We start from the raw sequence: 46,770 nt of genomic DNA, 5'->3' as shown, positions 1-46,770 counted from the left end.
AATATATCCACTACTACAACCATGATCGGATCAAACAAAAACTAAAGGGATTAAGCCCGGTAAATTACCGAACTCAATCCCTCGTGCTAACCTAACTAAACTGTCCAACTTTTGTGGGTCAGTTCACCAGGGTGCCTTTTGTTTATTTCGGGAATGATTACTCTTCTTCGCGACGTAAGTGCGGGAACAGAATTACATCGCGAATATTTGGCGCATCAGTCAGTAACATCACCAAACGATCGATACCAATACCGCAACCACCAGTTGGAGGCATGCCGTACTCGAGGGCTCGGATGAAGTCATGATCAAAGTACATTGCCTCTTCGTCACCTGCTTCTTTTTGTTCCACTTGCTTGCGGAAGCGATTAGCTTGATCTTCAGCATCGTTTAACTCTGAGAATCCGTTAGCAATTTCACGACCAGTAATGAAGAGCTCAAAGCGCTCAGTAATGCCTGGGCGGGTATCAGACTCTCTTGCAAGTGGACTTACTTCAATTGGGTAATCAATGATGTAAGTTGGCTCCCAAAGGTGCTCTTCGGCCACTAATTCAAAGAGTGCAAGTTGAAGCGCGCCAATACCTGCATTCTTGAGGGTGGGGGCGTCTGGATTCTCGCCACCTTTTTTCAATTCTGTGCGAATGAAGTCGATATCTTCAAGTTGGGCTGCTTCATAACTCTTGCCAGACTGACCGCAGTACTTGAGGATGGCCTCAGTAATGGTCAAGCGTTGAAATGGCTTGCTCAGATCAAGTTCACGACCTTGGTGAGTTAATACAGCCGTTCCTTGTGTATCCATTGCCGCCGCACGAATTAAACCTTCTGTGAAATCCATTAACCAACGATAGTCTGTATACGCCGCATAGAACTCCATCATGGTGAATTCTGGATTGTGACGTGGGCTCACACCTTCGTTGCGGAAGTTACGGTTAATTTCAAAGACGCGCTCAAAACCACCAACGACTAAACGCTTTAGGTAAAGCTCAGGTGCGATACGCAAGAACATCTGCATGTCGAGTGCATTGTGATGGGTAATAAATGGTTTGGCTGCTGCACCGCCTGGGATTGGGTGGAGCATCGGCGTTTCTACTTCCATAAAGTCAGCATCCAACATATGGCGGCGTAATGAAGCAATAGCATTGCTACGCGCCTTAAAAGTATTGCGACTTTCTGGATTAACAATGAGGTCTACATAACGCTGGCGATACTTAGTCTCTAGATCCGATAAGCCATGGAACTTGTCTGGCAATGGACGTAATGATTTACTGAGCAGGCGTAAGTTATTGCACTCAACAGACAACTCACCTTTATTGGTTTTAAAGAGATTGCCTTCAGCGGAGATGAAATCACCCATATCCCAATGCTTGAAGGCTCCATGGACATCAGCGCCACTTAGCTCATCATTGATATAGAACTGAATCTGACCACTGCGATCTTGAATGGTGGCAAAGCTTGCCTTACCCATCACGCGCTTAAGTACCATACGGCCAGCAACTTTGACATGAACCTTCTTCTCGGCTAACTCTTCTTTAGTTAAGCTGTCGTAGTGGGTATGTAGGTCAGCAGCTAAATGGGTCGGAACAAAGTCATTCGGAAATGCAACGCCACCAGCGCGAAGTTTGGCAAGCTTTTCACGGCGCTCTGCAATGATGTGATTTTCATCAACTGCTTCGGTGGCTGGGGGTAAATTCGTTTTATCGTTCATATTCGTGATTAATTAAACGCCTTGCTTCAGGCTGGCTTCAATAAAGGCATCCAAATCTCCGTCCAATACTTTTTGGGTATTAGAGATTTCGACGTTAGTGCGTAAGTCTTTAATGCGGCTTTGATCCAAAACATAGGAGCGGATCTGATGACCCCAACCTACATCTGTCTTACTGGCTTCTAATTTGTCTTGCTCAGCGCGGCGCTTTTGCATCTCATGCTCGTAAAGGCGAGACTTGAGCATGCTCATCGCTTCAGCACGGTTACGATGTTGACTTCGGTCGTTCTGACATTGCACCACTATCCCAGTTGGGATATGGGTTAAACGGACAGCCGAGTCGGTTTTGTTAATGTGCTGACCACCGGCGCCAGAGGCGCGGTAGGTATCGGTACGAATGTCGGCAGGATTAACGTCGATCTCAATCGAGTCGTCAATTTCTGGATAAACATAAATAGAGGCAAACGAAGTATGGCGACCATTAGAGGAGTCAAAAGGAGATTTGCGAACCAAGCGATGCACTCCTGTTTCTGAACGCAGATGGCCATAAGCGTATTCACCATCGACTTTGATGGTAGCACTCTTAATACCTGCAACATCGCCATCAGACTCTTCAAGAATTTCAGTTTTGTAACCCTTGCGTTCGCAATACTTGAGATATTGGCGATAGAGCATGCTGGCCCAGTCACAGGCTTCAGTACCACCTGCACCAGCTTGAATATCGATAAAACAATTACATGAATCCATCTCATTATGAAACATGCGACGGAATTCTAGGTCACCAATAATCTTGCTGTAGCTCTCAACATCTTTCTCAATAGCGCCGATTGTTTCAAAATCGCTTTCTTCTTTGGCCATATCAAACAGCTCAAGAGCGCTAGTAATGTTGGTATTGAGATCGGTAAGCGTGGCAACTACGCCATCGAGCAATTTCTTTTCTTTGCCGAGCGCTTGCGCTTTCTTTTGATCATCCCAGATAGTAGGATCTTCCAGAATTGAATTAACTTCGGTAAGGCGACGTGACTTTACGTCGAAGTCAAAGATACCCCCGAAGAGCTTGCTCGCGGGTGAGCAGGTCGGACAAGGTATTCGAAATAGTATTTAGTTGTTCAGCTTCCATCCCCTAATTATAAGGGGGTTATTGCACACTACCCTCAGGGGGTGGCTGCCTCATCATGGGCTTCAATCATGAGCTGGATGCGGGCCTGTCCCTGATAGCGGTCGGTAACTAGGCGGTAGGCTAATTTAGCTTTAGCCGGCAGGCTTTGCGTGCGGTTGAACCATACGGCGGTAATTGGTTTATCAGTTGCCTTGATTTCAGAGCTTCCAATGGGGCGAACCATCAGTCGTAAATGCTTTTCTTTCATGAGGCTTTGCTGGGTAATCTCAAATTCTCCATAGAAAACCGGCTGAGGGAAGCCCTGGCCCCAAATTTCTTCAGCGAGCAAGTCGCCGATTTCGGGGGTAAATTCAGAAAGCTCCAATGCGCCATCGTGGGCATGGCGGCGCTCTAGTAACTCATCCGTTAATAGGCTACTTGCTACCTCCTGAAAGCAGGTGTCAAACTTTTCAAAATCACTTTTTCGAATCGTTAGGCCTGCGGCCATCGCATGACCACCAAACTTCAAAATGAGTCCAGGTTCTCTTTTGGAAACCAGGTCTAAGGCATCTCTCAAGTGAAAGCCTGTCAGTGAACGACCAGAGCCACGTAATTCTTCACCGGTGCTGCCATCGGCAGGGGCAAACACAATCGCTGGGCGATTAAAGCGTTCCTTCAGTCGTGAAGCCACAATACCAACAACACCCTGGTGCCATTCTGCGTTCCATAAACAAATACTGGTGCGCTCAGCCATAGTGCCGTCAAGTTGATCTTCGGCAAGATGAGAGAGGGCAGTTTCTTGCATCCCCGTTTCAATCACTCGGCGTTCACGATTAATACGATCGAGTTCATGTGCAAGATTGAGGGCTTCATCTGCATTGTCAGTGAGGAGCAAGCGAATGCCTAAAGTCATATCCGCTAGACGCCCTGCGGCATTGAGTCTGGGGCCGATGGCAAAGCCTAAATCAAAGGTATTAGCTTTGCGTGGATCTCGAGCCGCCGCCTGAAATAGCGCCTGAATGCCTGGTTGAGATATCCCGGCACGGATACGTTTTAAGCCATTAGAAACTAATACTCGATTATTACGATCGAGTTGCGCTACGTCAGCAACTGTTCCCAAGGCAACAAGGTCGAGGAGGTTTTCTACTTTAGGTTGAGTTTCATTGGAGAATTTTCCACGCTTACGAAGTTCAGCGCGCAATGCCACCAGCATATAAAACATCACACCAACACCAGCAAGAGCTTTGCTTGGAAAGCTACAACCTGGTTGGTTGGGATTAACGATTGCTAGCGCCTTCGGTAAGCTATCTCCAGGCAGATGATGGTCGGTCACAATCACTTCCATACCCAGTTCACGAGCACGATCAACGCCAGCCTCACTAGCAATGCCGTTATCGACAGTGATCAGGTATTTCGGTTTAGGCGTTTGCTGTGCTGCCAACTCAACAACCTCAGGCGTGAGGCCATATCCCATCGTAAAGCGGTTCGGAACTAGAAACTGAATTGGGGTATCAGGGCCGCCGAGCATGCGTAGGCCGCGCAGACCGACGGCACAAGCGGTTGCCCCGTCACAGTCATAGTCTGCGACGATGAGCATGGGCTCTTTTTTCTCAAGGATATCAGCGAGTAAAGAGGCGGTGCTGATGCAATTCTTCAATTCAACTGGCGAAAGCAGTTGCTTTAAATCGAGCGAGAGTTCTTCTGGAGATTGCAGACCTCGAGCAGCATAGAGTCTAGCCAGTAGTGGGTGTAAGCCACTCTGCGCTAACCATGTGGCAGTGCGCTCTGAGAAGGGGCGTTGTGAAAATAAGCTCATATGAAACTCATGCGTAACTCATGGCTGACTAATTTCCTTCCAAGTCAGTGGCTCTGCTTTTTTCCAGAAGGCCCAAGATTTTTTATTGAGATCTTTAGCGGTGAAAATACGCTCACGTACCTTTCCCATCGGAAAGTCGATGATGACAACCTCATCTAGTTGTTTGCCATGCAGTGCTGCACTTAACTGGGGCCATGCTGCTTGTGGTTGATCTAGCCAGGCGAAGGCACCAAGTAAATTATTCTCATCCAGGGCGATTTCGTGTGGAAGGCTTAATAGCTTGGATAGGCCAGCCAGAATGGGGTGTGAGCCGATGAGACGCTGAGATTGTTTTAATAATGCAGGCGCTTGAACGTCATTGAGCTTACCGATGCCGCTAATCCAGATTGAGTTGATGCTGGGCATACCACGTTGTCCGCGCTCTTCATTAACGGGGCCAATATGCCAAAGCATTTGGATTTCATTTTGAAGTTTGCGCCAACGTTTCGCGATACCTTCTTCTGTGGTATCTCGCGGCATCCACCAATCAATATTTCGGCCGTGAGCTTGATCCACGCTGTAACTTGCTAAGCTGGAAAATGGGCCGGCAGGAATAAACCAATAATGCTGGTTATAAAAAAGTATAGAGCTCTGAAAATCTTCCTCAATAAAAGGTAGCGCTACTTGCAAAAGCTTAGCTGACTCTTCGGGGGTCAGATCAATCTGATTTTGCCCCATCAAAATAAGATGATCTCGAGTGGCATGCAGATGAACGGGCTGTAAGCAGGCAATGACTTCGTTTGGATTGACGGCTTGAGCGGATTGCCCAAGAAGTAAGACTGGGGCGAGAGGGAGCAATTCGCCGAGCAAAAAGCGCTCATGAGGCAGTCCCTTATGGGGGCTATTTCTACTTTCGAGCTCATCTAGTGCATCTTCCCCTGAAAGCATCAGGGTGAAGCGGCGTAGCGGGGCCTTAGGGGGGGTGGAATTTGCGGTCATTCCCCTGATTTTAGGTGGCATTTAAGTATTCCATCAGTTTGTCTGCGCGATTCACTAAACTGTGGCTATGTTAAGACTTCCTATTGAGCTAGAAATTGGCCTGCGCTACACCCGATCCAAGCGTCGTAAGACGGTGGGGAAGCGCGATGGTTTCCTATCCTTTATCTCCGGGATTTCTACTGCTGGTATCGCCTTAGGGGTTGCCGCGCTGATTGTGGTTCTTTCGGTGATGAACGGTTTCCAAAAGGAAGTGCGTGATCGTATGTTGTCGGTGCTATCTCATGTGGAGATTACCGCTCCTGATGGACTGGCAAACTGGGAGCCACTGGCGCTGAAGGTTGCAGCTCAACCACACGTTATTGGTGTGGCACCCATGGTGAGTTCTCAAGGTTTATTGACTCGCGAAGGGGTAATGCGTGGCGTTGCTATTCGTGGCATCTTGCCTAGCGAAGAAGGTAAGGTTTCGGATTTACCAAAACAATTTGTTAACGGCAATATTGATGATCTAAAGCCCGGTAGTTTTGGTGTCGCTTTAGGCGCACAACTTGCGGCCATTGTTGGTGCACATGTCGGCGATCGTATTAATTTAATTGTTCCAGAAAGTGATTTAACTCCAGCAGGTGCTATGCCGCGGATGCGCACTTTGCAGGTAGTCGGCATTGTTGACAGCGGCCATTATGAATACGACAGCTCTCTAGCTATCATGCATTGGAAGGACGCTGCTGCCCTGTTGCGCCTACATGATCCGTCAGGCCTGCGCGTCAAGGTAGATGATATGCAACGGGCCCCAGAAGTCGCTAATGAGTTAGCGGCGATTGTTCCTCAGGCGCTTTGGGTCACTGACTGGTCAAGATCAAACCGCAATTGGTTTGCAGCAGTTCAGACTGAAAGAAAGATGATGTTCATCATTCTGACTTTAATTATTGCCGTAGCCGCATTTAATTTGGTATCTACTCTGGTGATGACGGTTAATGAGAAACAGGCCGATATTGCTATTCTGAGAACTATGGGTGCAAGCCCTGGACTCATTCAAAGAATATTTTTAATTCAGGGATTGGCGATTGGTCTTTTGGGTTCCTTGGTTGGTGTTGCATTGGGTCTATTGATTGCGCTGAACATTGATGTCATCGTGCCGGTCATTGAAGCCATTTTCCGTGTGCAGTTTTTGCCGCGTGAGGTGTATTTCATTAGCGAATTGCCTTCTGATGTTAGGACTAGCGATGTACTGACTGTGGGATTAATGGCATTTGGTCTTTCTGTGTTGGCGACGCTTTACCCAAGTCGTCGTGCTGCCAAGGTACAACCTGCGGAGGCCCTGCGTTATGAGTAATTCAGCTATGAGTGATATCAATAGCTTAGTGCTGAAAGCCAGAGGCTTAGCCAAGACCTATGGTCAAGGACCCACTGCCGTAGAGGTATTAAAAGCGATTGATTTGGATATTTCTCCATCGGAGAAGGTGGCTATCGTCGGTTCTTCAGGTTCTGGCAAGAGCACCTTACTTCATTTATTGGGTGGTTTAGATACTCCAAGCGCTGGCTCCGTCATTTTGGCTGGTTCTAACTTGAATAACTTATCAGTGAAGAAGTTAGATCAACTGCGTAACCATAGTCTTGGGTTTATTTATCAATTCCATCATCTCTTAGATGAATTTAGTGCTGCAGAGAATGTGGCTTTGCCTTTGCGTATTCGTGGCCTTAGTAATGATGAGTCAATGGAGCGCGCTAGCAAGATGCTTAAGGCGGTTGGCTTAGCTGCACGTGAACTCCATACTCCAGGTGAATTATCTGGAGGAGAGCGTCAGCGTGTGGCAGTAGCTCGTGCCTTGGTTGGTAATCCCGCTTGCGTTCTGGCAGATGAGCCAACCGGCAATCTGGATACCGAGACTGCAGATGGCGTATTTGATTTGATGTTGGACATCGCTCGAGATCAGGGTACAGCCTTTGTGATCGTGACGCATGACCCGGTGCGAGCTAAGCGTTGTGATCGGACCTTGCATTTAGAGCGTGGAGTATTAAAATCATTTTCTGTGTGAGTGGGCATCCCATGTGGATTGATACCCATTGCCATCTAGATGCCCCTGAGTTTGCAACTTCATTGCCGACAATTATTCAGGCGGCTGCTGAAAAAAACGTTAAAGCAATACTATTGCCTGCTGTGAAGATGGCTGACTGTGCTCATATTAGAGAGTTAGCCCATCAATATAGTCAAGAAATCCCGGGTTTGGTTTATACCTTGGGAATACATCCGCTATATACCAATCAAGCCCAAGAGGGCGATATCGAAACACTTGAGAAAAGAATTGTTGAATCTATATCTGATCCTCGCTTTGTGGGTGTTGGTGAGATTGGCTTAGATTATTTCATTGAGGATTTAGATCCCCATAAGCAGGAGTTCTTTTTCAATGCGCAATTAGATTTGGCTCAGAAATATCAATTGCCTGTAATCTTGCATGTACGTCGTTCTCAGGATGCAATCTTAAAAGTCTTGCGTCGTCGAAGTATCCCCAGTGGAATTGCGCATGCTTTTAATGGCAGCTTTCAGCAGGCCGAGCAATTTATTGAGCTCGGATTTAAATTGGGATTTGGCGGTGCAGCGACTTATGAGCGCGCTTTGCAAATCCGTAGACTTTTAAAAGAATTGCCGCTTGACAGTATGGTGACTGAAACAGATTCTCCCGACATCCCACCAGCATGGCTCAGAGGGGAGGGTATTGCTTTTAATGAGCCTGCTTTTCTACCGCGGATTGCAAAAGAACTTGCCTTAGTTAGGGGTGTCAGTGATGCTGAATTTGCTTCGGCGATATGGGGTAATGCAATGCAAGTGTTGCCACGCTGGTCTGCCCTCTGCGCAGGTATTCCTCAGCTCTTAAGTCTCAACTTAGCCTCTTAATTTCTTGCGATTAGCTATTACGGCATTCATTGCCGGGGGATTACTCCTTTTATTTTTGCCGCAATTGCCAGAATATTGGCTCATTTCCTGCATTACTTTTGGCGCAGTTTGTTTGCTGACAATCCTGCTTTCTAATCCAGAATCTCTTCTAAAGAAATTTGCACTGATTAGTTTGCTAGTTGTAGTAGGTTTTGCATGGAATGCTTTGTATGCTGAAAATCGCTTAAAGAATATTCTTGCAACAGAGTTGGAGGGTAAGGAGTTAACGCTCAAGGGAAGAGTTGCAGCATTGCCGCAAAGTAATTCATCGGGCGCCAAGTTTGCCTTTGAGGTTGACGAGGCCTTCTCTGGAAAAGAAGCCCTGAATTACTTTCCAGAGAAAATCTATTTGAGTTGGCAGCCTGCTTGGAGAAATCCTCAAGCGATTCCAGAGGTAATTCCTGGACAGCGCTGGAAGATCAGGGCAAAGCTAAAGCGACCTTATGGTTCCTTAAATCCACATACCTTTGATTTTGAGCGTTGGTCTTTTCATCAAGACTTTGGAGCTAGCGGATCTGTAAGGTCTGGCGAGTTATTGCTGGATAAAGATATCGCTTGGACAGAGTTTGAGTTACGCATGGAGCTTGCTAGATGGCATCTGCGAAAAAAGATTCAGTCTATGCTGCCGGATGATGCGAGGTATGTAGGTGTTTTGATTGCTTTGGTAATGGGGGATCAGAACGCCATCGATCAAGATGACTGGCAAGTATTTAATGCAACGGGTATTGGGCATCTCATCTCTATATCTGGACTCCATGTAACTATGTTGGCAGGAGTTGGCGCTTCATTTGCTGCATTTATATGGCGTCGACGCACATGGCCACTGATTTCTCCGGTCAGTAAGGTAGCGGCTGTAGCGGGATTTGTAACTGCGTTTATCTATGCCTGGTTGGCGGGCTTTCAGATTCCAGCGCAAAGAACGATGTATATGGTTGGGGTAGTGGCATTCGCTTTATGGACCGGCCGAAATCCACGTTCCTTTGATATCTGGTGGTGGGCTCTGGCATTCGTGTTGCTCATCGATCCTATGGCTCCCTACACGCCAGGCTTTTGGTTATCTTTCGGTGCTGTAGCTGCCATTCTGTATGCCATGGGGGATTCTTCTGGTCTATTGGGCATTCCCACGGGAAAAGAATTCGAAACGCATTGGATGCATCGTATGGGGCAAGCCCTTCGTGAGGCGTGCCGTGTCCAGGCTGTTGTCACACTGGCGCTGCTGCCATTGACTTTGTATTGGTTTTACCAAGTTTCAATTGTTTCACCACTGGCTAATGCATTTGCTATTCCGCTGGTCAGTTATATCGTGACTCCGCTGGCAATTGCCGGTGCCTTACTCCCAGAATTTATCGGCCGCTGGCTCTTATTGCCGGCGCATGCATCCATGGAATATCTTGCAGTCATCCTGGAATGGATGGCGAGTTGGAGTTGGTCTGTGGCTTGGTCAAAACAGCCTGAGTGGTGGATGCTGGTGATAGCTGGATGTGGAATTGTGTATGCAATTCGACCTGGTCCGATTGGTGAAACATGGAGAGGTCGATTGCTTGGCATCCTTTTATCTATCCCCTTATTTTTTTGGCCAAGCCAATTATTTGGAGATGTACATCTCGCTCAAGGAGAGTTTAGGGCGAGTGTTTTTGATATTGGTCAGGGCACTGCAGTTCTCATCGAAACCGCTAATAGAAAATTGCTATACGACACAGGGCCTATTCAAGGCAAGAAAGATGATGCAGGTCAGAGAATAATTCTTCCCTATTTGCGTGGCCAGGGGATCTATCACATTGATCGTATGGTCATTAGTCATAGCGATAGTGATCATATTGGTGGGGCTGCAACACTTCTGAAGAGTATTCAATTTGACTTGATGATGGGATCTTTGCCTAGCGCTAATCCATTACTTCAAAATTTACATAAAAGAAAGATTCCGGCCATTTCCTGTCGCTTTGGTCAGCGTTGGAAATGGGATGGTGTCGAATTTGTAATTTGGCATCCTCATGAAGAGATAGTATTTGCTGATCAATATCCTGGGAAGCCCAATGAAATGAGTTGCGTGCTTGAGGTACGCAATCAACAAAGTTCGCTTTGGTTAACGGGTGATGTTGAAAAGCAAGGTGAAGCAGAAGTTACTGAGCGCTTAGATGAGAAAATGTTGTATGAAATCGGCGACAGGGAATTGATTTTTATGGCACCACATCATGGCAGCAAAACTTCCTCTTCCTTGGCGCTTCTAAAAAGATTGGAACCTCATCAGGCTTTTGCACAGAATGGCTATCGCAATCGCTATGGGCATCCACATCCAGATGTCACGGCACGCTATCAGAATTTAGGGATTCCTTTTCATCAAACGCCGAAAACAGGTGCCCAGGCTTGGCTATTTAAAAATAATTCAAAATCTTCGACACAGTTTTTGCGACATGATATAAAACGGATATGGCATCGATCGATGTGAAATTGAATAAAAGGATTCTGCAGATGAATAAGTTACTTGGCCTATGTTCTCTGGTGGTTGCTGTGACGGTTGGGTGTGCCGGTGCGAATGTTCGCCCCCTAGTGGATATGAAGGGCGTCAATGAGGCTGCATATGAGAGCGATTTAAAAGACTGTCAAAACTATGCTCAACAGCAATCAGGTATGGGTGAGACTGCGGCCAAAGGCGCTGGCGCTGGCGCTGTAGTTGGTGGCTTATTAGGACTTGTTACAGGCGGCAATAAAACGGGCATCGTACAGGCTGCTGGAGCTGGCGCGGTGATTGGTGGTGCAGGCGGTGCATTTACTGGTAATCAGGCTCAAGAGGCTGTTGTGAAGAGATGTTTGAGTGGTCGCGGGTACAAGGTTTTGAACTAAAGCCACCCTGAAATAGCTAAAAAGCCCGAGAAATTGGGCTTTTTTAATGCCCAGAAAAGCAAAAAGCCCTTAAAAATTAAGGGCTTAGTACGTAATTCTTGGTTGCGGGGGCAGGATTTGAACCTACGACCTTCGGGTTATGAGCCCGACGAGCTGCCAGACTGCTCCACCCCGCGTCTGAAGCTGAAATTCTACCATTTTTTGGGGGCCTCTGTCGAGGTATTCCTGTAAATAACGCATAAATGAGCAGTTTTATTAAGGAAAGTCTGGATTTGATGGGTATCGTTAAGGAGTAACATATCGCCACGCATTAAGTTGAACATTTGGCCTATAAAAGGATGATTCATGTCAGTTAGCAATCCCGAATTTTCGCACTCAGAGATATTGCGTCCGGTTGAAATCCAGGGTCAAGATCATCATCAAAAGGGTGGCCTAGCGACATTAGCGCTGGGCGCAATTGGTATTGTCTTTGGCGATATTGGCACTAGTCCACTTTATGCTTTAAAGGTTTGCTTTGATCCGCAAAATGGCATTCCGATGACCACTGAATCTATATTTGGCGTCATCTCTATGATTTTTTGGTCATTCATTTTGGTGGTATCGCTCAAGTATCTATTGTTTGTCATGCGAGCAAATAACCATGGTGAAGGCGGCATTCTGTCTTTGATGGCTCTTGCTTTGCGCACTGCTAAAACGAAATCTAAGCGTTCCATCGTTATTATGGTTGTGGGGGTTTTGGGTGCCTGTCTGTTTTATGGCGATGCTGTTATTACTCCTGCTATTTCAGTGCTCTCTGCCATCGAGGGCACTACAGTTGTGTCTGATAGCTTTATCCCGTACGTTATTCCAATTACGATTGGAATTTTGTTGTGCTTATTTTTGTTTGAGAAAAAAGGTACTTCAGTAGTTGGTGCACTCTTTGGACCTGTTATGTTGGTGTGGTTTGGATCTTTAGCTTTAATGGGCTTCAACCAAATTCAAGATGCACCGCAAATTATTGGCGCCTTGAATCCTATTCACGCCCTTCAATTTATGACTCAGGATGCGGGCATCGCATTTGCAGTGACAGGCTCCATCTTTTTGGTTCTTACTGGCGCCGAAGCTTTGTATGCAGATATGGGGCATTTTGGAATACGTCCGATTAAATACGCCTGGTTTTTATTGGTAATGCCTTGTTTATTGATTAATTATTTTGGGCAAGGAGCAATGCTCCTGGCTCATCCAGAAACGGTCTCAAACCCCTTCTTTTTGATGGTGCCTGAATCATATACATTTGCTTTAGTGGTATTGGCTACCCTGGCAACGGTAATCGCTTCTCAGGCTTGTATCTCCGGTGCTTACTCAATGACTAGCGAAGCTATTTTGCTCGGCTTTTTGCCCCGCATGAAAATCGCATTTACTTCGGCCAAGGAGAAAGGGCAGATCTATGTTCCTTTTATCAATTGGGTGCTTTGCTTTGTTGTGATTGGAATTGTTTTAGCTTTCAAGAAGTCTGAAAACTTAGCTAATGCATACGGTGTTGCTGTTTCAACCACAATGCTCTTAACAACTTTGTTGGCTGCAGTGGTGATGAAGGCTTTATGGAAGTGGAATTCTATTCTTGTAGCCATCATCATTAGCTGCTTCTTAGTTATTGATGTCGGCTTCTTCACCGCAAACCTGGTCAAGTTATTTGAAGGTGGTTGGTTCCCAGTAGTGATTGCTTCGATTTGCTTCTTGCTAATGATGACTTGGTACCAAGGTCGTCAAATTGTTCGCGAACGTGTTTTGAATGACGGAATTCGGCTAGATACTTTTATCACTTCTTTATTGCTAAACCCACCGCACAGAGTAGAAGGTACTGCTATCTTTCTCACTGCCCATGTAGATTACTTGCCTGTTTCTTTTTTGCATAACCTTAAACATAACCATATACTTCATGATCGTGTCTTTTTCTTAAAGTGCAGTATCTGGGATGTGCCCTATGTAAGTGATGACCAAAGACTTACTTTAAAAGAGCTTGGCCCCAATATTTATGTAGTGCGTGCAGTTTATGGATTCAAAGAGACTCCTGATACCAATCAAATTTTGGCTTTGCTTGAGAGTCAGTTTGATCTGAAATTTGATTTAATGAACACCTCATTCTTTCTCTCAAGGGATACTATTGTTCCCACTACATTGCCAGGTATGGCAATCTGGCGTGAACGTCTATTTGCTTGGATGTATCAAAATGCTGGACGTCAGTCAGACTTCTTTAAGATTCCTGCAAATCGCTTGGTTGAGTTGGGTGCAAAGGTCGAGATTTGAGAAAGAGTCTTTTGCTCCAATCAAAATTATTGACTTCAATATTTTTGTTGGCGTCTACGTTAGGTGGGGTTGTATTGGCAACTCCTGCAGAAGAGGCTGACCTTGATCAATTGAATAAGATTGAGCAAGACCTTGAGTTGCAGCGTGACTGGGCTAAATATCGCTGGGGCAAAGCATCCTCTGATTGCTATCAGAATTACTGGGTCAATTCTTGCTTGAGAAGCGCTCGCGCAGACTATCGCAAGGAAATCGATCCGATACGCGAGCAAGAGGTGGCTTTGCATGAAGTGCAGCGTAAGCTTCGTGAAAGTTTAAAGACTCAAGAAGACGCTAAGCGTGCTGCTGAGAGGGCCTCGCCCGAAAAAGCGGCTGAACGAACAGCTAATCAACGCGAGTTTGAGCAAAAGCAAAAAGATGCTGCAGCAAGAGCTGCTGACTTAGAGCAACGTCGTAAAGATGCCCCTAAGCGTACACAAGAAAATAAAGCGGGCACCCAGCTCGATTAATTTTTCCCTCAATTTACTTTTTATTGAATCAGGCAATCCTTGGCTAAAGTCAAAACGATTTACATTTGCCAATCTTGTGGCGGTACCTCTGCTAAGTGGCAGGGCCAGTGCCCATCTTGTCAGGCTTGGAATACCTTGGAAGAGGGTTTGCCTGAGACGACATCCAATGCACGCTTTCAGGGCTTGGCGCAATCACTGCCAAGACAAAAGTTATCCGCTATTAGCGCTGAAGACTTGCCAAGATTTAGCACAGGCGTTGAAGAGTTTGATCGTGTACTAGGTGGTGGCTTGGTTCCTGGTGGCGTGGTACTTTTGGGTGGCGATCCTGGTATTGGTAAATCTACCTTGCTACTCCAGGCATTAGCAGAGATGAGTTCTGCGGGCATGAATGTGCTTTATAGCAGTGGAGAAGAATCCGCTGCGCAGATTGCTCTGCGTGCAAAGCGTATTGCTTTAGATGCACCTCAGCTTGAAGTGTTAGCGGAGATTCAGCTGGAAAAACTGATATCGATTATGGATACCGTGAAGCCGCAAGTATTGGTAGTGGATTCGATTCAGACTTTGTATTCAGAGGTGTTAAGTTCGGCTCCTGGCTCTGTTGCACAGGTTCGTGAGTGTGCAGCGCAGCTCACTAGGGCCGCTAAATCAAGTGGTATCTGTGTGCTGATGGTCGGGCACGTTACCAAGGATGGTCATCTTGCTGGTCCTAGGGTCTTAGAGCACATTGTCGATACCGTTTTGTATTTTGAGGGTGATACCCATTCCTCTTTCCGCTTAGTGCGTTCGATCAAGAACCGTTTTGGTGCTGTCAATGAGTTGGGCGTATTTGCGATGACCGAAAAAGGTCTGCGCGGCGTAACGAATCCATCAGCCATTTTTCTGTCACAACATGAGCAAATGGTTCCGGGCGCTTGTGTATTGGTTACACAAGAGGGCAGTAGACCTTTATTGGTAGAGATTCAGGCTTTAGTAGATACAGCGCATGTGCCTAATCCCCGTCGTTTAGCCGTTGGCTTAGAGCAAGCGCGTTTGGCAATGCTTTTGGCGGTACTGCATCGTCATGCTGGCGTCGCTTGTTTTGATCAAGATGTATTCTTAAATGCAGTAGGCGGCGTCAAGATTTCTGAGCCGGCGGCTGACTTAGCCGTTCTTCTGGCGATTCAGTCATCTATTCGAAATCGCGCATTGCCAAAAGAGTTGATTGTTTTTGGTGAAGTAGGTTTGGCTGGTGAGATTCGTCCTTGTCCTCGTGGTCAAGAGCGCTTGAAAGAAGCTGCTAAATTAGGTTTTACTGTGGCCATCATTCCAAAAGCGAATATGCCGAAGACCAAGATTCCAGGGTTGAAAGTAATTCCAGTGGAGCGAATTGACCAGGCTATTGCTGCTGCAGCCGAGCTCAGTTAATTCCCTAGCGCAAGTCTTCCGCTTGAATTAATAAGACTTGCTCTTCTCCTGCGGATACTTCCATCCAGATTGCTGGAATTTGCGGGAAAGCCTTTTTGAAATGCTCATACTCATTACCAATCTCGAGCAAAATAGCGCCGCGCTCAGATAGGTAATCGGGTGCTGAAGCAATAATGCGCCTGATGATATCCATGCCATCTTCTCCACCAGCTAAAGCCAACTCTGGCTCTGCGTGATATTCAGTAGGAAGCGCATTCATGGAGGCGGCATTCACGTATGGTGGATTACAGATGATCAGATCAAAGAGGTTATCTTCATTTGGTTCTGGCAAAGCATCCCAAAGATCGCCATCTAATAGCTCTACTTGAGAGCTGAGACTGTGACGATCTATGTTACGGGCAGCTACAGAAAGTGCAGGCATGCTGATATCACACGCGCTTACATGAATATCTGGGCATGACATAGCCAAGAGAATTGCCAGCGAGCCATTACCAGTGCAAAGATCAAGCGCTTTGCCATCAGCTGGCAACCAGGTCTCTAGCGAGCCATCAACTATGAGTTCTGCAATCCAGGAACGCGGAACAATACTTTGCTCGCTGCAGAAAAAAGGCACGCCCATGAGCCAGGCTTCACCCAAGATGTAGGCTAGTGGTTTGCGTGTCGAGATTCTGGTATCGGCAATAGCGGATGCTTTTTGCTGTTGCTCATCGGAGATTGCATCATCTAGGTGATCCAAAGCTTCTGCGGGGCTGAGATTAAGCTGTTTGCTCACAATCCACAAAGCTTCACTTTGGGCATCAATTGCGCCGTGGCCGTAATGTAAGTTTGCCGCTTCGAGTGTTTGTGTAACGTGATTGATGCACTGGTTTACTGTGAGGTGTTGCTGAGACTCAGGGTCCATGATGTGGAGTTCTTTAGAAGAAAAGTCGGGTGCGCAATTGATCGATCAAGCGATTAACTGTTCGAGGGTCTTGCGATAGATATTTTTGAGTGGCACGACATCGTCAACGATGACACACTCATCAATCTTGTGACTAGTCGCATTGAGGGGGCCAAACTCCACAACCTCTTTGCAAATCTTGGCGATAAAGCGGCCATCACTGGTACCACCAGTAGTGGAAAGTTCTGTATCAATGTTGACTTCTGCTTTGATGGCCTTGCGTAATGCTCCAGCCAGATCACCATCACCAGTAATGAACGGGCTACCGCCCAATACCCAGTCAATCTCGAATTCAAGACCTGCATCCTTCAGAATCTTTTCTAGACGCTCACGTAGTTGCTCTGGCTTGCTCTCGGTGGAGAAGCGGAAGTTAAAGTCGATCACCAACTCACCAGGAATCACGTTATTAGCACCGGTGCCAGCATGCATGTTGGAGATCTGAAAACTGGTGGGTTGAAAGTATTCATTACCTTTGTCCCACTCGGTTTCTACTAATGCAGAAATTGCTGGTGCCGACAGATGAATTGGATTCTTGCCGAGGTGAGGGTAGGCAATGTGCGCCTGAATACCTTTCACCTTGAGCTTGCCTGACAAAGAGCCGCGACGACCATTCTTAATCATGTCGCCAAGCCGATCAACTGAAGTCGGTTCACCAATGACGCAGTAGTCCAAACGCTGACCTTGTTTTTGTAGGCGATCGCACATGATGACTGTGCCATCGTTAGCGGGACCTTCTTCATCGCTGGTGATTAAGAAAGCAATGGTGCCTTGATGATCTGGGTGTGTAGTGACAAACTCTTCTGTAGCAACCACAAAACCAGCGAGGGATGTTTTCATATCCGCTGCGCCACGACCATAGAGCATGCCGTCTCGAATGGTTGGGGTAAAGGGATTGTTTGTCCACTTCTCTAATGGGCCAGTAGGCACTACATCGGTATGGCCTGCAAATACCAAGACTTTGCCTTGATCGCCAGCTGTACCTTTTTTAATCGCCCACAAGTTGGTTACCTGGAAATTTTCAGGGCCGCTCACCACGCTCTCGGTATGAAAACCAATCGCTTGGAGACGTTTAGCAATTAAATCTTGGCAGCCACCATCGGCCGGGGTTACGGAATGGCAGGCGATGAGAGCTTCGGTGAGCTCAAGTGTGGCGCTCATGGATTGAACTTAGTCGCGGAGTAATTCGTTAATAGCTGTCTTTGCTCTGGTTTGAGCATCAACCTTCTTAACGATGATTGCGGCATACAAGCTGTACTTGCCGCAAGCGGAAGGAAGGGAGCCCGGAACAACTACTGAGCCAGCTGGAACGCGACCGTAGTGCACTTCGCCAGTTTCGCGGTCATAAATCTTGGTGCTTTGGCCAATATAGACACCCATAGATAAAACAGCGTTTTCTTCAATCACAACGCCTTCAACTACCTCAGAGCGGGCGCCAATAAAGCAGTTATCTTCAATAATCACTGGGCCAGCTTGGATTGGCTCCAAAACACCACCAATACCAACGCCGCCAGAAAGGTGAACGTTTTTGCCAATTTGAGCGCAAGAACCTACGGTTGCCCAGGTATCGACCATCGTGCCTTCACCGACATAGGCGCCAATATTGACGTAAGAAGGCATTAAAACAGCGTTTTTGCCGATAAATGAGCCGCGGCGGGCCATGGCAGGGGGAACAACGCGGAATCCACCAGCAGCAAAGTCGGCGGCAGTGTAGTTTTCAAACTTGCTAGGAACCTTGTCGTAGAACTGGGTAAACCCACCAGCACTCATAGGTTGATTGTCTTCGAGGCGGAAAGAAAGCAAAACGGCCTTCTTAACCCATTGATTTACTTCCCACTTACCGACGTCACGGCGCTCAGCCACGCGAATAGTACCGGCATTAAGGCCCTCTAATACGGCATTTACAGCATTACGGACATCCCCAGGGGCGCTATCTGGAGAGAGGTTTGCGCGGTTTTCCCAGGCTTGTTCAATGATGTTTTGTGGTGATTGGCTCATGCTTTTTAGTTAACTATCAGATTGTTAAGGGATTTTGTCCCGGGAGGTAGATTTATCATTATATAGATGGGGCAAAAACGCGTCCAAGCAGGCAAGAGCTTGCTATCATCTTCCCACTTTAGCTTTAATTTTTACCCCTTTATTTGAACCTCTTTTTTCCCTGCAAAGTACGCCGTGCAACTGAAATCCATCAAACTTTCCGGCTTTAAGTCTTTCGTAGACCCAACCCATTTTGAAATGCCTGGCCAACTCATTGGCGTTGTGGGTCCTAACGGTTGCGGAAAGTCGAACATTATTGACGCCGTCCGCTGGGTTTTGGGAGAATCCCGTGCCAGCGAATTGCGTGGCGAATCAATGCAGGACGTTATTTTTAATGGCTCTGGTTTACGTAAGCCATCTGGCCGCGCTAGTGTTGAACTCATTTTTGATAACACTGAAGGGCGCGCTCAAGGTCAGTGGAGTGCTTTTACAGAATTAGGTATCAAACGCGTTTTAACTCGCGATGGAAATTCTAGTTACTACGTGAATAACCAAGTAGTACGTCGCAAAGATATTCAAGATATTTTCTTGGGCACTGGTATGGGTCCAAGAGGTTACGCCATTATTGGTCAAGGCACGATCAACCGTATTTTGGAAGCAAAGCCAGAAGAGTTGCGTGTGTTCTTAGAAGAGGCTGCTGGTGTTTCTAAATATAAAGAGCGTCGCAAGGAAACGGCCTCACGTTTAGAAGACACTGTAGAAAATTTAACGCGTGTTGAAGATATCTTGCGAGAGCTTGATCAACAACTCACTCGCTTAGAAAAACAAGCGACTGTTGCTGAGCGTCATGCTGAGCTTTCTACACAGATGAAGTCTCAGCAACAACTGCTTTGGTTTGTGCGTCAGACCGAGGCTGGTAAAGAACAAGAGCGCCATGTGAACGGTATCCGCGATACGCAAGTTGGCTTGGAAGAGCAGACCGCTAAGCTACGCCACGTCGAGGCCGAGCTAGAAACCATGCGTACAGAACAGTACGCATTACAAGATAAAGTTTCTCAAGCGCAAGGTGATTTATATCAAACCAATTCTGACGTCAGTCAAGTTGAGGCGCAGATTCTTTATGTGCAAGAAGCGCGTCAACGTTTGCAGCAACAAACTCAGGATTTACAAGCGCAGTTACAGCGCTGGACTGTCCAAGAAACAGATGCGGCACAAGCGCAACGTACTACTGAGCATGAGTTGTCTTTAGCTGCTGAAAAAGAACAAACACTCTTAGCGGATTTAAATGGTTTGCAAGAGCAAATGCCAAGTCGTGAAGAGGCTTATCAAAACGCTTCACGTGAACTCAATAGCGCACGTGATTCAGTTGCCTCTATTGAGCAACGTTTAGCCAGTTTGGGTGAACGCCTGCGTTCAATGTCAGCTCAGTCAGATGAATTGAAGGGGCGCGAAACTCGCCTTGTTGGTGAATTCGATGGCTTACGTCGTCCTGATGCTGAGGCATTGCAAACAGCAATAGATCGTCAGGTCATGGCTGCCCGTAAAGTTGAGGAAGCTAAACAGCGCGCTGTAGAAACCCAACAACGCGTTCCGGCTGCTGATGAAGCCCGCAATACTGCGCAACAACAGATTCAAGTTGCTAACCAAGACCTCGCTCAAACTGAAGCCAAGTTGACGGCATTGACTGCCCTGCAGGCAAGTGTTCAAGCTCAAGGGAAGATTGGACCTTGGCTTGAAAGTAAGGGTCTTAAAGAGAGCAAGCGCCTCTGGCAAGAGCTCAAAGTAGAGAGCGGCTGGGAAACTGCGCTGGAATCAGTGCTGCGAGAGCGTTTAGCTGCTGTCACTGCAAAGAGTGTGCAAGAAACATTAGCCTTGGCTAATGATGCCCCTCCAAGTCGTTTGGCCATCTTACTCACCGAAGAAATTACGCCAGCACATACCTCCGCTCCAGCGGACTTCACGCCATTATTGAGTCGCGTGCAAAGTGCAGGCGCTGCAAGATTGACCTCTGTTCTTCAAGAGTGGCTAGACAAGATCTACATTGCTAGCAGTCTTGAAGATGCTTTGCATCGCCGTGAAAAATTACCAGCTGGTGGCGCATTCGTTACCCAGCAAGGTCATTTGGTGAGTCGTGTTGGCGTACAACTCTATGCAGCTGATTCTGAGCAAGCCGGTATGTTGGCGCGTGCTCAAGAGATGGAAAGTCTCGAGAAGCAATTACGCGCACAACAACTCATGCAAAGCGAGCTCAAAGGCGAGCTAGATCAGTGTATTGCTAACTATCAAGCAGCACACCAAGCGGCAGAACATGCTCGTGAGAATGCAGAGCATGCTGTTCAAGAATCACACGGCTTTGAAGTGGAAAGAATGCAGTTGACTCAAGCTGAAGAGCAATACAGTCAACGTGCAGCACAGATTCAGGGTGAATTAAGCGAGTTACGCCAACAAATGGAGCAAGTGAGTCAGACCCAAGAGCAGTCTGCTGCTGAATTGCTTGAATCTGAAGAATCTAAAGAAGGCTTGCAAGAAGCTTTGCAAGTAGCGCAAGAAAAATTAGAGCGCTCTACTGAAGAGCGCGATCGTTTGCGTGAGTCACTCCGTTCCGCTGAAATGGCTGCTCAAGAAGCGGCTTTTGCAACGCGCTCATTGCAACAGCGCATCACTGATTTGCAACGTGATCAAAGTACCGCCCGTACTCAGATCATGGAAATTCAGGATAAGCATGATGCCGCCGCTCAAGAACTAGAAACTCTGAGCGACGAAGAGGCGCAAGATAAATTACAAGGTCTATTGCTAGCGCGCAGTGCACGTGAAGCTGCCTTAGCGAATGCTCGTACTGAGCAGGATGCTTTATTGCATCAATTGCGTGAAGCCGATGAGTCTCGTATGCAAGTTGAGCGCAGCCTGCAGCCAATGCGTGACAAGGTAGTGGATTTGCAATTGCGTGAACAGGCTGCCCGTTTGAACTTTGAGCAATTTGCCACATTGTTATCTGATGCAGAGGCTGACCTTACTGCACTTGAGGCAAATTTCAGTGCTGACTTGAAAGTTGGCGCCTTGCAGAGCGAGGTGAATCGCTTGAATACTGAAATTCAGTCTTTAGGCCCAGTGAATATGGCTGCTTTGGATGAGCTATCAAGCTCCCGTGAACGTAAGCAGTTCTTGGATGCGCAGTCTGCTGACTTGAATGAAGCAATGCAGACTCTGACAGATGCAATCGCGAAAATCGATGCCGAGACACGTGATTTATTGCAGGGCACTTTTGATCAGGTCAATACCCACTTCGGCAAGCTCTTCCCTGAGTTGTTTGGTGGTGGTCATGCTGAATTGGTAATGACTGGTGATGAGATTTTGGATTCTGGCGTACAGGTCATGGCTCAGCCTCCTGGCAAGAAAAATAGCTCTATTTACCTCCTCTCTGGTGGTGAAAAGGCTTTGACTGCAATTGCCTTGGTGTTCTCACTGTTCCTTTTGAACCCGGCCCCATTTTGCTTGCTTGATGAGGTAGATGCTCCATTGGATGACGCAAATACCTTGCGTTATGCAAAGCTAGTTGCCAAAATGTCAGATAAGACACAGTTTTTGTTTATCTCTCATAACAAGATCACTATGGAAATCGCACATCAATTGATTGGTGTCACGATGCAAGAGCAGGGTGTATCCCGCATTGTTGCGGTGGATATTTCTTCTGCTGTTTCAATGGTGGAGGCCGCCTAAGTGTACGTAGAACAAATCATGACGATGTTGGGCTTGTCTGATTTGCAATTTGCTTTGGCTATTATTGGCTTATTAATTCTGATAGCAGTGGCGGTTCTGAATATTAAGTATGCCCGCGCTCGTCGCAAGGCAAAAGAGCTCAGTGAGTATTCTTTAGATGATCGCTTTGGAAAAGAGCCTAGCTTTGGTCAAGGCTTTGCTGATGGCGATGCAGGGCGCACTGAGCCCAGCTTCGGCGAAGCGTTAACAACTATTTCAGCCCCAGAAAAGTTTGCGATAGATCCACGGATTGATTGTGTGATCACACTGCGCTTTGATGAGGCTATTAGCGGCTCAGAAATTCTAGAAGAAATAAATGCCTGGACGGATCTTGAGGCTCAATCGACTGCACGCTGGATGTGTGAGGGCTTAAATGCCAATCTATATGTTGCTGAGGACTGGGAAGTGCTCCATCCTGACTCTACGTATTCTGATTTACAGCTAGCTATTCAGCTGGCAAGCCGCAAAGGCGCTATCGGTGTTCTAGAGCTATCCGATTTTTGTTCTCGTGCCCAAGCGCTTGCTGAGACTTTGGGTTCACAAATCGATATGCCGAGCGTGAGCACGATGTTGGAAAGTGCGAATGAGTTAGATGTCATGGCCGCCGAGAGCGATATTCAATTGAGTATCAATGTGTTATTCGATGAACCATGTCCATGGGGTAACTTTGATGCACTCATGCGTCAACGTGGCTTCAAGCTATCTCGTAATGGCCGCCAATATGAATATCTCAGCAAAGGCGTAGTGCTGTTTAGTAGCACTGATTTTGATCCAAATAAATCGGTAACTCAGGTGACCTTATTGCTTGAAGTTCCCTTGGTGCCACAAGAAGAGCGCGCATTTGAAAGAATGCTCTCTGAAGGCGTGGAGATTGCGCAAGCTGCCCATGGCCGCTTAGTGGATGACAATGGCATCAACTTGAGTGAGGCCGCTGTCATCAGCATTCGTCAGCACCTTGATGTTCTCTACGCCAATCTTGAGAAATCTGGCGTCCCTGCTGGATCTTCTACAGCTAGCAGATTATTTAGCTAGGAAATTACTTTGTCGTCTACTAGTCCGACAAATTTAGCGGAGCGTTACGCATTCTTGCAAGTAGAGCTTGCCCGTCTAGAGCATGCCTATTACGTTTTAGATAATCCGCTTCTTCCGGATATTGAATACGACCGCCTCTATAGAGAGTTAATTGATATTGAGACTGCTCATCCCGAGTGGATTACCCCAGAATCCTTGTCTCAGCGGGTAGGTGGAACAGCACTAAAAGAGTTTGATTCGGTTACCCATGCGGTACCAATGCTTTCTTTAAATAATGCATTTGAAGATAGCGAGCTGATTGCCTTTGATCGTCGTTGTCGTGAGGCTCTTCATGCTAATCATGTGACCTATGCAGGGGAATTGAAGTTTGATGGCTTGGCGATTTCTCTTCGCTATGAAAATGGTTCCCTGCTAACAGCAGCAACCCGAGGTGACGGTGCCAGCGGCGAGGATGTTACCGCTAATATCAAAACGATTCGCGCCATTCCTCTCAAGCTCACGGGCAAGAATATTCCGAAAGTTCTAGAAGTGCGTGGAGAAGTCTTTATGTACCTCAAAGACTTCGAGAAGATGAATCGACAAGCTGCAGAGTTGGGTGAGAAAGAATTCGCTAACCCTCGTAATGCGGCAGCAGGTAGCCTTCGTCAATTGGATTCGAAGATCACTGCTAAACGGCCACTCTCCTTCTTTGCTTATGGCTTGGGCGCCCTAGAGCCAGCCTCTTGGTTGCCTCAAACCCATGAAGAATTGCTTAATACTTACGCTGAACTGGGCTTGCCAGTGTGCGCTGAGCGCAAGGTTTTGCATTCGGTAGAGGAGATCTTGGCGTTCTATAACGAAGTGGGGGCCAAGAGGGATTCATTGCCGTATGACATTGATGGCGTGGTCTATAAGGTGAACTCATTTGCTGAGCAAGCTAAGTTGGGATTTGTTTCAAGAGCTCCTAGATTTGCGCTCGCCCATAAGTACCCAGCACAAGAAGCTCTGACTACTGTTTTAGGTATCGATGTGCAAGTAGGTCGAACAGGAGCAATTACTCCGGTGGCACGACTTGCTCCAGTAGAGGTTGGTGGTGTAACTGTTACCAATGCAACCTTGCACAATGAAGATGAGGTTAAGCGCAAAGATGTGCGTATTGGCGATACCGTATCAGTGCGTAGAGCAGGTGATGTCATTCCGGAAGTGGTTTCTGTGATTAAGGATCGACGTCCAGCCGATGCAAGAGAATTTGTGATGCCTACAAACTGTCCGGTATGTGATTCCCATATCGAGCGCTTAGCAGATGAAGCAGTTGCGCGTTGTAGTGGCGGATTATTCTGTGGCGCGCAGCGCAAGCAGGCCTTGATCCACTTTGCTCATAGAAGGGCGCTGGATATTGAAGGTCTAGGCGAGAAGATTGTCGATCAATTGGTGGATCACAACCTTGTTAGAACTCCGGCTGATCTCTACAGACTTGGTTTTACTGCGCTAGCTAACCTAGAGCGTATGGGTGAGAAGTCTGCAGACAATCTCATTCAGGCAATCAATCAATCTAGAAACACTACCTTAGCGAGATTTATCTTTGCATTGGGTATCCGTCATGTGGGTGAGACTACCGCCAAGGATTTAGCGAATCACTATCAATCGATGCATGCCTTAATGGATGCAAATCTTGAAGACCTTCTCACCGTTAAAGACGTAGGCCCTGTGGTTGCAGATTCCATCACCAGCTTTATGCAAGAAGCTCACAATCGTGAGGTAATTGAGCAACTCTTAGCTTCTGGAATGCAACTTTCCGTAGAGGCAAAAGTTATTAGTGCAGCTGTTGTAGGTAAGACCTTTGTCCTGACTGGTACATTTCCAACAATGACCCGTGATGAGGCTAAAGACCTGCTTGAAAAAGCAGGCGCAAAAGTGGCTGGATCAGTCTCCAAGAAAACAGACTATGTAGTTGCTGGTGCGGATGCTGGTAGCAAGCTAACTAAGGCCGAAGAACTGGGTGTGCCAGTGATTGATGAATCTACAATGCTGAATTTATTGAAGTAAAAGAAATTTAACGCACAAATTATTGTGCGTATGTCAGTAGTTTCTTACTCAAAAATCAGGTGGCAGTTTTTAGCAGCCCTCATTAAGATTTTCTGTTTGAAAGTCTTCCATGCAGAAATATCCTGGATTTTTTAGTTCAATTATTAGTCCAAATAGATACAGAAATGTAGATAGCGTGCTTGTAGTGATGCACGCAAATGTTGAATTTCTGAATTTCTTAACCGCATTAGCTGGAGTTGCTAGGATAGCTGGAGTTATACCTAAGGCAAGTTCCAAAAAATTTGCTAACTTAGATGCCTTGAAAAAACAATATCCCGTCTTTGATGTTGATCGAAGTGAGATACTGGCTAGCCCCGATCAATTTATTAATGCAATTGATCGTTTAATCAAGAATGAGCGATTCGCCATAATAGATATGGGCGGTTATTTTTCTCATGTCGCCTTAGACCTTACAAAAATATTCGATAAGCAAATTGTTGGTATTGTTGAAGACACTGAGAATGGTCATCAGAAATATGATGCTCTGATTAAGCAGAGGCGTTCTAATGAAAATCTGGTTCCCGTAATATCTGTAGCTCGTAGCCCCCTTAAAGAGCCTGAAGATTCATTGGTTGGGCAGGCAATTGTTTTTTCTGCCGAAGCGATTATGCGCACCCAGGGATTAATTCTCCTTGGGAAGCGCGTTGGCGTCATTGGATTTGGAAAGATTGGAAGATCCATTGCATTTTCACTCTTATCAAGAGGGGCCAGGGTTGATGTCTTTGATACAAACCCAATTCTGCTTGCTTCAGCCCTATCTCTTGGTTTCCATACGTCGCCTAGATCAGAATTTCTAAGATCAGCAGATGTTCTCTTCTGCGCTACTGGGAATAAATCATTATCAGTAGCCGATGAGGATTTATTTAAGAGTGGCCTTCACATATTTTGCGCAACGTCGTCCGATGATGAGCTCTCAACATGTCTTCGATACAAGATTGATGCAGCTTCCGCATCATTGAGGACGTATTCCTGCAAGATCGATCTAAAGGATAAGTATGTGTATATCCACAATAAAGGTAACTCGGTAAATTTCGTTCATGGTGCTGTTGTGGACAGCTTTATTGAGTTGGTACAGGGAGAAATTATTTACTCAATTGGAAGTCTATGTGACGCACCTCGAAACACAATTTCACATCTGCCAGAACCAGATAAAAGATTCATAGCCGAGAATTGGATATCACATCATCAGTACGCCTAGTGAGTCAGTTAATTGATGGTTGACTCTTTGCCAGTTTTGGCCTCGATTATCTCCACATTTAGTCGCGCTGGACTTAATGTAGTTGACCGTAGGCAATTTCAAAAAGAAAAAGCATGCCCTTTAGTAATTGGCTACTGGAACAATCTTTTGCCAGTATTTTTAATGCTTCCAATCATTCTTTTTACTCCAGCATTTGATAATTGCCTTAAGGATCTGCTGACTGTAGATCTGGTATTTATGTCGATCTTGATCCAGTGTGTAGCCTATTCTTTTTCTTTTGTGTTTAAGCGCCTGAGAGTGACAGATGTGGCTGTTTTATCAAAAGCTGCTGATGTTACGGTTCCAATAGCATTGGCATTTTTAGGTTTTTATTCAATCTCCTATATATCCTTTTTATTTTTGTCGACAATATTGGTTTTATTTATTTTCTCGACTGGGTTTGATGTTTTTAGAAAGACCTATAAATCTGCAGTCGTCTTAGTTTTAATGCTTACTACTCAAGGGGTTTGCGCATACTTTTTTGGGTTGAACACAACGCATGACAGGGAGTTTTGGAGCTTATTATCGGCAGCCTTCTCTGTTTTATTTTGGAGGTTTATTTTTTCTGGTGTTTTTCTGATTTATGGGCGAGGCCTTTCTTGGGTTTACTTCTTTCCAAAAGAGTTTCTCTCGCACGGTGGATTTTATTTTCGAGGTTCTCTAACTTTAGTGACGCAGGTTACGTTTGTTCTTGCAATTACAGCAAAGAATTTGATGATTGTTTGGCCAATACTAAATGCAACTGGTTTTTTAGGAGCAGTTTTTGCTTATTTATTTCTTGGGGAAAAATTAAGACCAAAAGATTTTTTGTTTATTTCTTTTTCTTTTTTAATTAGCGTTCTGATAGTTATCATCTTTAATAATGAATAATTTTAATTTAAATATCATCCAAAAACTTGAAGGTATTAAATCAATCTCTCCGTTTAAAGATCGGGTGAATGCGATTTTAAATTATGAATCTTCTTTTAGAAGAACCAATCGAATTGGGCATATCACCGCAAGTGGTTTAGTCATTAAAGCTGACAAGGTTCTGTTAATCTTTCATCCATATATCAAGCATTGGCTTCAGCCTGGAGGTCATATTGATGAAGGGGATTCACCAGTTGAAGCTGCCATTAGGGAGGTATATGAGGAAACTGGTTATATCTGCGAGCTAGATGCCAACAGTCAAGAGCCCATTGACATTGATATTCACGAGATTCCTGAGAATCCCAAAAAGGGTGAGAGTGCTCATTTGCACATAGATCTACTTTATAGGTTGCGAGCCCTACGACAAGAGCAATCTGCAGAAGATATTAAATGTAAGTGGTTTGCTTTTAGCGATATTGAAAGCATTCGCATCCAACGTGCTTTAGCTAAATTGCTTTAAGCCCCTAAGGCCTCAAGTAATTCTGTCTCAAGCTGTATCTGTAGCTTGGGATTCTTACCGAGGTTTGCTGCATCCAGTAATAGAACGTCTTCGACTCTTTCTCCTAGTGTATTAATTCTGGCGGTATGAATGGATACCTGATGCTTCGCCAATACTCTAGAGATTGTGTAAAGCAAGCCAGTACGGTCGCTCGCAGAGAGCGCAAGCGTGTAATAACGGCCACGATCATCTGGCACCATGTGCACACGTGGCTGAATTGGAAATGTGCGTGATTGTCTGGAGAGTCGCCCCATGCTTGGATTGGGGAGTGGCTCTGCATTGGTTAAAGCCTCAGTTAGCTCGAACTCTACCAACTGAATAATGTCGCGATAGCTACCACCTTCATCTACTAGGTTGCTGCCGGAGATTTGGAAGGTGTCTAGAGCATAGCCATGACGTGTCGTATGAATACGCGCATCCCAAATGGAGAAACCATGTCTTTCAAAGTAGGCACAGATTCTGGCAAACAGATCTTCTTGGTCTTTAACGTAAACGGCCACTTGCAAGCCTTCACCAATGGGGGACAGTCTTGCTCTCACAATCGGTTGGTCGCTATTCACCTTGTTGTATAGATGACGTGTGAGCCACGCAATGTCAGATGAGTCCTGTCTTAGGAAGAAGGCTACATCTAGTTGCTTCCATAAATCTTCATAAGATTCGTCATTAATGCCGTACAGACGTAATTTGGCTTTGGACTCTTCTTGGTGTTGTGCTAATTCTGATGAGGCATCTGTCTTGGCTCCACCGAGCACTCTTAAGGTCGCACGATATAGATCCTCAAGTAGCTTGCCTTTCCAGGCATTCCAAACCTTAGGACTGGTTCCGCGCACGTCAGCCACGGTTAACAAATAGAGCGCAGTAAGGTGACGCTCATCACCTACTTTTCTGGCAAATGCCTTCACGACATCTGGGTCGGTGATGTCTTGTTTCTGAGCGGTTTGACTCATGTTGAGGTGCTCGGCAACCAACCATACTAATAGCTCGGTATCTTTTTTATCTAAGCCATGATCCTTAGCAAACTTGCGCATATCAGCTCTGCCTAATTGCGAGTGATCACCACCACGTCCTTTGGCAATGTCATGGAAGAGTGCGGCAATAACCAGTAACCAAGGTTTTTCAAAGTGAGCAATGAGGCTGCTACAAAAGGGGAATTCATGGGTATGTTCCACAACCATGAAGCGGCGTACATTCCGCAGCACCATCAAGATGTGTTGATCAACGGTATACACATGAAATAAGTCATGCTGCATCTGCCCAACAATCTTGCGGAAGGCTGGAAGGTAGCGACCAAGAACGCTGCTGCGATTCATGAGGTGAAAGGCGCGACTGACGCCTTCAGGTTGCTTTAGCAACTCCATGAAGAGCGCTCTATTGACAGGGTCGGCTCGCCACTTGCCATCCATCTTGGTGCGAGCGTTATATAGAGCTCTAAAAATAGTTGCAGACAGGCTCTTTACATTTGAGGTTTGAGCAAATACCAAGAAGGTTCTTAGAATTTGTTCAGGATGCTTCTGAAAGAGTTGCGGGTCGGTAATATCCAATACCCCCTGACGCTCAATAAAGTGCTCATTACCTTCGCCCGGAATAGAGAGGATTGTCTTAGACTCTTGCGGAAAGAGTAGGGCTTCAATGTTTTGCAAGAGAACGTCATTAAGCTGTGTAACTGCTTTAGCTGCCCAGTAATAGCGACGCATAATGGCTTCGCTGGCTTGACGTGAGGATTCTTGTTTGATTCCCATCGATGCTGCTAATGCTGCTTGCAAATCAAATGCAAGAACGTCTTGCCTGCGTCCGGCTAACAAATGGAGGTTGGCGCGCAGGGTTTCCAAGAAGCGTTGATTGCGTTTGAGCTCAGTGAGTTCGCGCTGCGTCACCAGACCAGCTTCATTGAGGTCCTTGAAGGTATCGCCCAATAATGCAGCCTTACTAACCCAGGTGATGACCTGTAAGTCACGTAAGCCCCCAGGGCTCTCTTTGCAATTAGGCTCTAAGGAGTAAGGAGTGTTCTGGTATTTGTAATGACGCTGAATTTGTTCGGCTTGTTTGGCCTGAAAGAAGGCTTTGGGGTCCATTGCCGCTTCAAAAGCTTTGGCAAAGTCTTTAAAGAGCTGCTTCTTGCCACAAATGAGTCGCGCTTCTAAAAGTGAGGTGCGCACGGTAATGTCTTGCTCTGACTCAGAGATGCATTCAGCAACATTTCTGACTGAGGAGCCAATTTCCAATCCGGTATCCCAGCAGCTTGCAACAAATTGCTCAACTTGCTTTGAAAGAGCTCTAGCCTGTTCTTCATCAGCAGGCAGCAGAATCAGAATATCAATATCGGAGTAAGGAAATAGTGCGCCTCTACCGAATCCGCCAACTGCGACTAAGGTAGCTTCATTATTTAAGCCGCAGCTATTCCAGAGATGGGAGAGGAGTTGATCGCTTAACTTAGCAAGTTGCTTAGTTAATTTACCAACAGACTGTGTTTTTCTAAACTCGTCGTAAGCAATTTCGCGAGCGGCACGCAGGCTAGTTGCATCAATAACATTGCCAACTGCTTGCGACTGACTCATTCTATTAAGCGCTTACTAATGTCGGTCTAAATGAAAGGCCTTTAACGCAATCGGGAGGTGGGTTGCTACCTTCTGACCAAGTAAGCACCTCAACGCCTGTTGGAGTAACCAACAGCGTATGTTCCCATTGGGCTGACAGGCTGCGGTCTTTTGTCTTCACGGTCCACTGGTCAGGCATGGTGCGAATGTCTCGTTTGCCCGCGTTGATCATGGGTTCGATCGTAAAGGTCATGCCGACTTCTAGTTTTTCACCAGTGCCCGGTTTGCCGTAGTGAAGAATCTGTGGATCTTGGTGAAACACTTTGCCAATGCCATGACCGCAATACTCACGCACTACTGAGTAACCCGCTTTTTCTGCATGAGTCTGAATGACGTGACCAATATCGCCGAGTGATGCGCCTGGTTTCACTTGAGCAATTCCCAACCACATGCATTCAAAAGTAATTTGCGTAAGGCGTTTAGCCATGACGGAAACTTCACCCACCATGAACATACGGCTGGTGTCACCGTAGTAGCCATCAGGAGTAATGACAGTGATGTCGAGGTTCACAACATCACCAGTTTTGAGAACTTTGTCTCCTGGAATGCCGTGGCAGATCACATCATTCACGGAAGTGCAGATGGATGCTGGAAAGGGTGGGTACCCAGGTGGCTGATAATTTAATGGGGCTGGAATAGTCTTCTGGACATCGCGCATGTATTCATGGCAAATCCGGTCTAGCTCTCCAGTGGTAACCCCGGCCTTGACGTGAGGAGCCACATGATCCAAAACTTCGCTGGCTAAGCGGCCAGCTTCGCGCATCCCGAGGATGTCTTTTTCTGCAGTAAATACACTATTCATGCCTTGATTATCAACGACTTGGAGAGTTTTAGCTTGCCATTATTGCCTAAAATTTAGGCAAGTATCCCGTTTTTGGGGCTTCTGGGGATCATTTTGAGGGTAGCCCCCTTTTATTGCTTGGGGGTCACGGTCGCTAGAGCATTGATATTTAAGCTATAATTTTGTTCTCAGGTCTATTTTGGACTTGAAATCGCGAGTTGAGCCTTCCAGGGTGGCGTTTTTTAGCGCAGCTAGGACTCAACTTTAGAAACAACCCTTAGGAGAAGTTATGTCAGTAACTATGCGTCAAATGCTGGAAGCCGGTTGCCATTTTGGTCACCAAACTCGCTTCTGGTCCCCAAAGATGGCCCCATTTATTTTCGGTCATCGCAACAAAATCCACATCATCAACTTGGAAAAAACATTGCCAATGTTTCAGGATGCCCTGAAATTTGCAAAGCAAATTGCTTCCAATCGTGGCACTATTTTATTTGTTGGTACTAAGCGTCAATCACGCGAGATCATTGCTGAAGAAGCTGCTCGTGCTGGTATGCCTTACATCGACAGCCGTTGGTTGGGTGGCACACTCACCAACTTCAAAACTGTTAAAGGTTCCCTCAAGCGTTTGAAAGACATGGCAGTTGCTAAAGAAGCTGGCGACTGGGAAAAGCTTTCAAAGAAAGAAGCTTTGACTAACGACCGTGATCTCGACAAATTGCAAAAAGCACTTGGCGGTATTCAAGATTTGAACGGTGTTCCTGATGCGATTTTTGTAGTGGACGTTGGCTACCACAAGATTGCTATTACTGAAGCAAACAAGCTTGGTATTCCAGTAATCGCTGTTGTGGATACCAACCACTCACCAGAAGGTGTTGATTACATCATCCCTGGTAACGATGACTCCAGCAAAGCGGTTCTCCTTTATGCACGTGGCATTGCTGACGCAATCCTCGAAGGCAAGGCTAACTCTGTTCAAGAAATTTTGACAGCTGTTAAAGAAGGCGAAGAAGAGTTTGTTGAAGAAGGGAAAGCTGAATAATGGCCGCTATTACCGCTGCAATGGTTGGCGAGTTACGCGCCAAAACTGATGCTCCGATGATGGAGTGCAAAAAGGCTTTGACTGAGGCTGATGGTGATATGGCTCGTGCAGAAGAAATTCTGCGTGTAAAGCTGGGTAGCAAAGCTGGTAAAGCAGCTTCTCGTGTAACAGCTGAAGGTATCGTTGCTACTTCTATCAATGGCACTACTGGTGCTTTGTTAGAAGTGAACTGCGAAACCGATTTCGTTTCTAAGAACGACGACTTCTTGGCATTTGTAAATGACTGCGTGAAGTTGGTTGCTGAAAAGAACCCAGCTGACGTTGCTGCATTGTTAGCATTGCCATTGAATGGTCAAACTGTTGATGAAGTTCGTAGCGCATTGATCGGTAAGATCGGCGAGAACATCATGCCGCGTCGCTTCAAGCGTTTTGCTAGTAGCAACAAGTTGGTTTCTTACCTCCATGGCACTCGTATTGGTGTGATGGTTGAGTTCGAAGGTGACGAGACTGCTGCTAAAGATGTAGCAATGCATATTGCTGCAATGAAGCCAGTAGCATTGTCTATGGCTGACGTTCCTGCTGAAGCAATTGCTGTAGAGCGTAGCGTTGCCGTTCAAAAAGCTGCTGAATCTGGCAAACCACCAGAAATCGTTGAAAAGATGGTTGAAGGTTCTATTCAGAAGTACCTCAAAGAGGTTTCTTTGTTGAACCAGACTTTCGTTAAAAACGACAAGCAATCTGTAGAGCAAATGCTCAAGGCCGCAAATACAACAATCAAGGGTTTCACCATGTTTGTTGTAGGCGAGGGCATTGAGAAGCGTCAAGACGACTTTGCGGCTGAGGTAGCTGCACAAGTAGCTGCTGCCTCTAAAGCAACAGCTTAATAGGCTAGTTTGGGGCTTGCCCCACTGCTTAGTAATACCCAAAAGGGCATAGAAACCTTAGTTTCTGTGCCCTTTTCTTTGATCCCTCCCAAGCCCTTTATAATTTGGCGGAGATATTAAAAAGTGCTTAAAGATCAATAAGCTAAGTAAGTTAATTACTTAGCAAATTACGGAAAATAAAAAACATGCCAGCCTACAAACGAGTCCTCCTAAAACTATCTGGTGAAGCCCTTATGGGCGATGATGCTTTTGGCATCAATCCAGTCACTATTGATTCCATGGTTAAAGAAATCGCCGCTATTGTGAATATCGGAGTAGAGCTAGCGATTGTGATTGGCGGCGGAAACATTTTCCGTGGGGTTGCAGGTGGTGCTGCTGGTATGGATCGTGCAACTGCCGATTACATGGGCATGTTGGCAACCATGATGAATTCTTTAGCATTGCAAGATGCCTTGCGTCAAAAAGGTGTTGAGGCGCGCGTGCAATCCGCTCTTCGTATGGATCAAGTGGTTGAGCCCTACATTCGTCCACGTGCAATCCGCGCGATGGGTGAGGGTAAAGTCGTTATTTTCGCAGCAGGTACGGGCAATCCATTCTTTACTACTGATACTGCTGCCGCTCTGCGTGGGGCTGAGATGGGTGTTGAGATCATGCTCAAGGCAACCAAGGTAGACGGAATCTACAGCGCTGATCCAGTAAAAGATCCAACAGCAACTTTATATAAAACCATTACGTTTGATGAAGCATTAATCAAGAATCTACAGGTTATGGACGCAACTGCATTTGCATTGTGCCGTGATCGCAAATTACCAATCAAAGTATTTTCAATTCTCAAGCCAGGCGCATTAATGCGTGTAGTGCAAGGTGAACCTGAAGGTACTTTAGTACACGTTTAAGGTACATATTTAATAGGGGGCCTGATGTCTGCAGCAGAAATTAAAACCAATACCGATCAAAAGATGCAAAAGTCTCTTGAGGCTTTGAAGACCAATTTAGCCAAGATTCGTTCTGGCCGTGCCAACCCAGGAATTCTGGAGCACATTCAGGTGGATTATTACGGTAACCCAACGCCATTAAGTCAGGTTGCTAGCCTAGGCTTAGCAGATGCGCGCACCATCAACGTTCAACCATTTGAAAAAACGATGGTTGCGGTGATTGAAAAAGCGATTCGTGATTCTGATCTTGGCTTAAACCCAGCATCTCAGGGTACTGTAATCCGCGTGCCAATGCCTGCTTTGACTGAAGAGCGCCGCCGCGACCTCACTAAGGTTGTTAAGAATGAGGGTGAAGAAACTAAGATTGCTGTTCGTAATTTGCGTCGCGATGCAAATGAGCATTTAAAGCGTCTTACCAAAGACAAGGAAATTTCCGAGGATGAAGAGCGCCGCGCTACTGATGAAATTCAGAAGATGACGGATAAAGCAGTGATTGATGTCGATAAGATCGTTTCTGAAAAAGAAAAAGAGATCATGACGGTTTAAAGCCGCCTTGAATTTTTAGCCTCTCATGACTCAACACTCTAGTTCAACTCTAGCCATCCCGGAGGTAAGTGCTATACCTCGCCATGTGGCGATCATCATGGATGGCAATGGGCGTTGGGCTAGCAAGCGCATGATGCCTCGTGTAGCTGGGCACTCAGAAGGTTTGAGTGCTGTGCGAAAAATCGTTGAAGAGTGCCGCAAGCTTGGTGTTGAATATCTCACTGTATTTGCCTTTAGCTCAGAGAACTGGCGTCGCCCACCAGAAGAAGTAGGCTTCTTGATGAAGTTATTTCTGAAATCACTCAAGGGTGAAGTGTCTCGTCTGGCAGAAAACGATATTGCTTTGCGTTTAATTGGCGACCTGAGCCGTTTTGATTCTGCCATCCAGGAGATGGTGCAATTCTCTGAACAAAAGACTGCTGGGTGCAAAGGATTAACTTTTACGATCGCCGCTAACTATGGTGGTCGCTGGGATATCTTGCAGGCAATGCGCCAATGCCTTTCTGCTAACCCCAATTTGAGGCCAGAACAGGTTACTGAAGAATTGCTTCAACCTCATCTTTCAATGGCTTACGCACCAGAGCCAGATTTGTTTATCCGCACTGGTGGCGAGCAGCGCGTGAGTAATTTCTTGTTATGGCAACTGGCATATACCGAGTTGTACTTCACAGATGTTTTGTGGCCTGACTTTGATGAGAAAGAATTGCACAAGGCATTTGACTGGTTTAGCCAGCGCGAGCGCCGTTTTGGTCGTACCAGTGCTCAGCTTGCATCTCAAGCAATGAGTGATGCAGTTTGACGCTGCTAATTACTAAACTTAATTCTCCATGTTAAAAACCCGAGTCATTACCGCCCTTGTTCTATTGGCGGTATTTCTACCCATTCTGTTTTTGCTCCCGGCAATGTATGTTGATGCATTCTTCTTGGTGGCTTTGTTGGCCGCCGCTTGGGAATGGAGTCGCTTACTAGCACCTGAGGTAGGGCGTGCAGCCTGGCTATACGCATTATTTTGCTTGGCCATTATTTTGTTTTTGCTGGGCATGCAAAACGCCTCATGGCAATTTGCCTTATTACTTCTAGCCGTCATTTTCTGGTTCTTTGTTGCACCATTTATATTGGCCAAAGGCATCAATCTTTCGCTAGAAAAGCTGCGACCTTTTTATGTGGTTCTCGGTTTAATTTTATTGCCAGCCACCTGGTTTGCATTGGTGTTCTTGCGTGAGTTAGGCCTGATCTTTTTGCTTAGTAGTATGGCTCTAGTGTGGATTGCTGATATTGGGGCTTACTTTGTAGGTAAGGCGTTTGGTAAACACAAGCTTGCTGTGCAAATTAGTCCAGGTAAATCGATTGAAGGTGCTATCGGCGGTTTAATACTTTGTTATGTTTATGCATTCTTATGCGTTTACTTCTTGCCTTTTGAATCGACTTTGTTTGGTGCATGGGCCATTCGCTTTGGTTGGGTTCCCATGTTCCTGATGGTGACGGTATTAACTGCCTTCAGTATTTTTGGGGACTTATTTGAGTCTCAGTTAAAGCGTTTAGCTGGCGTCAAAGACTCCAGTCATTTATTGCCAGGACATGGCGGCGTATTAGATCGGGTGGATGCTTTGATTCCGGCAATGCCAATCGCAGCGCTCTTGGCAGGATTTGTGTAATGCCAGTCAAGCAGGTCGCCATCCTAGGTTCTACTGGCTCCATCGGCGTTAATACGCTCGATGTGATTCGTGCTCATCCAGATCGTTTTAAGGTAGTCGCACTTACCGCAGCTAAGCAGGTAGATTTGCTGGCAGAGCAATGCGCTGAATTTAGACCCAATATTGCGGTAGTGGCGGATGCTGACGGCGCTGCTCGCTTAAGCAAGATTTTGCTCGAGAAAAAAATCAATACTCAAGTCTTGTATGGACCGCAAGCTTTAGTTAGCGCTGTTACTGAATCGCATTGCGATACCGTTATGGCTGCGATTGTAGGTGCCGCAGGATTGGTGTCTGCCTTGGCTGCTGCAAAAGCTGGCAAAAGAGTGTTGCTCGCAAATAAAGAAGCCTTGGTGATGTCTGGCGATTTGTTTATGCAGGCGATGAAGTTAGGGGGCGGAGAATTACTGCCAATCGATAGTGAGCACAATGCCATCTTTCAATGTCTGCCTAATCAATTTTCTTCAACCCCTAATCCGAGCTTAGGGGTTGAAGAACTGTGGTTGACCGCCTCCGGTGGACCATTCAGAAATACGCCCCTTGATCAATTGGCCGGCATTACTCCCGAGCAAGCTTGCGCACACCCCAACTGGGTGATGGGTAGAAAAATTTCAGTTGATTCTGCGACGATGATGAACAAGGGTCTTGAAGTGATCGAGGCGTTTTGGTTATTTGGTTTGCCTTTAGAGAAAATTAAAGTATTAATCCATCCGCAAAGCGTTGTGCATTCAATGGTTCGTTATCGTGATGGTTCTGTGCTAGCTCAACTGGGTCAGCCCGATATGCGAACCCCTATTGCTTACGGCCTGGCGTGGCCGGAGCGTATTGAAGCAGGTGTAGCCCCGCTCAGTTTGACTCAGTTAGCAAATTTAAGTTTTACCGATCCAGAGCTAGAGCGCTTTCCTTGCCTGTCATTGGCGTTTGCTGCCGCTAAAGCTGGTGGTACTGCGCCAGCAGTTCTGAACGCTGCTAATGAAGTTGCAGTAGCAGCATTCTTAGATGAAGGCCTGCCGTATTTGCAAATTTCCTGCGTGGTGGACAGCGTGTTGAACACTATTTCTTCCGTGAATGCTGACTCGCTAGAGTTAATTTTGGATGTGGATGCTCGCGCTCGTCAAGCGGCGCAAGTAGTGGTGAAGGAAATTCTTTGCAGGCATTGATTACTCTCGCGGCTTTTTTGTTAACCCTGGGTGTCTTGGTTAGCTTTCATGAGTTTGGGCATTTCTTTGCTGCTCGTTGTTGTGGTGTTCGAGTCCTTCGCTTCGCAATTGGCTTTGGTAAACCGCTATTCACTTACCATGCAAAAAATAATACAGAGTGGGTATTAGCTTCAATTCCATTGGGCGGCTATGTGAAATTGCTTGATGGTCGAGATCGTCAGCAAGTGATTACTTCGGCCGATGAATCTGAAGCGTTTGATAAAAAGCCGCTATGGCAGAGATCATTGATTGTGGCTGCTGGCCCATTGGCCAATTTCTTTTTAGCGATTGTCTTTTTTGCCCTGATCTATATTTCCGGCGCCCCACAATTACCAGCCGTTCTGCAAAATCCCCCTGAACATTCTATTGCTGCCAAGCTGGGAGTAATAGCGGGTGATCGGGTAGTTGGTTGGCAGAATTTGGGCTCTGAGGAGAGTGGTGCGCCCCTTTTGGGGGATTTTGACCCCGTACCGAGCTGGAATGCCTTGCGCTGGAACTTGATGGATGCGCTTACGGGGGAGGACGGATTTGCTCTAGAGCTAGCAACACCTACTGGCGGAAGCTCAATAAAGTCCTTTTATGCCAAGGATTTGCCCAAAATCAGTCCTCATCAGGATCCGATGTTGGCTCTAGGCATTCTGCCTGCATTGACACCGTTGGCGCAGTGGCAGGACTTGAAATTAGGGCCAGTAGATGCCCTCATTTTTGCTTCAAAGAGGGTGTGGGTAATTACCAAGGTTTCTGCAAGGCTAATGGCAGGATTATTTACCGGAAATACCTCCTTAAAACAGCTGGGCGGACCCCTCAGTATTGCGGACATGGCGGGGAAATCAGCCCAGGTAGGGTGGCAGCCATTTTTAGCCTTTTTGGCGCTTATGAGTATTAGCATTGGTTTGCTGAATTTGCTCCCTTTTCCAATGCTTGATGGGGGTCAGCTACTGTATGATGCATGGGAGTTGGTCGCCGGTAAGCGGATTTCGACATCAATGCAGGAGCAGCTCCAAAAAGTGGGCTTTATTTTGCTGATTTCTATGTCATTACTGGCCTTGTTTAACGATTTACAACGCTATATTTCGCCTTGAATCCTCTGACACATTCTTTTCGTATTTTTGCCCGCTTCATCACCCATATATTGGTATTCTCTGCGATTGGGTTGAGTCTGAATGCCTCTGCGGCCGAGTCATTTGTGGTGAAGGATATTCGTGTTGAAGGTTTGCAGCGTGTAGAACCCGGAACGGTATTTAGTTATTTGCCGGTTCAGGTGGGCGATACCTTTAACGAAGAAAAAGGTGCTGAATCGATCAAGGCTTTGTATAGCACTGGATTTTTTAGAGACGTGCAAATTCAAGAGCAGGGCAACGTTCTAATTGTGATCGTGGAAGAGCGCCCAACCATTTCTCGTATTGAATTTACCGGGATGAAAGAGTTTGATTCCGAGATCGTTCGTAAGTCTTTAAAAACAGTTGGTGTTGCTGAGGCGCGTTTTTATGACAAAGCACTCATTGATAAAGCAGAGCAAGAATTAAAGCGCCAATACGTTGGTAAAGGGATGTATGCGGCTGAGGTTATTGCTACAGTTACCCCAGTTGAGCGCAATCAAGTGGCCGTCTATTTCAATATTGATGAGGGTCCTGTTGCCAAAATTCAAGAGATTAATTTCATTGGTAACGAAGTGTTCAGTGAAGGCACTTTAAAAAGTGAGATGCAGTTAAAAACTGGCGGTTGGTTATCTTGGTATAGTAAAGACAATCTTTATTCTAAGCAAAAGTTAACTGCTGACTTGGAGTCCATTCGATCTTATTACCTTAATCGTGGTTATCTCGAGTTTGTGATTGAGTCCACTCAGGTGTCGATTACCCCGGATAAAAAGGGTATCTACCTCACCATTAGTATTCGTGAGGGTAAAAAGTTTACCGTTAAGGATGTGCGCTTAGCAGGAGAAACTTTAGGCAAAGAAGCAGAGTTGATGCAGTTGGTTGTTTTGAAGCCCGGGGATACTTTCTCGTCAGCTAAATTAACCGAGAGCACCAAGGCAATTGCTGAAATCTTGGGTTCTTATGGTTATGCATTTGCAACTATCAATCCGCAACCAGATATTCGTCGCGACGTAGCTGAGGTAGATTTGACCTTGGTGGTGGATCCTGGTCGTCGTATCTATGTGCGCCAAGTGGCAATTTCTGGAAACGCCAAAACTCGCGATATAGTGATTCGTCGCGAAATGCGTCAGTTCGAAAGCTCTTGGTTTGATAGTGACAAGATCGATTTATCTAAAAAGCGTTTAGGTCGCTTGGGTTACTTTACTGAGACTGACATCACTACAGAAGATGTCCCTGGATCTCCTGACCAGGTTGATGTCAATGTCAAAGTAGCTGAGAAGCCAACAGGAGCAATTACCGTTGGTGCAGGTTTCTCCTCAACCGAGAAGTTGATTTTGTCTGCAGGTATTAATCAAGATAATGCCTTTGGTACCGGCACTACTGTTGGCTTAAATGCTTCCCTCGGTAAGATTACTCAAAATTTAACTCTCTCTAATTACGACCCATACTTCACCGAAGATGGCATCAGTCGTTATACCGATCTTTACTATCGCTCATCCAAGCCTTTGTATTACGCTGGTGATCCTGATTATCAGATTAAATCCGTTGGCTCGAACATTAAATTTGGCGTGCCGTATACCGAAGTAGACAGAGTATTTTTTGGAACCGGTTTGGAAGTTTTCCAAATTAATACTTCGTCCAATACGCCGGTACCGTACTTGAACTATGCGATGAGTTACGGCGTGCCATCGCCGGGCTATCCTGGTACCGTGACAACTTATAACGTGCCTGTAACAGTGGGTTGGGCGCGCGATGGTCGTGACAGCACATTGATTCCTTCGGAAGGCTCCTTGCAGCAGTTATCTGGTGAAGTTGGCACGCCGGTTGGCGATCTCACCTTTTATCGCATCTATGGTCAGTACCAGAAATATCACTCATTTTCAAAGGGTAATATCTTGTCCTTTAACGGCGAGGTTGGCTATGGTGAGGCATATGGCAGCAAGCCCTTCCCAATTACTAAAAACTACTACGTTGGTGGTATTGGGTCGGTTCGCGGCTATGCCCCTGGATCCTTGGGGCCTCAGTACTACAACACCATTATTGGCGCTTATCAGCCAACAGGTGGTCAATCTAAGATTGTTTCCAACGTGGAATATACCTTCCCCGTTCCAGGATCTGGCGTTGATAAGACCTTGCGCCTATTCACATTCGTAGATGGCGGTAATGCCTTTGGGGAAAACATCAATCTGGTTCTGCGATATTCCTACGGATTGGGTTTATCATGGATATCACCACTGGGACCACTGAAATTCAGCTACGGTATTCCGTATAAGTCACAACCAACGGACAATATCCAGCGTTTGCAGTTCCAGGTGGGTACAGCGTTTTAATTGTTTAAGGAAAGTTTTATGAAGCTTTATCAATCTTCTAAATGGATTCAAGTTGGCTTGATTGCTGCTATGACAGTGGTCGCAACCTCTCAAGTTTTTGCTCAAGATGCAGGAACGCGCGTTGCAGTTGTGAACTCTGAGAAAGTCTTCAATGAGTCCAATCTAGCTAAAGCAATGCAAACTCGCTTGCAGAACGAATTTACTAAGCGCCAGAACGATTTGCGCGATAGCGCTCAAAAAATTAAATCTGCTGCTGAAAAGTTAGATCGTGATGGTGCCGTGATGAATGAAGCTGAGCGCGTTCGTCGCCAACGTGAGTTGGCCGATCAGGATCGTGAGCTGCAACGTAAGCAACGCGAATTTACTGAAGATCTCAATCAGCGTACTTTCGAAGAGCGCGCCAAGATTGCAGAAAAAGCAAATGCGGTATTGAAACAAATTGCAGAACAAAGAAAAATTGATGTCATTGTTCAAGAAGCTGCTTATGTCAGCCCTAAGGCTGATGTAACCGATGACGTTATCAAGGCTTTAAATAGCCAGAAGTAAGCTTTATGCCGACCGCCATTGAGCTGGCCGAACAGTTTCAAGCAAGCTTGGTGGGGGAGGCTTTCCACGGATTTACTGGTCTCGCTCCTTTGGAGCGAGCGCAGGCAGATCAGATATCCTTCCTTTCTAATCCCCTTTACAGACAGCAGGCGAGTGATAGCGCTGCTGGCGCCTTGATTGTTGGCAAGTCTGATTTAGAGTTTTTACAGTCAAATCCTAGCGCGCATTCTGCAAAGCGGGTGTACTTTGTTTCTAAAAATCCATACGCTACATTCGCTAGAATGGCGCAGCACTTTGCAAAAGTGATTAGCCCAATCTACGCTCCCGGAATACATCCTAGTGCAGTTATTGATCCCACTGCGAGCGTTCCATCTTCCTGCCACATTGGACCATTTGTTCAGATTGGCGCAGGCGTAAAGTTAGGCGAACGTGTTTCAATTCTGGGAAATTCCAACATTGCCAGGGATAGCATTATTGCAAGCGATACGCTGATTTATCCATCGGTTTCTATTTATTACAACACTCAGATTGGTGAGCGTTGCATTATTCATAGTGGCGCAGTCATTGGTGCCGATGGCTTTGGTTTTGCCCCAGACTTTTCTGCCACAGGTGGGGAGTGGGTCAAGATTCCTCAGACGGGGCGAGTGGTTATTGGCAATGATGTGGAGATTGGGGCCTCAACCACGATTGATCGTGGCGCGATGAGTGATACGGTTGTAGGTGCAGGAACCAAAATTGATAATCAGGTGCAAATAGCGCATAACGTAGTGATCGGTAATTGCTGCGTTGTTGCTGGATGTGCTGCCATCTCTGGCAGCACCAAAATTGGTAATTACTGCATCATTGGCGGCGCAGCAAACTTTGCGGGCCATCTCACGATTGCCGATAGAACAACGGTTTCTGGTAACACTTCCATTATTCGCTCTATTACAGAGCCTGGGCAGCATTTCACAGGCGTTTATCCATCAATGCTCCACGGCGCTTGGGAGAAAAACGCTGCTATCTTGCGTGGGCTAGATAAAATACGTCAGCGCTTGCGCTTGTTAGATAAAAACAAATCTACAGAGTCTTGAGATTCTGTAGAACCAAAATTAATATTTACTTTTCAGCGGGTCATTTATGAGCACACCAATCGCAATCGACATCAATAAGATTCTTCAATTGCTACCGCATCGCTACCCATTCCTATTGGTAGACCGCGTATTAGAAATTACCCCGCGTGAAAGCATCACCGCATTAAAAAACGTCACCATGAATGAGCCTTTCTTTCAGGGCCATTTCCCAGATTTCCCAGTCATGCCTGGTGTCTTAATTATTGAGGCTTTAGCTCAAACTGCTGCTTTGCTAACATTCTCTGAAGAACGCGCGGAAGATGCAATCTATTACTTTGCCGGTATTGATGGCGCGCGCTTTAAAAAGCCTGTGTTACCTGGTGATCAGTTAATTATGACTGCCACATTAGAGCGCGGTCGCGCTGGTATTTATAAGTTTGCTGTTAAGGCAACTGTGGATGGTGAGATTGCTGCAGAGGCTAATATCACTTGTGCGGTTCGTACGAAAGGCGCGTAATGACTCGGATTCATGCAACTGCTGTAGTAGACAGTAAGGCTGAGCTAGCTGGCGATGTTGAGGTTGGCCCGTATTCCGTCATTGGTCCTAACGTGAAGATTGGCGCTGGAACTAAAGTGGGCTCTCATACAGTGATTGAGGGTTACACCACAATCGGTGCGCAAAATAGCTTTGCCCATTTTGCGGCCATTGGCGGCGCTCCGCAGGATATGAAATACCGTGGCGAGCCAACCCAGTTGATTATTGGCGATCGCAATACTGTGCGTGAGTTCACTACGATTCATACGGGAACGTCACAAGACGAAGGCATTACTCGCATCGGTAACGATAACTGGATCATGGCTTATGTACACATTGCTCACGATTGCCAGGTTGGCAATCACACGATTTTTTCAAGCAATGCGCAAATAGCTGGCCATGTTCAGGTCGAAGATTGGGCCATCATGGGCGGTATGTCTGGCGTACATCAATTTGTTCGTATTGGTCAACATGCGATGTTGGGTGGTGCTTCTGCACTAGTACAAGATATCCCGCCATTCGTGATTGCTGCGGGTGATAAGGCTTCTCCTCATGGTATTAACGTTGAGGGTTTAAAGCGCCGAGGTTTCTCAAGTGAAACAATCTCTGCCTTACGTCAAGCCTATAAAGTACTTTATAAGGATGGCCTGAGTTTTGAAGATGCGAAAGTAGAGATTCAGAAGCTGGTTGTTGCTTCAGCGGCAGATGCAGTTACTGCTGAGAAGCTCGCGCAGTTCCATGACTTTATTGCCGCATCAACGCGCGGCATTATTCGGTAACGGAATTACTTTGCCAAAGTTAGCTTGTGTAGCTGGCGAACCTTCTGGCGATCTATTAGCAGCGCCAGTTCTTAGTGCGCTAAATCAAATTCCGGATATGGCCGGCCTTGAAGTTTATGGCATTGGTGGCCCACGCATGCAAGCCGAGGGCATGCGCTCTGATTGGCCCATGGAAACCTTAAGTGTGCGAGGTTATGTTGAGGCTATTAAGCAGCTTCCAGCTATTCTCAAGTTGCGTAAAGAGCTGATTCAAAACCTCCTCAACGAAGGTCGCCCAGATGTTTATTTGGGAATTGATGCTCCGGATTTCAATTTAGGTGTAGAACTTCAATTACGCAAAGCTGGTATCCCAACTTTGCATTTGGTCTCACCTTCTATCTGGGCATGGCGAGCAGGACGCATCAAGAAGATCTCCCAAGCAGTAGAGCGCATGCTTTGCATCTTCCCCTTTGAAACGGAGATTTATGACAAAGCTGGTGTTGCATCTACTTATGTGGGTCATCCATTGGCTAGTGAGATTCCACTGGAGCCCAATGCTCAACAAGCTAGAGAAAAGATTAGCCACCACCTCAAGCTACAAGTAGCTTCGCTTGATGGTCTTGTGATTGCGGTGCTACCTGGAAGTCGTGGTTCAGAAATTGAACTGATTGCACCAGTCTTTTTTGAAACGATGCAGTTATTGGCAGAGAGATTAAAAGGTCTAAAGCTACATTTCTTAATTCCAGTGGCAACACCGCGATTGCGTGAGCCTCTTGAGCAGCTTTTACTCAAGACAAAAAACAGCAATCCAGATATACAGATTCATCTGCTGGAGGGGATGGCCGATGAAGTGCTAGAAGCATCGGATGTTGTACTCATTGCAAGTGGTACAGCCACTCTGCAGGCAGCTTTATGGAAAAAGCCGATGGTGATTTCTTATAAAGTGCCTTGGTTAACAGCGCAGATCATGAAACGCCAAGGCTACATGCCTTATGTAGGTCTGCCAAATATCTTGTGCGGCGAATTTGTTGTTCCTGAGCTTCTACAAGATGATGCCACTCCAGAAAAACTAGCTCATGCCGTACAAGTCTGGTTAGAGCATCCAGCTAAAGTTGCCAAACTCAAAGAACGCTTTTCGCAGATGCATGAAACTTTGCGTCGTCCTACGGGTTTATTAGTTGCGCAAGCGATAGCTCAGACAATCGCCAATAATCGCAAGAAACAAGTAAGCGTATGAGTCTCATTTGGGTTTGCGGAGTAGATGAAGCAGGGCGTGGGCCACTGGTTGGTGCAGTAGTTGCTGGTGCTGTAGTGCTCGATCCCAATAATCCAATTGAGGGCTTAAAAGACTCTAAGAAGTTAACTGCTATTCGTCGTGAATATCTCTATGAGCAGATCATGGAAAAGGCAAAAGCCTGGGGCGTTGGTGAAGCTAGCCCAGCTGAAATTGATAGCATTAATATTTTGCAGGCCACGATGCTGGCAATGCGCAGGGCAATCGAAGATCTCACCACTCGCTTAGGCGCTTGGCCTGGTAAAGCATTGATTGATGGCAACCGTTGTCCGGAGTTACCGATTGCTGCAGAAGCGATTGTGAAGGGTGATGCTAAGGAGCCTGCAATTTCAGCGGCATCGATAGTTGCCAAAGTCACTCGTGATCGACAGATGCAGATACTGCATGAACGCCATCCAGAATATGGCTTCGCACAGCATATGGGTTATCCAACGGAAGCGCATTTTGCAGCTCTCAAGCAGTTCGGCGCATGCGATCAACATAGAAGAAGTTTTTCGCCGGTGCGAAAAGTTCTAGAAAACCAAAACCATTAAGCCATGAACTTCGATCTCATCACCTCCAAAGAGAATCCTTTGTTTAAAGAGATTCGTAACCTACAGGTCACTGGATCTAAGGGGCAGAAGGCTAGACTCACCAGCGGACAAGCATTGCTAGAAGGTATTCATCTAGTACAGACTTGGGTGGGTGATCCCGCCTTAAAAACTTTGCTCACTTCGGAGCTCGGCTTAAAGAATGCAGAAATCTCCCAAGCTGTTTATGAGCACCTAGAAATTTGTCCTCAGACTAGGGTATTTCAGTTGGATAGCGCGCTTTGGGATTTGCTCTCTGATTTAGTGAATGCGCCGCATATTGCGGGATTGCTCGATCTTCCGCAATCCACGCTCGCAACACCACAATCCATCGCTACCTTAGAGGGTGATGTGGTGATATTGGATCGCGTACAAGATGCCGGTAACGTCGGCTCTATTCTCCGTACTGCAGCCGCAGCAGGCTTTACACAAGTCATCGCTTTATCAGGCTGTGCCCATCTGTGGTCCACAAAAGTATTGCGCGCAGGTATGGGGGCTCACAAGCTGCTAGATTTATATGAAGGCTGGTCTAACCAACAGTTGCTGAGTGCAGTTACATCGCCATTGCTTGCAGCTACAGCAGATGCAGAGCAAGATCTCTACTCCCTGAAAAAAGAGCTGCTGCATCCAGTTGCTTGGGTAATGGGTAGCGAGGGGCAAGGTGTTTCGGATGATTTGCTAGCTCAAGCTAAAGGAGTTTCTATCCCGATTGACCCAAGAGTGGAATCCTTGAATGTCTCAACTGCAGCGGCAGTATGTCTATTTGAGACTCTAAGGATGAGGCGCACTTAGTTAGCGGTCTTCTATCGATGGTCTGTTTCCGGCCGAGGCTGTGTAAAAACCCCCAATAATCCCCCTGTTTTTGTAAACACCTAAGCACCCTCAAACGTTAATTAAGTATCACTAATTAACGGATGTTCATGAAGATGAAACGATTCATTACTGGCCAAG

40 protein-coding genes and 1 tRNA gene are annotated in these 46,770 nt (G+C 46.3%); 31 read left to right on the top strand and 10 right to left on the bottom strand.

Annotation, left to right across the window (positions count from 1 at the left end; genetic code table 11):
* Positions 1-95, top strand: a 95-nt coding sequence (locus tag ICN34_RS11265) for an IS3 family transposase (RefSeq protein WP_216122719.1), incomplete at its 5' end; no start/stop codon positions are given.
* 62 nt (positions 96-157) lie between these two features.
* Here the strand turns inward: ICN34_RS11265 and lysS are convergent.
* The 4 genes from lysS to ICN34_RS11245 form a co-directional block, all read right to left on the bottom strand.
* A complete protein-coding gene (gene lysS / locus ICN34_RS11260) occupies positions 158-1,702 on the bottom strand; it encodes a lysine--tRNA ligase (protein WP_216122713.1) in 1,545 nt (514 codons plus the stop codon).
* Positions 1,703-1,714: 12 nt separating this feature from the next.
* Positions 1,715-2,819 (bottom strand): peptide chain release factor 2 gene (gene prfB / locus ICN34_RS11255; protein ID WP_216122712.1). Its coding sequence is split into 2 segments (ribosomal slippage): positions 1,715-2,746 and positions 2,748-2,819, totalling 1,104 coding nucleotides; the frame shifts between segments, so codons are not numbered across the junction.
* Positions 2,820-2,853: 34 nt separating this feature from the next.
* Positions 2,854-4,614, bottom strand: a complete 1,761-nt coding sequence (gene recJ / locus ICN34_RS11250) for a single-stranded-DNA-specific exonuclease RecJ (protein WP_216122711.1) — start codon at positions 4,612-4,614, stop codon at positions 2,854-2,856.
* Positions 4,615-4,632: 18 nt separating this feature from the next.
* Complete coding sequence (locus tag ICN34_RS11245) at positions 4,633-5,592, bottom strand: hypothetical protein (protein WP_255538664.1); 960 nt, start codon at positions 5,590-5,592, stop codon at positions 4,633-4,635.
* A 67-nt stretch (positions 5,593-5,659) separates the two neighbouring features.
* On the opposite strand from ICN34_RS11245, the gene ICN34_RS11240 reads away from it, so the two are divergent.
* From ICN34_RS11240 to ICN34_RS11220, 5 genes are read left to right on the top strand one after another with little or no spacing between them, the layout of a single operon-like run.
* Positions 5,660-6,922 carry a lipoprotein-releasing ABC transporter permease subunit gene (locus tag ICN34_RS11240; protein ID WP_072583053.1) on the top strand — a complete coding sequence of 421 codons (1,263 nt, stop codon included), beginning with the start codon at positions 5,660-5,662 and terminating at the stop codon, positions 6,920-6,922.
* Positions 6,915-7,625, top strand: coding sequence for an ABC transporter ATP-binding protein (locus tag ICN34_RS11235; protein WP_255538663.1), 711 nt, complete (start codon positions 6,915-6,917; stop codon positions 7,623-7,625). Before ICN34_RS11240 ends, ICN34_RS11235 begins: the two co-directional genes overlap by 8 nt.
* Positions 7,622-8,482, top strand: coding sequence for a TatD family hydrolase (locus ICN34_RS11230; RefSeq protein WP_370624024.1), 861 nt, complete (start codon positions 7,622-7,624; stop codon positions 8,480-8,482). The genes ICN34_RS11235 and ICN34_RS11230 overlap by 4 nt, the downstream gene beginning before the upstream one ends.
* Positions 8,483-8,486: 4 nt before the next feature.
* Entirely contained in the window at positions 8,487-10,967 is a 2,481-nt protein-coding gene (locus tag ICN34_RS11225) for a DNA internalization-related competence protein ComEC/Rec2 (RefSeq protein ID WP_255538662.1), read from the top strand.
* 23 nt (positions 10,968-10,990) lie between these two features.
* Positions 10,991-11,362: a glycine zipper family protein gene (locus ICN34_RS11220; RefSeq protein WP_072583189.1), complete on the top strand. Its 372-nt coding sequence runs from the start codon at positions 10,991-10,993 to the stop codon at positions 11,360-11,362.
* A 99-nt stretch (positions 11,363-11,461) separates the two neighbouring features.
* Here ICN34_RS11220 and ICN34_RS11215 read toward each other — a convergent pair.
* A tRNA-Met gene (locus ICN34_RS11215) sits at positions 11,462-11,538 on the bottom strand.
* 169 nt (positions 11,539-11,707) lie between these two features.
* Here ICN34_RS11215 and ICN34_RS11210 point away from each other — a divergent pair.
* Genes ICN34_RS11210 through radA form a run of 3 tightly spaced genes read left to right on the top strand, consistent with a single transcriptional unit; the run spans position 11,708 to position 15,558 of the window.
* A complete protein-coding gene (locus ICN34_RS11210; protein WP_216122709.1) occupies positions 11,708-13,648 on the top strand; it encodes a potassium transporter Kup in 1,941 nt (646 codons plus the stop codon).
* A 47-nt stretch (positions 13,649-13,695) separates the two neighbouring features.
* Positions 13,696-14,154, top strand: coding sequence for a hypothetical protein (locus ICN34_RS11205; RefSeq protein WP_255538661.1), 459 nt, complete (start codon positions 13,696-13,698; stop codon positions 14,152-14,154).
* Between the two features lie 39 nt (positions 14,155-14,193).
* A complete protein-coding gene (gene radA / locus ICN34_RS11200) occupies positions 14,194-15,558 on the top strand; it encodes a DNA repair protein RadA (RefSeq protein WP_072583050.1) in 1,365 nt (454 codons plus the stop codon).
* Positions 15,559-15,562: 4 nt separating this feature from the next.
* Here the strand turns inward: radA and prmB are convergent, their stop codons facing one another.
* From prmB to dapD, 3 genes are read right to left on the bottom strand one after another with little or no spacing between them, the layout of a single operon-like run.
* Positions 15,563-16,459, bottom strand: a complete 897-nt coding sequence (gene prmB, locus ICN34_RS11195) for a 50S ribosomal protein L3 N(5)-glutamine methyltransferase (protein ID WP_216122706.1) — start codon at positions 16,457-16,459, stop codon at positions 15,563-15,565.
* 45 nt (positions 16,460-16,504) lie between these two features.
* Positions 16,505-17,656: a succinyl-diaminopimelate desuccinylase gene (gene dapE / locus ICN34_RS11190; protein WP_216122705.1), complete on the bottom strand. Its 1,152-nt coding sequence runs from the start codon at positions 17,654-17,656 to the stop codon at positions 16,505-16,507.
* Between the two features lie 9 nt (positions 17,657-17,665).
* A complete protein-coding gene (gene dapD, locus ICN34_RS11185; RefSeq protein WP_072583047.1) occupies positions 17,666-18,493 on the bottom strand; it encodes a 2,3,4,5-tetrahydropyridine-2,6-dicarboxylate N-succinyltransferase in 828 nt (275 codons plus the stop codon).
* A 174-nt stretch (positions 18,494-18,667) separates the two neighbouring features.
* Here dapD and smc point away from each other — a divergent pair, with 174 nt between their 5' ends.
* From smc to ICN34_RS11155, 6 genes are all read left to right on the top strand, one after another.
* Positions 18,668-22,189: a chromosome segregation protein SMC gene (gene smc / locus ICN34_RS11180; protein WP_216122702.1), complete on the top strand. Its 3,522-nt coding sequence runs from the start codon at positions 18,668-18,670 to the stop codon at positions 22,187-22,189.
* Positions 22,190-23,260 carry a cell division protein ZipA C-terminal FtsZ-binding domain-containing protein gene (locus tag ICN34_RS11175; protein WP_370624023.1) on the top strand — a complete coding sequence of 357 codons (1,071 nt, stop codon included), beginning with the start codon at positions 22,190-22,192 and terminating at the stop codon, positions 23,258-23,260.
* Positions 23,261-23,269: 9 nt separating this feature from the next.
* Entirely contained in the window at positions 23,270-25,285 is a 2,016-nt protein-coding gene (gene ligA / locus ICN34_RS11170) for an NAD-dependent DNA ligase LigA (protein WP_072583044.1), read from the top strand.
* 109 nt (positions 25,286-25,394) lie between these two features.
* Positions 25,395-26,522, top strand: a complete 1,128-nt coding sequence (locus tag ICN34_RS11165; protein WP_072583043.1) for an NAD(P)-dependent oxidoreductase — start codon at positions 25,395-25,397, stop codon at positions 26,520-26,522.
* 15 nt (positions 26,523-26,537) lie between these two features.
* The gene (locus ICN34_RS11160; RefSeq protein ID WP_143143888.1) at positions 26,538-27,431 is read left to right on the top strand and encodes a hypothetical protein; all 894 of its coding nucleotides are present in this window, start codon (positions 26,538-26,540) and stop codon (positions 27,429-27,431) included.
* Positions 27,424-27,930 (top strand): NUDIX hydrolase, encoded by a 507-nt coding sequence (locus ICN34_RS11155; protein ID WP_072583041.1) that lies wholly within the window; start codon positions 27,424-27,426, stop codon positions 27,928-27,930. Before ICN34_RS11160 ends, ICN34_RS11155 begins: the two co-directional genes overlap by 8 nt.
* Here ICN34_RS11155 and ICN34_RS11150 read toward each other — a convergent pair.
* Positions 27,927-30,524, bottom strand: a complete 2,598-nt coding sequence (locus ICN34_RS11150) for a [protein-PII] uridylyltransferase (RefSeq protein ID WP_072583040.1) — start codon at positions 30,522-30,524, stop codon at positions 27,927-27,929. The two genes, ICN34_RS11155 and ICN34_RS11150, sit on opposite strands and share 4 nt — an antisense overlap.
* Before the next feature lie 4 nt (positions 30,525-30,528).
* Positions 30,529-31,365, bottom strand: a complete 837-nt coding sequence (map, locus tag ICN34_RS11145; protein WP_072583039.1) for a type I methionyl aminopeptidase — start codon at positions 31,363-31,365, stop codon at positions 30,529-30,531.
* A 268-nt stretch (positions 31,366-31,633) separates the two neighbouring features.
* Here map and rpsB point away from each other — a divergent pair, with 268 nt between their 5' ends.
* From rpsB to ICN34_RS11065, 16 genes are all read left to right on the top strand, one after another.
* A complete protein-coding gene (gene rpsB / locus ICN34_RS11140; protein ID WP_072583038.1) occupies positions 31,634-32,383 on the top strand; it encodes a 30S ribosomal protein S2 in 750 nt (249 codons plus the stop codon).
* Positions 32,383-33,267 (top strand): translation elongation factor Ts, encoded by an 885-nt coding sequence (gene tsf, locus ICN34_RS11135; protein WP_216122700.1) that lies wholly within the window; start codon positions 32,383-32,385, stop codon positions 33,265-33,267. Before rpsB ends, tsf begins: the two co-directional genes overlap by 1 nt.
* Positions 33,268-33,452: 185 nt before the next feature.
* Positions 33,453-34,163: a UMP kinase gene (gene pyrH / locus ICN34_RS11130; protein WP_072583036.1), complete on the top strand. Its 711-nt coding sequence runs from the start codon at positions 33,453-33,455 to the stop codon at positions 34,161-34,163.
* A gap of 24 nt (positions 34,164-34,187) precedes the next feature.
* The gene (gene frr / locus ICN34_RS11125; RefSeq protein WP_072583035.1) at positions 34,188-34,748 is read left to right on the top strand and encodes a ribosome recycling factor; all 561 of its coding nucleotides are present in this window, start codon (positions 34,188-34,190) and stop codon (positions 34,746-34,748) included.
* 25 nt (positions 34,749-34,773) lie between these two features.
* The gene (locus tag ICN34_RS11120) at positions 34,774-35,547 is read left to right on the top strand and encodes an isoprenyl transferase (RefSeq protein ID WP_072583034.1); all 774 of its coding nucleotides are present in this window, start codon (positions 34,774-34,776) and stop codon (positions 35,545-35,547) included.
* Between the two features lie 28 nt (positions 35,548-35,575).
* Positions 35,576-36,403 (top strand): phosphatidate cytidylyltransferase, encoded by an 828-nt coding sequence (locus ICN34_RS11115; RefSeq protein WP_216122699.1) that lies wholly within the window; start codon positions 35,576-35,578, stop codon positions 36,401-36,403.
* Positions 36,403-37,599 (top strand): 1-deoxy-D-xylulose-5-phosphate reductoisomerase, encoded by a 1,197-nt coding sequence (gene ispC / locus ICN34_RS11110; protein ID WP_216122697.1) that lies wholly within the window; start codon positions 36,403-36,405, stop codon positions 37,597-37,599. The genes ICN34_RS11115 and ispC overlap by 1 nt, the downstream gene beginning before the upstream one ends.
* Positions 37,587-38,720, top strand: coding sequence for an RIP metalloprotease (locus tag ICN34_RS11105; protein ID WP_072583031.1), 1,134 nt, complete (start codon positions 37,587-37,589; stop codon positions 38,718-38,720). The genes ispC and ICN34_RS11105 overlap by 13 nt, the downstream gene beginning before the upstream one ends.
* The gene (bamA, locus tag ICN34_RS11100; RefSeq protein ID WP_370624022.1) at positions 38,717-41,065 is read left to right on the top strand and encodes an outer membrane protein assembly factor BamA; all 2,349 of its coding nucleotides are present in this window, start codon (positions 38,717-38,719) and stop codon (positions 41,063-41,065) included. Before ICN34_RS11105 ends, bamA begins: the two co-directional genes overlap by 4 nt.
* A gap of 18 nt (positions 41,066-41,083) precedes the next feature.
* Positions 41,084-41,611: an OmpH family outer membrane protein gene (locus tag ICN34_RS11095; RefSeq protein WP_072583030.1), complete on the top strand. Its 528-nt coding sequence runs from the start codon at positions 41,084-41,086 to the stop codon at positions 41,609-41,611.
* A 5-nt stretch (positions 41,612-41,616) separates the two neighbouring features.
* A complete protein-coding gene (gene lpxD / locus ICN34_RS11090; RefSeq protein ID WP_072583029.1) occupies positions 41,617-42,684 on the top strand; it encodes a UDP-3-O-(3-hydroxymyristoyl)glucosamine N-acyltransferase in 1,068 nt (355 codons plus the stop codon).
* A gap of 46 nt (positions 42,685-42,730) precedes the next feature.
* Positions 42,731-43,180: a 3-hydroxyacyl-ACP dehydratase FabZ gene (gene fabZ, locus ICN34_RS11085; RefSeq protein WP_072583028.1), complete on the top strand. Its 450-nt coding sequence runs from the start codon at positions 42,731-42,733 to the stop codon at positions 43,178-43,180.
* Entirely contained in the window at positions 43,180-43,977 is a 798-nt protein-coding gene (gene lpxA / locus ICN34_RS11080) for an acyl-ACP--UDP-N-acetylglucosamine O-acyltransferase (protein WP_216122695.1), read from the top strand. Before fabZ ends, lpxA begins: the two co-directional genes overlap by 1 nt.
* A complete protein-coding gene (gene lpxB / locus ICN34_RS11075; protein ID WP_216122693.1) occupies positions 43,937-45,193 on the top strand; it encodes a lipid-A-disaccharide synthase in 1,257 nt (418 codons plus the stop codon). Before lpxA ends, lpxB begins: the two co-directional genes overlap by 41 nt.
* Positions 45,190-45,783, top strand: coding sequence for a ribonuclease HII (rnhB, locus tag ICN34_RS11070; RefSeq protein WP_216122691.1), 594 nt, complete (start codon positions 45,190-45,192; stop codon positions 45,781-45,783). The genes lpxB and rnhB overlap by 4 nt, the downstream gene beginning before the upstream one ends.
* A gap of 3 nt (positions 45,784-45,786) precedes the next feature.
* Entirely contained in the window at positions 45,787-46,611 is an 825-nt protein-coding gene (locus ICN34_RS11065) for an RNA methyltransferase (protein WP_216122689.1), read from the top strand.
* Positions 46,612-46,770 lie beyond the last annotated feature (159 nt).

It is taken from the genome of Polynucleobacter sp. Tro8-14-1, from assembly GCF_018881655.1.
Taxonomy (GTDB): domain Bacteria; phylum Pseudomonadota; class Gammaproteobacteria; order Burkholderiales; family Burkholderiaceae; genus Polynucleobacter.
The sequence above is the reverse complement of the archived record's forward strand: the minus strand, read 5'-3'. Positions and strand labels throughout refer to the sequence as shown.

Excerpts from the sequence above, each read along its gene's own strand:
- pyrH (WP_072583036.1), top strand. The coding sequence starts at position 33,453 with ATGCCAGCCTACAAACGAGTCCTCCTAAAACTATCTGGTGAAGCCCTT.
- lysS (WP_216122713.1), bottom strand. The coding sequence starts at position 1,702 with ATGAACGATAAAACGAATTTACCCCCAGCCACCGAAGCAGTTGATGAA.
- fabZ (WP_072583028.1), top strand. The coding sequence starts at position 42,731 with ATGAGCACACCAATCGCAATCGACATCAATAAGATTCTTCAATTGCTA.
- prmB (WP_216122706.1), bottom strand. The coding sequence starts at position 16,459 with ATGGACCCTGAGTCTCAGCAACACCTCACAGTAAACCAGTGCATCAAT.
- ICN34_RS11165 (WP_072583043.1), top strand. The coding sequence starts at position 25,395 with ATGCAGAAATATCCTGGATTTTTTAGTTCAATTATTAGTCCAAATAGA.
- lpxA (WP_216122695.1), top strand. The coding sequence starts at position 43,180 with ATGACTCGGATTCATGCAACTGCTGTAGTAGACAGTAAGGCTGAGCTA.
- ICN34_RS11220 (WP_072583189.1), top strand. The coding sequence starts at position 10,991 with ATGAATAAGTTACTTGGCCTATGTTCTCTGGTGGTTGCTGTGACGGTT.
- ICN34_RS11120 (WP_072583034.1), top strand. The coding sequence starts at position 34,774 with ATGACTCAACACTCTAGTTCAACTCTAGCCATCCCGGAGGTAAGTGCT.
- ICN34_RS11065 (WP_216122689.1), top strand. The coding sequence starts at position 45,787 with ATGAACTTCGATCTCATCACCTCCAAAGAGAATCCTTTGTTTAAAGAG.
- ICN34_RS11245 (WP_255538664.1), bottom strand. The coding sequence starts at position 5,592 with ATGACCGCAAATTCCACCCCCCCTAAGGCCCCGCTACGCCGCTTCACC.
- ICN34_RS11150 (WP_072583040.1), bottom strand. The coding sequence starts at position 30,524 with ATGAGTCAGTCGCAAGCAGTTGGCAATGTTATTGATGCAACTAGCCTG.
- ICN34_RS11235 (WP_255538663.1), top strand. The coding sequence starts at position 6,915 with ATGAGTAATTCAGCTATGAGTGATATCAATAGCTTAGTGCTGAAAGCC.
- lpxD (WP_072583029.1), top strand. The coding sequence starts at position 41,617 with ATGCCGACCGCCATTGAGCTGGCCGAACAGTTTCAAGCAAGCTTGGTG.
- tsf (WP_216122700.1), top strand. The coding sequence starts at position 32,383 with ATGGCCGCTATTACCGCTGCAATGGTTGGCGAGTTACGCGCCAAAACT.
- ICN34_RS11095 (WP_072583030.1), top strand. The coding sequence starts at position 41,084 with ATGAAGCTTTATCAATCTTCTAAATGGATTCAAGTTGGCTTGATTGCT.
- dapE (WP_216122705.1), bottom strand. The coding sequence starts at position 17,656 with ATGAGCGCCACACTTGAGCTCACCGAAGCTCTCATCGCCTGCCATTCC.
- ICN34_RS11160 (WP_143143888.1), top strand. The coding sequence starts at position 26,538 with ATGGTTGACTCTTTGCCAGTTTTGGCCTCGATTATCTCCACATTTAGT.
- ICN34_RS11210 (WP_216122709.1), top strand. The coding sequence starts at position 11,708 with ATGTCAGTTAGCAATCCCGAATTTTCGCACTCAGAGATATTGCGTCCG.
- dapD (WP_072583047.1), bottom strand. The coding sequence starts at position 18,493 with ATGAGCCAATCACCACAAAACATCATTGAACAAGCCTGGGAAAACCGC.
- ICN34_RS11115 (WP_216122699.1), top strand. The coding sequence starts at position 35,576 with ATGTTAAAAACCCGAGTCATTACCGCCCTTGTTCTATTGGCGGTATTT.
- map (WP_072583039.1), bottom strand. The coding sequence starts at position 31,365 with ATGAATAGTGTATTTACTGCAGAAAAAGACATCCTCGGGATGCGCGAA.
- frr (WP_072583035.1), top strand. The coding sequence starts at position 34,188 with ATGTCTGCAGCAGAAATTAAAACCAATACCGATCAAAAGATGCAAAAG.
- recJ (WP_216122711.1), bottom strand. The coding sequence starts at position 4,614 with ATGAGCTTATTTTCACAACGCCCCTTCTCAGAGCGCACTGCCACATGG.
- ICN34_RS11155 (WP_072583041.1), top strand. The coding sequence starts at position 27,424 with ATGAATAATTTTAATTTAAATATCATCCAAAAACTTGAAGGTATTAAA.
- ICN34_RS11240 (WP_072583053.1), top strand. The coding sequence starts at position 5,660 with ATGTTAAGACTTCCTATTGAGCTAGAAATTGGCCTGCGCTACACCCGA.
- rnhB (WP_216122691.1), top strand. The coding sequence starts at position 45,190 with ATGAGTCTCATTTGGGTTTGCGGAGTAGATGAAGCAGGGCGTGGGCCA.
- ispC (WP_216122697.1), top strand. The coding sequence starts at position 36,403 with ATGCCAGTCAAGCAGGTCGCCATCCTAGGTTCTACTGGCTCCATCGGC.
- rpsB (WP_072583038.1), top strand. The coding sequence starts at position 31,634 with ATGTCAGTAACTATGCGTCAAATGCTGGAAGCCGGTTGCCATTTTGGT.
- lpxB (WP_216122693.1), top strand. The coding sequence starts at position 43,937 with ATGACTTTATTGCCGCATCAACGCGCGGCATTATTCGGTAACGGAATT.